Raw genomic sequence first — 56,395 nt, 5'->3', positions numbered from 1 at the left:
CACGCCCGTCTACATCGTGCACACGAGCTGCCGCGAAGCGCATGAAGCGATTGCCCGCGCACGGGCTGCTGGGAAACGCGTCTATGGCGAGCCGCTGATCCAGCATCTGCTGCTGGATGCCGGCGAGTACCAGAACAGGGATTGGGATCATTCCGCGCAGCGCGTGATGTCGCCGCCGTTCCGCGACAAGTCGCATCAGGACAGTCTTTGGGCCGGCCTGCAATCAGGCTCGCTCCAGGTAGTCGCCACCGACCATTGCGCCTTCACCACGGAGCAGAAGCGGTTCGGGCTCGGCGATTTCAGGAAGATCCCGAACGGCACCGGCGGCCTCGAAGATCGGCTCGCACTGTTGTGGACCGCGGGCGTCGCCACGGGACGGCTCACGAATGAAGAATTCGTCGCGGTGACCTCGGCGAACATCGCGCGCATCCTCAACATCTACCCGCGCAAGGGCGCCGTCGCCGTCGGCTCGGATGCGGACCTCGTGGTGTGGGACCCCAGGGCGAGCAAGACCATCAGCGCGCAGCGACAGATGAGCCGGATCGATTACAACGTGTTCGAAGGCTTTGCCTGCACCGGCGGACCGGCCGCGACGCTGTCGCGTGGCCGCGTCGTCTGGAAGGCTGGCGATCTCCGCGCCGAGGCCGGCGACGGTCACTACATCGAGCGGCCGGCGTTCTCGCCGGTGCACGTCGCCAACTCGACATGGAAACAACTGACCGCCCCGCGCGCGGTTTCGCGCGGAGCGGTCACGCCGTAGCGATCAGGCCGCCTTGCCGGCCCGCAACCGGTCGAGCACCGGCAACAGTTCGGACGGATCGGGGCGATGCGTGTAGTCCGGGTTCACCTCCGCATAGGCGATGATGCCGTCGCGGCCGATGACGTAGCGCGCGGGCATCGGCAGCACCCAGGCCGGATTGTCGTTGAACGTCGGCAGGTCGTTCTTGAAGGACTTGTAGAGCGAGACGAGATCGGCCGGCAGCGCGAAGCGGATGCCGAAGACGTCCGCGAGGCCGCTCGCAACATCGCTCAGGATCGGGAACGACAGCTTGTTTTCGCGCTCCGACTTGCGGCTGTTCGGCGCGGTCTGCGGCGAGATCGCAACAAGGCTCGCACCACGCGCGGCGATCTCCGGCAGCGCTTCCTGGAGCGCCTGGAGCTCGAGGTTACAATACGGGCACCAGACGCCGCGATAGAACGACACGACCAGCGGACCCTTCGCGAGCAGGTCGCGCGAGGCGACCTGCTTGCCGTCGGGGTCCTTCAGGATGAATTCCGGCGCGGCGTCACCGGCCTTCCTGGCGCGCTGCGCCTGGCCGCTCGCGATCAATTCGGCAGTGGCGCGGTGCATGGTGTCGAGCGCCTCCTTGCTCGGCTTGAGCGGGAAGCGGCCGGCTTCGAAGTCAGCTTTGAAGGCGTCGAGTTTGTCTTGCAGGGCCATGGGTAGCTCCATCTTTTGCTGTTGGCCCGTCCTATCTGGATCATTCGAAAATGAAGGAGTATACGGTCGATACGAAGAACATTTATCTGGATTTCAAATGAGTGACCGGCTCCAGGAATTGGCCGTCTTCGTCCGCGCGGCCGAGAGTGGCAGCTTTTCGAAGGCCGCACGCGAGCTCGGCCTGTCGCAACCCTCAGTGTCGCGCATCATTGGCGAATTGGAGACGCGGCTCGGCGTCAAGCTGCTGCTGCGGACCACGCGCAGCATCGCGGTCACGGACGCTGGCGCACTGTTCCTGACGCGTGCGCGCGAAGTGCTGGCTGATATCGAGGACGCCGAGGACGCCGCGCGCGGCGTCGATTCCTTGCGTGGAACGCTGCGCATCACGATGCCGATCGTCTACGGCACGCGAAACATCATTCCGCGCCTGCCGAAATTCCTCAGGGCCCATCCCCTCTTGCGCGTCGAGCTGTCCGTCGCAGACGAACGGCAAAACCTGGTTGTGGAGGGCACCGACGTCGCCATTCGCCTCGGCCCCCTCAACGATTCCGGCTTCGGCGCACGCAAGCTTGCGACCGTGTCGCGCTTTCTCGTCGCGGCGCCATCCTATCTTGCCGAGCGCGGGACCCCGAAGACGCCGGCCGATCTCGCCTCGCATGACTGCATCTTCGGTCCCGGCCTGTTCGGCCGTACCACCTGGTCGTTCACCCGCAACGGCGCGGAGACCTCGGTCGATGTCCGCGGCCGCATCACCACCGACTCCGGACCCGGCGTTTTCGCGAGCGTGCTGGCAGGCCTCGGCATCGCGATGACGTCGCCGGTGATGGCCGGCCCCGAGATCGAGGCAGGCGCGCTGGTGCCGGTGTTGAAGAGCTACAAGCTCGCACCTGTCGATGTGTACGCCGTGTTCCCGGCGGGTCCGCGCCCCTCGACCAAGGTACGCGCGCTGGTCGACTTCCTGGCGGAGGAGTTGAGATAGGCGCGGATGCGACGCCTTGAAGCGCCGCTGATGGCATGCGCCTTGCCTCTTTACATTGCAGATCTCCGGCAAAAGAGGCACCGATGAGCGCATCACCTTTCGACATCAACCGCCGCGATTTGGTGCTCGGCGGCCTTGGCGCGGCCGGACTGACGGCGATCACGCCCTCCTTCGCCAGGGCGCAGGGGCGTAGCGAGACGTTGCTGGTGGTGCAGGAGCTCGGGCCGAACTCGCTCGACATGCAGGGCGTCGGCTCCAACCAGACCGTGAACGGCCTGTCCTGGAATTGCTACGACCGCCTGCTGACCTACGCCTCCAGAACGCTGCCCGACGGGACCGTGTCCTATGATCGCGAGAAGCTCGCGCCCGAACTCGCCGAGAGCTGGGAGGTCGCCGCCGACGGCATGTCCTGCACCTTCAGGCTTCGCAAGGACGCGAAATTCCACGACGGCACGCCTGTTACCGCCAAGGACGTCAAATGGTCGTACGACCGCGCGGTGAAGGTCGGCGGCTTCCCGACCTTCCAGATGTCGGCGGGATCGCTGGAGAAGCCCGAGCAGTTCGTGGTGGTCGACGATCACACCTTCCGCATCGACTATGTCCGCAAGGACAAGATGCTGCTGTTCAACGTCGCCGTCGTCGTCCCCTTCATCATCAATTCCGAACTCGCCAAGAAGAACGCGACGGCGGAAGATCCCTGGGCGCTGGCCTGGCTCAGGACCAACGAGGCTGGTGGCGGCGCCTACAGGATCGAAAGCTGGAAGCCCGGCAGCGAGACCGTGCTGGCGCGCTTCGACGACTGGAAGAGCGGACCGCTGCCGAAGATCAAGCGCGTGATCGCGCGCGACGTCCCCTCGGCCGGCACGCGCCGCGCGATGCTGGAGCGAGGCGATGCGGATATTTCCAGCGGCTTTGCGCCGCGCGATTTCGAGCAGATCATTCGGGAGGGCAAGGTCAAGGTATCGGGGGTGCCGATCCCGAATGCGCTCTGGTACATCGCACTCAACACGGCGAAGCCGCCGTTCGACAATGTGAAGCTACGGCAGGCCATCGCCTGGGCGATGCCTTATGAGCAGATCCAGAGCAGCGCGTTCTTCGGCCGCGCCGTTCCTATGTATGGCGGAGCCGCCGAAGTCTCAAAGCCGGTCTGGCCGCAGCCGTTTCCCTATGTCACCGATCTCGACAAGGCCAAGGCGTTGATGAAGGAGGCAGGCTTCGAGTCCGGCCTGGAGACGACCTTGTCGCTCGACACAGGCACTGCGACCGTCGGCGAGCCGACCGCCATCCTGATCCAGGAAAGTCTCGCCAAGATCGGCATCAAGGCATCGATTGAAAAAATCCCCGGCGCGAACTGGCGCACGACGCTGAACAAGAAGGAGCTGCCGCTCGCGCTCAATCGTTTCAGCGGCTGGCTCGATTATCCCGAGTACTATTTCTATTGGAATTTCCACGGCAACAATTCGATCTTCAACATCTCCTCCTACCAGAACAAGGAGATGGACGCGCTGATCGACAAGGCGCGGTTCACCGCGGATGCGGCGGAATACGACCGGTGCGTGAAGGATTTCATCGCGCTCTGCATGCGCGACGTTCCCGTCGTTCCGCTCAACCAGCCGATCCACGACGTCGCCATGCAGAAGGCCATCACCGGCTACGAGTTCTGGTTTCACCGCGAACCCGACTACCGCCAGTTCGCTAAGGGCTAATGCCGCTCGACAACGCGGACGACGCCTGAGGCGGCTCGCGCCGGCTCGGTCGGGAAGCCCCGCGCCAACCGTGCCGCGCTCGTGCGCAGCATCGCGGCGTCGAGCTTGCCCTGCCGCGACCCATCCAGCGCGCAGGCGAAGACCCGATAGAATTGCGCGCCATCATAGGCAACCAGCAGCAGATCGACGCCGGCGTTGATCGCCTCGACCACGGCTTTGCAGACGTCGTGCTGGTAGATCGCACCCATCACGAGGTCGTCGGTCATCACCATGTCCTGGTAACCCCACTTGTCCCGGATGATGCCATCAATAACGCGTTTCGAATGCGAGGCGGCGCGATCGGGATCGACGGTCGTGAGCGTCACATGCCCAACCATGAGCGCGCTGCGCGAATGCGACAGCACCTCGCGGAACGGCAGCCAGTCGGTGGCTTCGAGCTCTTTCACCGGCGTATCGAGCTTGGCGCTGAAATGATGCGTGTCGGTGCGGACACGGCCAATGCCGGGAAAATGCTTCAGCGTAGCACCGACGCCTGACTCTTCCAGCCCGCGCACATAGGCGCTCGCGATCGTGCTGACGACGGCAGGGTCGGTCGCAATCGCGCGCTGGCCGATCAGTGTATGGAAGTCGAGGCGATTGCGCCGGACCGGCGGCTTGAGGTCGAGCACCGGCGCGAGGTTGAGGTTGACGCCGAGCCCGGCGAGCTCGCGGCCGTGGATGCGGCCGAACTCTTCGGCCCTGACCTGCTGTTCGTCGGGAGCGAGCCCGCTGAGCGTCGCCAGCGCCGGCACCTTCGTCAGCGGCGGCGCGAGATGTCCGACGATGCCGCCCTCCTGGTCTGCCGCAACGACCAGCGGCGGCAGGCCAGCGACGCGCCGCTTGTCCTGGAGCGCCGCAATCTCGGTGCGCAACGTCTCGACGGTCCGGCCGCGGATGTTGCGCCGGGTCACGTAGATGCCGCCGATCAAGCCCTGCTCGGCAAGGCGCGCAACCTCGGGAAAGGAGGAATAGCCGACCATGAAGTGAGGTCCGAGCTGACGCGCCTCGGTGGCGCTCGCGGCAAGCACGTCGTGCTTGCGCAGCTCGAACTTCAGATGCGCCGCCGACATCAGGACCGGCGGCAGGCACCAGAGCACGACGAGCAGCTTGCCTGCAATGGTACGCCACCGTCCTCTGCGGAGCAGGAGGATGACGATCGCGAGGCTTGCGACGACAAGCGCGAGGTTTCCAGCGCCGCGCAGCGGGACCAGATAGGGATCGTTCTTGTTGGCGGCCACGAATGCGACGAGCGGCGCGGCCAGCCAGAGCAGGATGAGACCAATACGACCGAGGAATTGCATGATGCGTCACACGCTATGAGTGGCGAATGCTTCGCACCTATCAAAGCGAATCACGCTGTGCGAGAGGCAAACGCGCGCCTGCACGAAAACTGCAAAAGACTCCTGAAACCGTGCAGACGATGGTCCCGCCTTCTGCACAAGCGCCGTTCAGACTTCGTGATGCCACCCATCACGAAAGGTCATTTGGACATGACGAGCCTGGCTTCGACGATAGCAGCGGAAATCCAGCCGATCAGACATTCCTCGATCCCGGCCAAGGTCGGCCTCGCGCTGGTGCTGGCCGCGCTCGCCGACTGGCTGTTCTACGGCCAGCGGATCGGGCTGTCGCTGACGCTCTTTGCGATCGCGATGGCCTGCGTGTCGGTGCTCTTCAATCATGCGGCCCTGGATCTGCGGCGCACCATGATCGGCACGGCCATTCTCGTCGCCGGTCTCGTCCCGGCCGTCGAGGAGCTCAACATGCTGTCCTTCCTGATCCTCGTCGCATCGCTGACGATCGCGCTGCTGCTCGCGACCAATCCGGAAACGACCGGGCTCACCGAGCGTGTCCGCGCGCTGCGCAACTTTGTCCTGTTCGGCCCCTTCAGGTTCTTCCTCGAGGCGCTCCAGATCTTCAACATGTCGGCGTTCACCCGCGGCCTTGCGCTCTGGCTGCTCCCGGCAGCGCTCGGCACCGTCTTCGTCGCACTGTTCGCTGCAGCCAATCCGGTGATCGAGCAGTGGGTGTCCCTGCTCAATCCAAAGCTCATCCTCGAGTATATCAGCATCCCGCGCCTGCTGTTCTGGGCCATGATGCTGGCGCTGGTTTGGCCGTTCATTCATGTGCGCTGGCGGCGCAGGACGATTGTTACCACCGCCATTGCCGACGGCCCCGTGCCGCCCCCGCTCCCGCCCTTGGTCTCGGCCGAGTTTCTGAACCCTTCCACCATTCTGCGCTCGCTGATCCTGTTCAACCTGCTGTTCGCGGCGCAGTCCATCCTCGACGGGATCTATCTCTGGGGCCATGTGGCGCTGCCCGACAATTTGACCTATGCGGCCTACGCCCATCGCGGCGCCTATCCGCTGATAGCGACCGCGTTGCTCGCCGCCGCCTTCGTGCTGGTCGCGATGCGCCCGGGCGGGGCGGCCGAGAAATCGAAGGTGATCCGGCCGCTGGTCTATCTATGGGTCGGGCAGAACGTGCTGCTCGTCGCCTCCTCCATCCTCCGCCTCGATCTCTATGTCGACATTTACATGCTGACCTATTGGCGCATCGCGGCCTTCATCTGGATGGGGCTGGTGGCGCTCGGGCTGGTCCTGATCGTGGCTCGCATCGCGCTCAACCGGTCCAACCAATGGCTCGTCGGTGCCAATCTGATCGCGCTGACGATCGTGCTCTATAGCTGCTCGCTCGTGAACTTCGATGCGTTCATTGCCGACTACAATGTCGCCCACAGCCGGGAAGCATCGGGCAAGGGCGTGCAGATCGACATCAACTATCTCCTGACGCTCGGGCCGCAGGCGCTGCCTGCCATCGACAAGGCGCTTCTGCTCCGGCCCGGCGCCCCCGAGAGCTGCCTTGTGTCGCGCCGCGACCGCCTTGTAGAACAGCAGCGCCAGGATCTGGCCTGGCGGAGCTGGGGCTTTCGGAGCTGGCGGCTCCAGCGCAGGCTGGACGCGCAGGCGAAGGATCAGCAGGCAGGCTGAGGAAGCGGAGAAGTTCTTGGCGCATCGCATTCTCATCGTCGACGACGAGGGCCACATCCGCGAGGTCATCCGCGTCGCCTTGAAGAAGGCCGGCATGGACGTGATCGAGGCGCGCGACGGCAAGGAGGCGCTCGCCCGCTTTGCCGCCGACAAGCCCGACCTGATCGTGCTCGACATCGGCATGCCCGAGTTTGACGGGCTCGATGTCTGCCGCGAGGTGCGCAAGGTGTCCGACGTGCCTATCCTGTTCCTGTCGGCGCGCGACGAGGAGATCGACCGCATCCTCGGCCTCGAGATCGGCGGCGACGATTACGTGACGAAGCCGTTCAGCCCGCGCGAGCTGGTAGTGCGGGTCAACGTCATCCTGCGCCGCCTCAGCCCGCGCAATGGCGAGGCCAAGGCCGGGCCGGGCGCGCTGTCGCAAGGCGGCCTCCTGATCGATCCCGAACAGCATATCGCGACCTTCGCCGGCACGCCGCTGAAACTGACCGCGATCGAGTTCGGCATCCTGCGCGCGTTCCTGACCCGGCCGACCTCGGTGTTCAACCGCGAGCAGCTGATGCGGGCGGCCTATCAGCTCAACATCCAGGTCTCCGACCGCACCATCGACAGCCACATCCGCAACATCCGCGCCAAGCTCGCGGCGTTGAATTGCGAGAACGTGATCGAGACCATCCACGGCGTCGGCTTCAAGCTCGGCCGCTGCGAGAATGAGGCATGAGCGCAGCGCCCGACAAATGGCGGCCGTCGCTCACCCTCGTGATTTTCACGGTGCTGGCGACCGTCGGCGTGCTGCCGCTGGTCGGCCTGTTCTTCTTCCGCCTCTACGACAACCAGCTGATCCGCCAGACCCAGGCCGAGCTGATCGCGCAGAGCCGCGTGCTCGCGACGATCTATGCGCAGGAGGTCACGGCGCGGCTCGACAGCGGCCTGACGCTCGGCGCCGAGGTGCCGCCCAACGTGCTGCCTGACCCCGGCGACCAGGTCACCCCGATCCGTCCCGCGCTCGACCTCACCGCCAACGATCTCTTGCGGCGGCGGCCGGATGCGCAAGCCGCTCCGCAGCCGGCGCAGCCAGCCTATGTCGAGATTGGCGCAAGGCTGACGCCGATCATCCGCGAGACCCAGAAGGTGACGCTGGCGGGCTTTCGCATCCTCGATCCGCAGGGCGTGGTGATCGCCGGGCGCTACGAGGTCGGGCAGTCGCTCGCCCATATCGAGGAGGTCGCGGACGCGCTGCACGGGCAGTACCGCGCCACCCTGCGCAACCGCGTCCCGGATCGGCCGCCGCCGCCGATCTATTCGTTCAGCCGCGGCCTCGGCGTGCATGTGTTCTCGGCGATGCCCGTCATCGTCAACAACCGCGTTGCCGGGGTGATCTACACCACGCGGACGCCGAGCAACATCTTTGACCATCTCTACCAGGAGCGGGCCAAGTTCGTGCTGGCGGGGTTTGCCGTGATTCTCGGCACCATCGCGATCGGCCTCGTATTCTCGCGCACCATCACGCTGCCGATGCGCGAACTGATCGACCGCGCCGCGCGGATCGGCCGCGGCGATCGCGAGGCGTTCAGGCCGCTCCGGCATTACGGCACGCGCGAGTTCGCCCAGCTCTCGCACAGTTTTCTCGGCATGGCCGAGCAGCTGGCGCGGCGCTCGGACTATATCGCGACGTTCTCGGCCCACCTCACCCACGAGCTGAAATCGCCGCTGACCTCAATCAAGGGCGCGGCCGAGCTGCTGCAGGATTCGTTTCAAGGAAAGCCGGAAGGCCTGACGCCCGCCGAGCAGAAGACGTTCATCGCCAACATCCTGTCGGACACGCAGCGGCTCGAGGCGATGGCACAGCGGCTGCGCGAGCTCGCCCGCGCCGAGAGCCTGCCGCAGAACGAACGCACCGAGCTTGCGCCCGTGATCGCCGACCTCCGGAGCCGGTTTCCGGCCAGCTCAATCGAGGCCAGCGGCCGCCTCGACCGGACGATCGGCATGTCCGGCGAAAAGGCGCTGATCGTGCTGTCGCATCTCGCCGACAACGCGATGCGGCACAGGGCGAGGACCATCAGGCTGGAGGCGGTGGACGAGCGGACGACCCTGCTTGTGACGGTCAGCAATGACGGCGAGCCGATTTCGGCGCCGAACCGCGACAGGATCTTTGATGCGTTCTTCACGACCCGCCGCGACCAGGGTGGCACCGGGATGGGGCTGGCGATCGCGCGCGCGGTGATGGCGAGCCATGGCGGCTCGATCAAGCTGAAGCCGACCGACGAGGGCGCGGCCTTCGAGCTCCAGTTTCCGATCGCCTAGATCGCGAACACCCAGGCGGCGACGATGGTGCCGATGGTGACCAGACCGGCGATGGTCCAGCCGGCGGCATATTCCAGCTCAGGATGACCAGTCGCCCGCATGATCTCTGCCGGATCGGCGGTATGCTTCTCTGCCATGACAGCCTCGCACGTTTTTTTCCGTGTCCTATGTAAGTCGCTTCAGCCGCCAATAGGTTCCATCACGGAAATGCGAGCAATGACGCAGCTTGGTCTATTCGCCGCCCCGCAAGCGGGCCCTGCCGGGCTTCGCTATACCGATGACTTCGTCGAGGCCGCCGTCGAGCAGGACTTGATCGGCCGCATCGCAGCATTGCCGCTCCAGCGCTTCCAGTTCGGCGCCTTCGAGGGCAACCGCCGGGTGGCCTCGTTCGGCTATCGCTATGACTATTCGCTGCAACGGCTGGCCGAGGCGGAGCCGATCCCGGACTGGGTCCTGCCCGTCGCGCGGCAGGTCGAGGCCTGGGCGGGCCTCGCTGGCGGCAGCGTCCGGCAGGTGCTCTGCACCGAATATGACACCGGCGTCGGCATCGGCTGGCACCGCGACAAGCCGCATTTCAAGGAGATCCTCGGCCTGTCGCTGGGCTCGCCGTGCAAATTCCGCTTCCGCCGCCGCAGCGGCGACAAATGGGAGCGCCACGCGCTCGAAGCCCTGCCGCGCTCGCTCTACCTGATGGACGGCGAGGCGCGCTCGCAATGGGAGCACAGCATCCCGCCGGTCGAGGCACGCCGCTATTCCATCACCTTCCGGACGATGCAGCGGACGTAGCGGCCGGTCCAAAACTAAAACTGCGAAAACAACCCCATGCACAGTAGAACGCGCGGCCGGCATGCGGCCGCGGTCGCGCGCCGCAACCGTCTGACACGTCGGACCAAAACAGCCGCACCGCGCAATCGCCGCGCGGTTCGCGGATTTTCCCTTCAATTGCCGGCCAGGGGCAAGATTTCGGGCGGAAGAGAAGCCGCCACTCGACTCTCCGCAAGATTGTAAGTTAATCTCGCTTCTATCGGCCGGTCTATTTTCAACCGATGTTGCAGCATTTCAGGGCGCGGCACGGCGCCGTCCCGGCAGAAGACATTTTTTCAAGGGAAGCTCGCGATGCGTTCGCTGTTTGCGCGGCTGCACCGGCGTTACGGGCCCAGGATTTCAGGGGCGGAGCGCCAGCGGCGGGTCAAGGACAAGCTCGCCCTTCAACCCACCCCACCCACGATCCGCTCACCCACCGCGCTCCGCGCGCTGGCGGTGCGACGCCCGAAAGTCGCGATCATCGGCGGCGGCTTCGCCGGCCTGATGGCGGCCTCCGAGCTCGTCGCCCATTGCGAGGTGACGCTGTTCGAGGCCCGCGACCGCTTCGGCGGCCGGGTTCTCAGCAAGAAGAAGCCGAGCGGGATCGTCGAGGCCGGCGGCGAGCTGATCGGCTACAACCATCCGCTCTGGCTGAAATATGCCAAGCGGTTCGAGCTCGGCCTCTCCGTCATCACCTCGGACACCAATTTCGACGCGCTCGAGCTCGACATGCCGGTGTTTCTCGACGGCCACAAGCTCTCCGACGGCCAGATGAAGCTGGTCTATCACGAGATGGACGATGCTTTCGGCAAGCTCAGTCGGTGGGCCGGCAGGGTCAAGCCTGACAAGCCCTGGCGCGCCAAGGGCGCAAGGAAACTCGACGCCAGGACGATTGCGGAGTGGATCGCCAGCCTCGACTGCTCGAAGCTCACCAAGCACGCCATGGACGAGCAGTTCTCCAACGACGCCGGCCAGCCGACCACCAAGCAGAGCCTTCTTGCTAATCTGGCCGTCGTCGCGGGCGGACGGATGAAGGACCAGATCGACGCCTTCTTCACCCAGACCGAGACTTTGCGCTGCTCGGAAGGCAATCAGGAGCTCGCCATTCGTCTCGCGCAGGACATCGAGGACAAGGGCGCCAGCACCCACCTGTCGACGCCGGTGCGCGCCATCCGCATCGACAGCGAAGGCGTGACCCTGGAATTCAGCCACTCCGGCAACGGAACGGCACGCGCGTCCTTCGCCGCCGATTATGCCGTGCTCGCGATACCCCCGAGCCTGTGGCCGGACTCACCCAACGCCAAGATCACGATCACGCCCCACCTGCCGCACGACTACTACGTCACGATGGGGACGGCAGTGAAATATCTCAGCCCGCTCAAGAAGCGCTTCTGGATTGGCGAGGGCCTCGCCCCAACGGCCATCTCGAACCAGTTCGGTGTCACCTGGGAAGGGACGGACAACCAGATCGCCCCGCCGGAGCATCCGGTCGAGCTCAGCCTGTTCGCCGGCGCCGACGTCGCGGCGGAAGCTCTCAAGCACTACCGGCCCGGTGACCAGACGCAGGTCGACGCGTTCTATGCGCAGCAGATCGGCAGCGTCTACAAGGGTTATGTCGCGCATCTGGCCGATCAGCCGGAGTTCATGGCCTGGCCGCGCGACGAATGGACCGCCGCCGGCTACTCCTGTCCCGCCCCCGGCGAGGTGTGCCTCGCCGGGCCGCTGCTGGCCAAGGGCTTCGAGGACCGCCTGTTCTTTGCCGGCGAGCACACCTGCTTTGCCTATTTCGGTTACATGGAAGGCGCTCTCCAGTCCGGCCAGACGGCGGCGGCTGCGATCATCAAGGCCATCGACAAGCAGCCTGAAGCGCAAGGCTCTGCCCGGACTAGCAATTCTGTCATAGGTTCGGGGCGCCTTGCGGCGGCGAAGCCGTGACCGGAGAGGAAGCGACGCGAATGACATTCACGACAAGGGCCCAATCCAGGATTTGGGCCCGCATCGTCGCCGCGCTCGCTTTTGCCGGCGCGCTCAACGCCGCCGGAGCCTCGGGGGCAACGCCTGCGAAAGTCTCGGGCTCGACGGCGCTGGCGCTCGCGGGCGTGATCGCGCCGCTGTCGCCGGACCTGACCGGCGCCGAGAGGAAGGCGGTGGCGATGCTGTTCGCCGCCAATGCCGAGATTCCCTACAAGAAGCCGATCGTGGTGACCGTGGACAGAATCGTCTGCCGCACCGGCAATGTCGACATCACGCTACGCAATTGCGAGCTGACCTTCGGCAAGAAGAGCAGGACCGTGAACGGATCGACGGCCAATGAAATTTTCGCGACAGAAGCGCTCGCCGGCATTCCGCCCGATGGTGCTGCGGGATCGAACTTCGAGAGCCTGAGCAAGCTGAGCTGCACGATCGACCCCAATGCCATCCGCCGCAAGGACGGGAGCGGAGCCGACTGCACCTTCCAGCCGGGGAATTGAACCGCGCATGGGCAAGAACATGGGCAAGAAACCGGGTGCCGTGAAATCGCCTCAAGACCAACTAACTAATAAGGCGAATTGAAAAGACGGGCCAAACGCGCGAACCCATATCGGGCACGCAGGGCCGGCACCAACATACCAACATGAAGAATTATCTCGCTTTCTTTCTCATCCTGGGCATGACGGCAGCCTCGGCACACGGCCCATTGCCGGCGCGGCTCACGGGGCCGTCCAATCTCGTCCGGGTGGGCCTCACCGACAACGACACGACCGCCGGTGGCACCGCGCGGCTGTGCGAGCAGATCTCCTTCTCGCGCGGGCTGCGCTACGGCGACAGCGAGGCCAATGTGCTCGACGTCGCCACCAGCAGCGAGACCAAGGCGGATACGCCCCGGCCCGTGCTGCTGTTCGTGGGGGGCGACACCTTTACCGGCGATCGCGGCGCGCCGGACCTGTCCCGCGAGGTCCAGGACCAGGCGATGTGCTTTGCCGCGCGCAACGGCATGATCGGCGTGCGCGTCAACTATCGCTTTGCGCCTGCGGCGACCTGGCCGATGGGTGCAACCGACGTCGCGGCGGCGCTATCCTGGGTCCACGGCAATATCGACCTGTTCAATGGCGATGCCCGCGAGATCGTCGCGGTCGGCTACGGCGCCGGCGCCTTCCATGTCGCCACCTTGCTGGCGCATCCCGAATTCCAGACCGACCGCGCCGATGTCGCGGCCGTCGTGCTGGTGTCCGGGATCTATCGCGCGGGCAAGGACGCGAGCGACAGCGAGAAGGCCTATCTCGGCACCGACCCCACCCAATATGACAAGCGGTCGGTCTTCCCCGGCATCCTCAACGTCGATGCGCCGATCGTGCTGGCCTGGGCCGCGAACGATCCGGCGAGCCTCGTGGCGCAGGGCGAGACCTTGAAGAAGACGCTGTGCGGCGCCGGCCACTGCCCGCGCAGCACGCTGCTGCGCAGCCGCGACGGCATCGCCGCCGCCTTCGGCCTCGACGGCTCCGGCGACAGCCTCGCCGAACCGACGCTGCTGCTGGTGCATCAGCTCGAGGCGCGGGAGCTGCCGTAGCGGCGCGTTGCGGGCGGCGCGACGACTTTCACCTTTTGCTGGGCCACCCCTCTCCCCCGCCCTCCCCCGCAAGGGGGGAGGGAGCGCAGCGGAGCACGTGGCCACGCTGTGCCCTCATCGCCGACGCGCCAATGAATGGAGTCACTCGCCAAACGAAAGATGCGTTCCCTCCCCCCTTGCGGGGGAGGGTTAGGGAGAGGGGTGCCACACGGCACGCTCTGTCGATTGATGGCCCGTCAACACGGCTGTCGTTTCGTTCGCGATGCGTCGCCTTGAAGCGGGCGATCAAGCCACAGCTTTGACAAACGCTTGACGTAGATCAAGCGGACTTGGTGCGGATTGAGCCGACCTCTTGGAGGGGCCAATATCAAGGTATCGAGCATGCGCGTCATCGGCAGGATGCTGTTCGTTTCGATGATCGCTATCGCGTCGCTTGGCGCGATGTCCCAGCAACACGCCGAACAACCCGCGAGCGGCGATGAAATCCGCATCGGCAACGTGATGCCGTATTCGGGACCGCTCTCGGAATTCGGCGCCATCGGCCAGGCGGAAGCCGCCTATTTCGACATGGTCAACGCGCGCGGCGGCATCAACGGCCGCAAGATCCGCTTCATCACGCGCGACGACAATTCCGATCCGGCCACCGCGCTGGAGCTGACGCGCAACCTGGTCGAAAAGGACGACGTGCACCTGATGTTCGGCTCGTTCGGCACGCCCGGCAATATCGCCACGCGCTGGTACCTGAACGAGAAGAGAATCCCGCAGCTGTTCGTCGCATCCGGCGACGAGGAGCTGAGCCAGGCCAAGGCGTTTCCCTGGACCATGGGCTGGCAGCCGTCGTTCCGGTCGGAGGGGCGCATCTATGCCAACTACATCCAGGCCTATTACCCCAAGAAGAAGATCGTGGTGCTCTGGCAGAACGACCAGTTCGGACGCATGCTCTACAGGGGCATCCAGGAAGGTCTTGGCGACCTGAACCGCCTTGTCCTCGTCGACATCGCCTTCGACATTGCCGATGAGCATCTCGAAGGGCATGTCTCGATCCTCAAGCGCGCCGGCGCGGACATCTTCGTCTTTCTCGGCGTGCCGTCGACGGCGTCCAAGGTGATCAAGCTGGCGGCGTCACTCAAATGGCGCCCGGTCATCATCGTCAACGACGCCTCCGCCTCGATCGCCAACGCGATGGCGCCCGCGGGCCTGGAGAATTCGTCCGGCGTGATCTCGGCGGCCTTCCTGAAGGATCCGAGCGACCCCGCATGGAAGAACGACCCCGCCATGAAGGACTGGTTCGCCTTCATGGACAAGTACCATCACGTCGAAAGCACCAACAACAGCGCCGCGGTCTACGGCTACGGCGCAGCCGAGGCGCTGACGCAGGTGCTGAAGCAATGCGGCGACGACCTGTCGCGCGAGAACATCATGCGTCAGGCGGCTTCGCTGAGGGATCAGCAGCCCTCCGTTGCCTTGCCCAACATCAGGATGAGCACCTCGCCGAACAGCTACCTGCCGATCAAGCAGATGCGGCTTGTCCAGTTCGACGGCCGTTCCTGGCAACCTTTTGGCGACGTGATCGAGACCGCGTTCACGGAGGGGGCGGCGCGGTGAGTCTCGCGTCGACGCTGGTTGGTGCAGCGCGGCGTTCAGGCACGCACCTTTTGCTGGGCCACCCCTCTCCCCCGCCCTCCCCCGCAAGGGGGGAGGGAGCGCAGTGTGCCGCGCGGCGAAGGCTGGGCTCACAAGCTCAATGAGTTCACAGGACCAAAGCCAATTGTCGTCCCTTAACGTAGCCACACGCGCAAATGCGTTCCCTCCCCCCTTGCGGGGGAGGGCTAGGGAGAGGGGTGCCACACGGCACACTCTCTCAATGGGAAACGACGCACGCGCACCCTCACGCCGGCTTGAGCGCGGCCAGCGCGTTTTCCAGGAGCGAGCGGACGCGTGCTGCATCGCCTGACTTCACCACGGCAGGGTCGAGATACAGCTCGAGGCCGGGCGCGCGCTCGGTGATGACACCGCTCTTCTCCGCCGCCGCGTCGTTGAGCGCGTCGACCGAATAGGGAATGATTTCGCGGCTGATGCCCTTCATCGTGATCGCGGGCAGCGCGTGGGCACGGACGATGTCGCTGACCAGCGCAAAGGTCTCGTAGCTCAGCACGATTCCGCCGGGCTCGGCGATCGACTGCAGACGCGCGGCGAGGTTCGCTTCGGCACCGATGATGGTGTAGTCCATGCGGTCGCTGCTGCCGAAATTGCCGACATTGCAATAGCCGGAATTGATGCCCATGCGCGAGCGGAACGGCTGCTCGATGCCGGAGGCGCGCCACTTCGCATTGAGCTCGGCAAGACGCTGCTGCATGCGCCAGGCCATCTGGAGGCAGGCCTCAGCGTCCGCACGGTCGCCCCTGGTCTCGGGGTCGCCGAAGAAGATCAGCATGGCATCGCCGATGAACTTGTCGATGGTGCCGCCATATTCATGGGCGATCGCCGACATCTCGGTGAAATATTCGTTGAGGAGCTGGGTCAACAATTCCGGCTGAAGCCGCTCCGCGGTCGCCGTGAAATTCTGGATATCGGAGAAGAAGATCGTGAGCTTCTTGCGCTCGGTGTGGATGGTGACGTCCTTCTGGCCGCTGAAGATGCTCTTGTAGACCTGGGGCGGGATGTAGCGCGAGATCTTCATCGACAACGAAGCCAGGAAATCGTTGGCGGATTCGAGCTCCTTGTTCATGCCCTTGATGCGGCCGGCCTGGCGGCGCTGAAGCGAGAGGAACGACAGGCCGCAGCCCGCGGCGATCAGGAAATAGGCCAGCAGGAACTTGAACGAGAAGATGTTGGCGGCGATCGGCTGCGCGATGATCACCTCCTGGATGCCTCTGATGTCACCGACCTTCCAGTCCTTCTTCGGGCTCTCGGGGTGGCTGTTGTGGCAGCTGACGCAGGCCGGGCCCATCGTGACGGGCGCGACCAGGCGGACCTTGTCAGAGAACAGCGAGGTCTCGGTCTCGACGATCTTCTGCTCGGGGTCCTTGCGAAGCGCGTCGAGCGCGTCCTTCTCGAACTTGTCGAGCTGGTGCGCGGCGCGGTTCTGGAACGGGAAATCCGAGACGAAGCGGTAGGCGATGTTCTCCTGCTGCGCGCCGATCACCCGTCCGAGCTCCAGCGACAGCGTCGCCGGGATCGGGATCGCACCGGGGACGGATTCGTAGTTGTGCACGACCCTGGTGGTGCCATTCGGATTGGCCAGGATGCGGCCGACCACGTTGGACGCATAGTAGCTGCGCACGCTCGTGATCACCGAGTTGAGGTCGGCGGCCTGCCGGCGCAGCGCGGTCTTGCTGAGGTCGGTCAGGTCCAGCCACACCGCGACCGGCAAAGCGAGCAGGAGCAAGGCGATCACGGCCCCCGTGAGGATGCCGCTCTTGCGCTGTTCTTCGGAGATCTCTTGTTTCACCCTGTGGCTCCGTCGTGTGCGATCTTGTCGCAAATCCCTGGAATTCGCGGCAAGAGCTTGCGGCGGCACAGAGCCCGCAAATGCGAGGCCGCGCAACCCCATTTCATGGTGGGTCGCAGCAAATGGCTTTTCGTTTCATGGCGATTGTTTAAGATCGGCATGAACCTGCATTCACTCCGCCGGGAGATCCTCCATATGACCGAGACCATCCGCATCAGGCGCTTCAATGCGCGCCCCGTGATCGTGCCGATGAATTTGCCGCTCAAGACCTCGACCGGCGCGGTCGCAAAGGCGCCGCTGGTGCTGATCGACTGCGAGACCGACCAGGGCGCGGTGGGGCATGCCTATCTGTTCTCGATCACGCCGTCGGCCTTGAAGCCGCTGACGGCGATGGTCACGGAAATGTCGGAGCTCGTCGCCGGCGACGAGCTGCTGCCGTTCGAGATCGAGCGCAAGCTGACCCAGCGCTTCACCCTGCTCGGCCTCGCCGGCCTGCAGCGGCTGGCGCAATCCGGCATCGACATGGCGGCATGGGATGCGCTGGCACGCAGCAAGGGCCTGCCACTCGCGCGCCTGCTCGGCGGCGCGCCGAAGCCAGTCAGGGCCTACAATTCGAAGGGGCTCGGCATCATGCCGGCGGGCGCCGCGGTGGACGAAGCCCACAAGCTGCTGGCCGAAGGTTTTCACGCCGCAAAGATCCGCGTCGGCCGGCCCGATGCGCGGGAGGATCTCGCCGTGGTGCGCGCGGTGCGCAAGGCCGTCGGCGATCAGGTCACGCTGATGTGCGACTACAACCAAGCCCTGACGGTCACCGAAGCCATCCGCCGCGGCGAGATGCTCGACGACGAGGGGCTGACCTGGATCGAGGAGCCGATCCGCCATGACGATTATGAGGGCAATGCTCGCATCGCGGATGCGCTGCGCACGCCGGTCCAGATCGGCGAGAATTTTGACAGTGCCTTCTCGATGCAGGCGGCGCTGTCCGCGGAGGCCTGCGACTACGTGATGCCGGATGTCCAGCGCATCGGCGGCGTCACCGGCTGGCTCCGCGGCGCCGCGCTCGCGCAGGCCGCCGGCATCGAGATGTCGACGCACCTGTTCTCGGAAGTGAGCGCGCACCTGCTCTGCGTGACGCCGACCGCGCACTGGCTGGAATATGTCGACTGGGCCGACGCGGTGCTGGCGACACGGCTGAAGATCAAGGACGGCTTTGCCCTGCCGGGCGAGGAGCCGGGCAACGGGATCGCGTGGGACGAGGCGGCGGTGAAGAAATATCTCGTCTGATAAGATCGCTTCTTACGACCGAACAGCGGCAATCATACTCAGCTCGACGGGAGCGCCCCGCGGCAACTCGGCGACGCCGACAGACGTGCGCGTGTGACGACCGCGATCGCCCAAACGCTCGATCAGCCGGTCGGAGGCCCCATTCATGACTTGCGACTGCTGGGTAAATCCGGGCGCTGAAGCAATGTATCCAACGAGCTGCAGGACCTGGACGATTCTGTCCTCTCCGCCTGTTGCGTGGTTGATGGCCGAAATGCAGAGATCGGCGCAGAGAGCAGCGGCCTCCTGCGCGGCCGCGATATCGACATTTGCGCCGACCTTGCCCGCATACAGCAGGTCCTCACCGCGACGCGGCAGCTGACCACTGACATACGCAATTCCACCATGGATGATCACCGGCAAATAGTTGCCGCCGGGCTTGTTCACGCTGTTCATCTCGAAAACCTGCCTTCTCGTCACGTCCGGCGAAGCGACACGTTTCGCCGAACGCCGCAAATTGTATCTCACCAGGCTCGTCGCCCTAATGGAGGACCGGACAATGGCAGGCGGCGAGTCACGGATCAAGGCTGCGAAGCATTTGCATGCCGAAGGCAGTGCGGATCCAGCCCGACAAGGCCTCGCCACCGCGCATTGCGCAGCGGCGGCGGGCACGATAACGATGCCCCCATGTCCACATGGCGGCCCCACCCTCATATCCGCGTCGTCGCGCTCGGCCTGCACTGGCGGGACGGGCGCCTGCTGGCGGCCGAGGTGCGCGACGATGCGGGGCGGATCAAGGGCGTGCGCCCGCTCGGCGGCGAGATCGAGTTCGGCGAGAGCTGGCGGACTGCGCTGGCGCGGGAATTTTGCGAAGAGCTTGGCGTGGACATCACCATCACGGGCGAGCCGCTGGTGATGGAGAACATTTTTATGCACGAGGGATCGACCGGGCATGAGGTGATGTTCATCGCGGAGGTCGCGCTTCCAGACGGCGCGTTCAGCGGCCAGGACCGCGTCGACTTCCGCGAGGATAACGGCGAAGAGATCGTCGCACGCTGGTTCGATCTTGCGGAGCTCGACGTCGAGGGTGGGCCGAGCCTTTATCCGAACGGGTTGAAGGATGTGCTGCTCCGACGGAAGCGCCAGTCCGCCTGACGGGCGCCTGACTACCAAACCTCCGCACCGGGGATCTTCTTGCGCACCGCGATGCGCTGGATCCAGATGCAGCGACGGACGGACCTGTTGGAGCGGCCGACGGCGGATATCCCCTCGCCGGCCTGAAGCAGCGGCGCGATGTTCGCGCGCAGCGCCCAGCAGCGCTGGAGCTCGGCCTGCCAGTCGATCACCGCTGCATCCGCGCATGACGCCATCAGCGCCAGCACAGCCATTGCAAGACAGGTCGCCCGCATCGTTCGCATTCCTTTCACTGTGATCCCCCCGCGTCGCGCCGGTAGCGGAAGTCGCAATGGCTCGCGCGCCTTGCATGATGGTCTGCGCCCGCGTCAGCTTGACGTCGGGGCCGGACCCTTCCGCAGTCGCGAAGTCGGAAGTGCAGACAAAGGAGAAAAGCCGAGCTCCGGCTCGCCCAGCTGTGGCGGCCCCAACAAGGCTGAGCCAACGCAGACGTGATTCAGCGGTTACCGCGGATCGCCAGATCCTGAAGAGCCGACGGCGCAGTCAGTGATATTATCCCCATCATACCAAATGCTGCGCGGGCTTCCCTAAGAACCAGCCAACGTCAAGGAGAACTCGAGTGCCGTTGTGGAAAGTCTATCACCCCGTCGGGGCCTACTCGGCTCATGACAAGAAGGAATTCGCAGAGAAGGTCACCGCAATGTATGCGAGGATTCCCATCCCGAAATTCTACGCCGTGATGATCTTCGAGGAAGTCGCCGCAGGTTCGGTCTATGTCGGCGGAGCTTCGCACGAGAAATTCGTCCGCTTCAAGATCGACCACATGGCGAGGACAATGCCCGGCCCCGTCATCAGGGAATGGTAGGTGAAAGCAGTCGACAAGTTGATCGCGCCCTACGTCAAGGACCGGGGATACGACTGGGAGGTCACCATCGACGAGCTACCGGCCGACCTTTGGTCGATTCAGGGGCAAATTCCGCCGCCATTCGAATCCCACGCCGAAAAAAGATGGGTCAAGGAGAACCGGCCGAGTTCGTATGACCTCCAGGAAAAGCTGCCGGTCGGAGCCCTGTTCAAGCCGGGCGTGTCCGCCGGCTGAGGCGACGCCCGCAGGACTGTCGATCGACGCAAGACGCCGCTCCGCAGGGCGGACCGAGCCTCTATCCGACAGGACTGAAGGACCTGCTGCTCCGGCAGAAGAGCCAGTCCACCTGACGGGCGCCTGCTACCACGCCTCCGCGCCGGGGATTTTCCTGCGCACCGCCATGCGCTGGATCCAGATGCAGCGACGGACGGATCTGTTGGAGCGGCCGACGGCGGATATTCCCTCGCCGGCCTGAAGCAGCGGCGCCACGTTCTGCCGCAGCACGCGGCAGCGCTGGAGCTCGGCCTGCCAGTCGATGATCGCCGCATCGGCGCGTGATGCCATCAGCGCCAGCGCAGCCATGGCAAGGCAGCTTGCCCGCATCATTTGCGTCCCCTTCACCGTGATCCCCCGGCGTCGCGCCGGTAGCGAAAATCGCAATGGCTGGCGCCTTGCATGATCGTCTGCGTGCGCGTGAGCCTGACGTCGGGACCAAACCCTTCCGCGGTCGCGAAATCGGCAGTGCAGACCAGGAGGAAGCCGAGCTCCGGTTCGCCCAGTGCCTTGTAGAACTCGGCATAGGCGCATCGCGTCACGTCGAACGCGAAGGTGTCCGCCGTCTGCTCGACGACGTCATAGGCGAGCGCGTCGTCGCGGGCATAGGTCTTGAACGCCGACGAGACGGCCTTGCCAAGATCGGTCTTGTTCTCGGTCACGTTCTTCGTTTTCCAGAACTCCTCGCCGAAGCCGCGATAGAGATCGCCGAGTGCCTTGCGCACCAGTGCGTTGGCGCGCGCCTCGCCGAGCTCGGCCTGCAATGCCTTGACCAGCGGCACCAGCACCTGCGCCTGGATTTTTGCTTGCTCGATGACGGAAACGCTCATGGGCAGCCTCGCTCGTCCGCTGCTGCGACTCTTTGGCCCTGTGACCTGGCACACATTTGCGACCATCTTAAGGTTGTATGATGGTCCAGCATAACCGAAGCCGGCCAGGCGCCCGACATCCATTTTGATGATCTCATTTTCGAGCACGGAGAAGGAAGCAATGCTTCGCTCAGTTCGCAGGGCTCGCCGATTTCCCGACCGCACATTTGCCCGAACCGCAAGTTGAAAATCACGATCGATTCACGCAGATCCGTTCAGTATCCGGCCCAGCCGACAACGTAGGGCCGATCGATGTTCGTAGTCGGCACGCGCGCATGAGCACGCGTGAACGATGTTGTCATGCCGAGCATCGGGCAGATCACGAGACGCGATCGGGATCACGAGGCGCAATAGCGCAGGACTCACCTGCCCGGACAGCCGGCCCGGGGAAATGCCGGCATCGACAGTTGCAGCATCGCGAGGGATCACCATGGACGAGCCCAAACCACTCACCAGTGCATTCACCAAGACCGCGAATTTCTCCATCCACGAGGTCGACGAGGTGTTCAGGGACGCCGCGCAGCCCGCCGCGGGGGCCGCCGCCCGAGCTGCGCATCCGCCGGTCACCTTGCCGCCCATCCTCGGTCCGCTGTCGGCCTTCACGGGCACCTTCACAGGACAGGGGTTCAATACGATCTTCCGGCCCGACAGCAAGATCACGCCGACGCCGATGCCGGGGCCGATCAACACCACCGACCCCGACGACAACGTGCTGGAGCTGAATCTCACCGACGAGACGATGTCGTTCTCGAACAATCTCGGCTCGATTCCCAATCGCGGCTCGCTGCAGCAGGCAGATGCATTCCTCAACGGCGTGCCGTACCTCCAGACCATCAACGACATCACCACGGGAACGCCCGTGGGCATTCACTTCGAACCCGGCATCTGGCTGGCGGTGCCCGCCACCACCAATCCGCACGAGCCGTTCACCGTCGCGCGCATGGCGTCGATCCCGCACGGCACGACGATCACTGCGCAAGGCACCGCGCTGCCTCCGGTCGCCGGTAAGCCAACCATCGCGGCCATCGACATCACACCGTTCATCGGCGGCAATCCGGGCAACAAGATCACATTCCAGAACCAGACCGCGACCAACAAGACGACTCGCAGGCTACCTCAGGATCTGACCGCACTGATGGCTTCCGGCAAGCTCACCCAGGCGATGATCACCGACCCGAACACGGTGCTGCGCGATCAGATCGCGCATCAGACCATCACGCAGACCATCGTCATCGAGACATCCACGAAGCCCGGCACGCCGCTGTCCGGCGGACCCTTGCCGGCCATCCCCTCGCCCGGCCCGCATCCGCAGGCGCCGAGCTTCGCCGGCGGCACCGCGAACATCGCGTTCCTTCAGGGCTTGCCCGTTCCGACGCCGGGCGGCAATGGCTCGAACGCCAACGCCTTCCAGATGGACGCGGTGTTCTGGATCGAGACGGTGGTTTACGACATCGACGTGCCGGCCCTGCCGCCGGGAACGCCGCCGGTGATCCTGCAACCGCGCCAGAGGAGCAACGTGCCGCTGGTTCCGAGCTTCGTCGCCGCGATCCCGTTCGTGCCCAACAAGGGATTCAAGGGTGGTCATGTCAGGGTGGCGACGACGCAGATCCAGTATTCACAGAAGGTCATGCTGGATTTCGCCGGCCTGACCTGGCCGCACGTCTCGGTCGCATCGCTCGTGCCGGCCGCACCCGTGCCGATCCCGGATCATCTGTTGCCGCTGACGTGAGGCGAATGGCGGGGTGACGACGATGCGCCACGTCCGCGGTATCGGACGTGGCGTGAACCAACGCATCCGTGATGCAACGGTGACCGCCGCTCGCGCGATCCTGAAAAGCCGGCGAGACGATCAATGGTATGATCATTGTCATCCAAAAGAGAGATGATCATGCCCCCTTCCAAGATGTCCCGCGGCTCCATCAGGCTACGACGATTTGCACGGCGCGGTCATGTTGCGGCAATTGCCGCAACGCTGTTTCTCGCGGCGACCGCCTGGTCAGCCGGGCCGGCGCTGGCCGCGGCAGATGATGCCGAGGCGCGAACCATCTTCGAAAAATTCATTGCCGCGCAGAATGCGCACAACGCGGACGATGTGAAGGCCATGCTGTGGAATTCGCCCGGCACGCTGTTGTTTGCGAGAGGCATCGAAACCAGAGGCCGTGATGCGGTCGCGGACCGCTTCAAGGGCTACTACGAGGGCACCTGGCACCTCGAACCCGACATGTCGAAATTCCACGTCGCCGTGATCTCGAACGAGGCCATCCAGGTCCTCGTTCCCATCCTCTTCACGCGCGGCCTTCCCGGCAAGCCACCCCAACAGAATACGTTTCTGATCAGCCAGACCTACGTGCGGGATGCGAACGGCTGGTCCGTCGCCTCCGTCCTGCCGGTCGCGAACACGGAACTGAAATAGCCGCGATCGAGGATCGTCACGGCGTGGCTCGCTGCAACACCGGGGCAAATCCCGGATTGCGCTTCGCTCCATGCGGGCTACACGCGCGCTTCGCAATGGCAGATTGTTTGGGCTTGCCTGGCCGAAGCTCGCGGCGGGCAGCCCGCCTGCGCCCTTTGGGCTTCGGCGTGGCATCCTTCTCTCACTATCGCGAGCGAAGGATGGTGGGCGCGACAGGGATCGAACCTGTGACCCCTACCATGTCAAGGTAGTGCTCTCCCGCTGAGCTACGCGCCCTAGATGTCTCTAGATCGGGTCGGGTCCCTATAACGGCTCAGGGGAGCCGGTGCAAGGACCGAAGGGGGCCGATTTAGGCCGCCAGCATCTTGTTCACTTCGCTGACCAATTCGCGCAGATGCACGGGCTTGGACAGCACCTTGGCGTTCTTGGGGGCGTCCGAATCCGAGTTCAGGGCGACCGCGGCGAAGCCGGTGATGAACATGATCTTGATGTCGGGGTCGAGTTCCGAGGCCCGGCGGGCGAGCTCGATACCGTCCATCTCCGGCATCACGATGTCGGTCAGCAGCATCTCGAACGGCTCTTCCCGGAGCCGCTGATAGGCGGCCATGCCGTTGTCATGGGACGAGACCTGAAAACCAGCGTTTTCCAGCGCCTTGACCAGGAAACGGCGCATGTCGTTGTCGTCTTCGGCGAGCAGGATTTTGGGCATGGCAGGAAACGTCAAATCCCCAGAGGATATCAGCAGAGGTTACTAAGCCCGACAGAGGGTAAATTTGGGGTGAAAATCTTTACCCTGGGCTGGCTGCGCTGCCGGTCCCTTGTGAACCCGAATGCGGAACGAATCAATCGAGCCGCGCCGGCGCATCCCCGCTTCCCTGCCCACACGGTTAAGACATGTTCCAGCGCCAATCACATCTTTTCGCTTGGCAGAATGGTTGCGATTCCAGACAATGACGACACATAAGAGCCGCTCCACCGGCCGAATCAATTCGATCCGAGACCCGGATCCCGCGGCGCGAAGGGACGAAGCCTGAGAAGATGACCCGGTTTGACGGCGACGTGTCGCCCGCCTTCGAGATCGTGGAGCCCGCGCAATGGCGCGCGCCTGTCATCTTCAACTCGCCCCATTCCGGCTCGACCTATCCGGACGAATTCCTCAGCGCCTCCAGGATCGACCTGACGACGCTGCGGCGGTCCGAAGATTCCTTCATGGACGAGCTGATCGGCCATTTGAGCGAGCGCGGCTTTCCGACCGTGCGGGTCAACTTTCCCCGCTCCTATGTCGACGTCAATCGCGAGCCCTATGAGCTCGATCCCCGCATGTTCACCGGACGGCTGCCGAGCTTTGCCAATACCCGCTCGATGCGGGTCGCCGGCGGGTTAGGCACCATCCCGCGCGTGGTCGGCGACGGCCAGGAGATCTACCGCGAACGCATCCTGGTCGACGATGCGCTGGCGCGGATCGAGACGCTCTACAAGCCCTATCATCGCGCGCTGCGCCGGCTGATCAACAAGGTGCACCAGATGTTCGGCACCGTGGTGCTGGTCGATTGCCACTCGATGCCCTCGGTCGGCGTCAGCAGGGACGAGCCGCGGCGGCCCGACATCGTGATCGGCGACCGCTACGGCACGAGCTGCACACCGCTGCTTCCGGACAGGGTCGAGGAGACCATGGGCGGGCTCGGCTATTCGATCGGCCGCAACAAGCCCTATGCCGGCGGCTTCATCACCGAGCATTACGGCAACCCCGCAAGCGGCCTGCACGCGGTGCAGCTCGAGCTCAACCGCGCGATCTACATGGACGAGCGGCGGCGCGAGCGCAGTCCGCGCTTTGCGCAAGTGGCAAGCGACTTCGGCGTGCTCGCCGACGTGCTGGCGACGACGATCCCGTTCGGCGATCTCGGCCCGTTCCAGGCCGCGGCGGAATAGACGCGAGCCGTCGCCGCGCGATCGCGTCGCCGATCAAACATCAGATCAAGCTGCCAGCGTATCGTGCGCCGAATCTTCGCTTCGCGTTTTCGCGCGCTCGAAGTGAAGATCGAGGCTCAAAGAAAAAAGGGCCGCTTCTGATGAAGAAGCGGCCCAAGTCTAGGGAGGAAACGCCCAAGGAGGGCAGCGGTAACGCAGAGCGCTACCGCACCGCAACAATATGCGGCCGCGACGCACAAAGTGCAAGGGCTTTTGAGCCGTTTCCCATGCAATATGCACATGGCTCAATTGCTTATAGCGAAACCCAGATTCAGTTTCTTTGATAAGGAAATTCAATGGGTTGATAACCGTTTGCATACGAACGAGGCATACTCGGAACTAAGTTTTCAACTCTATGATCGATATTTGGCCAGCATATGACTGGGATGGGGCAGCCGGTTGCGGCATCCAAAATACCAGGGAGCAAACCAACTCAGCGCTGCACGCGAGAAGCGAATTGAGCTAGGCAGGAGCGAGCTTCACCCGACTTTCGTTTTGAGGATGCGCCGTGACGGTGATCGACTTCTCAGCCTTCATCGGACGGCTCGCCACCGCCTCCGGCGAAACCATCCTGCCGTTCTTCCGCACCTCGCTGTCGATCGACGACAAGAGCAAGACCAAGGATTTCGACCCCGTGACGGAGGCCGACCGCGCCGCGGAGGCGGTGATGCGCCGGCTGATCAAGGCGAGCTTCCCCCAGCACGGCATCGTCGGCGAGGAATTCGGCAATGAGCGCGAGGACGCCGATTATGTCTGGGTGCTCGACCCCATCGACGGCACGAAATCCTTCATCGGCGGCTTTCCGATCTGGGGCACGCTGATCGCGCTGCTGCACAAGGGCGCGCCGGTGTACGGCATGATGCACCAGCCCTTCATCGGCGAGCGCTTCTCCGGCGACAACGGCTCGGCCACCTATAAAGGCCCGTCCGGCGAGCGCCGGCTCCAAGTCCGCCGCTGCGCCTCGCTGTCGGAAGCAACGAGCTATACCACCAGCCCGCTGCTGATGAACGAACGAGACCGCGCCATCTTCAGCCGCATCGAACAGGGCGCGCGGCTGTCGCGCTATGGCGGTGACTGCTACTCCTATTGCATGCTGGCGGCTGGTCACGTCGATCTCGTGGTCGAGACCGAGCTGAAGCCTTACGACATCGCAGCCCTGATCCCGATCGTGACCGGCGCCGGCGGCGTCGTCACCACCTGGGAAGGCAAGCCGGCCCAGGGCGGCGGCCGCATCATCGCGGCCGGCGACGCTAGAGTTCACGAAGAAGCACTGAAACTGCTCAACGGATAAACGCCCCAAGGAGCGTGCATGAAAAGAGCCTGCATGAACAACTGGCCTAAGCTCCTCCTCGCATTCCTGCTCCTGTTTCCCGCCCTCGCCTCCGCGCAGAATTTCCCCGCAAAACCGATCAAGCTGATCGTGCCGTTCCCGGCCGGCGGGCCCAACGACATCATTGCCCGCGTGATCGGCCAGCGCATGTCGGAGCTGTCAGGGCAGCCGGTGCTGATCGACAACCGCGGCGGCCAGGGCGGCGTGCTCGGCACCGACGCGGTCTCCAAGGCCGCGCCCGACGGCTACACCATCGCCATCTCCTCAGCCGGCGCGCTCGCGATCAGCCCGAGCATGGAGCGGGTCGCCTACGACACCGCGAGCGACCTCACGCCGGTGACGCTGGTTGCGACCGTGCCGGAAATGCTGGTGGTTGCCACCAACGTGCCCGCAAAGGACATCGGCGAGCTGATCGCGCTCGCCAAGGCGCAGCCCGGAAAGCTCAATTTCGCCTCCTCCGGCCCCGGCAGCCTGCCGCACCTCGCCGGCGAATTGTTCAAGCTGACGGCCAAGATCGACATCGTCCACGTGCCCTATCGCGGCGCAGCTCCCGCGGTGAACGATCTCCTGGGGCAGCAGGTGCAGATGACCTTCCTGGATCTTCCGGTGCTGCTGCCGCAGGTCAAGGCCGGCGCGTTGAAGCCGATCGCGGTCGGCTCGGCGGAGCGCTCCGCGACCGCGCCCGACGTGCCGACCACCGCGGAAGCGGGCTTTGCCGATCTTCGCATCGAGAACTGGTACGGCATGGTGGCGCCGAAGGGCACGCCGAAAGAGATCGTCACCGCGCTGCATGGCCTGGCGACGAAGGCCATGGCGGATCCGGCCGTAAAGGAAAAGCTCGCCGCCCAAGGCGCGATGCTGATCGGCGACGAGCCGGAGCATTTTCGCAGCTTCATCGCGGACGAGACGAAGAAGTGGGCGAAGGTGATCAAGGACGCCGGCGTCGAGACGGCGAAGTAGCGCGCGGTAGGCGAACGGCCTCACAACGCGACAGGTGCGTTCCCTCCCCCCTTGCGGGGGAGGGCCAGGGAGAGGGGTCCACACGGGGACTCCATCGATCTCTCTTCTTCGCGACAGCGATACCTTTTCCTGGGCCACCCCTCTCCCCCGCCCTCCCCGCAAGGGGGAGGGAGCGCAGTTGTGCGCACAGCCGCAGCGCAGGCTCACATCAACAGGCCTCTTACACCGCCGCCGCCCGCAAATGCTCCACCAGCATCTTGGCCGGCCTTGGCAGCGCCTTGAAGCTGCGGGCGCAGATCACGAGCTTGCGGTTGGCGAAAGCATCGCGCAGGCGGACCATGGCCAGCGGCATCAGCTTGGCGCAGCGGCGGGCGGCGGATATCGGCACCAGGGCGATGCCGACGTCAGCGGCGACCATCTGACAGATCGCGTCGAAGTCGCGCAGACGCGCACGGTAATGCGGACGCATGCCGAGCCGGGCGGCGTGCTTCGAAATGTGCATCTGGAGCGCAGTGGCGCTGGTCAGCCCGACGAACTCGCAATCCCCCGTCTCCTGAAAATCGATCTGGCGACGGCCGGCGAACGGGCCGCGCCTGGACGTCACCAGCGTCAGGTGGTCCTCGCTGAAGACGAAGCGCTCGATATGATCGGGCAGCGCGTGCTCGGCGGCAAAGCCGAGATCGGCGGCACCGGCGGTGATCGCTGCCGCGATATCGGTGCTCTCGCGCTCCTCGATGTCGATGGCGACGTCGCGATGCTCGCGCAGGAAGCCCGCCAGCGCCTTCGGCAGATGCTCCGACAGCCCCGAGGTGTTGACGAGAAAATGCACGCTCGCGCGCACGCCGCTGGCAAAGCCGGCGAGATCGCCGCGCATGGCGTCGACCTGGTGCATCACGACCCGTGCATGATCGAGCAGGCTCTCGCCCGCCGCAGTCAGCTCGACACCGCGCCGCCCGCGCTTGAGCAGCGCGACGCCGAGCGCGTCCTCGAGCCCTTTTATGCGCGCGCTGGCAGAGGCCAAGGCGAGATTCGATCGCTCCGCGCCGCGCGTGATGCTGCGCTGGTCGGCTACCGCGATGAAGAGCTGGAGGTCGACGAGGTCGAAGCGCATGGCTGGATTCTCCTCAGCCTCCGCCGGGAACGAAGGCTGTCTCCGTAACCTCCAGATTGTGCCCGCGCGCGGCTTCGGTCAATGTGCAAGATATGATTGACCCGCTCCTCATCCTCATCGCCGCCGTCTTCCTGATCGCCGGATTCGTCAAGGGCGTGGTCGGGCTCGGCCTGCCGACCGTGTCCATGGGCCTGCTCGCGGTGAACATGGCGCCGAGCCGCGCGATCGCCATCGTGATCGTGCCCGCCATCGTCACCAATATCTGGCAGACCTTCGCCGGCCCCTATCTGCGCGACATCCTGAGGCGGCTGTGGCCGCTGATGATCGGCACCGTGATCGGATGCTGGCTCAATGCCGGCGCGCTGACCGGCCCGCATGCCCGTTACGGCACGATCGTGCTCGGAATCCTGCTCGTGATCTACGCGATCATCGGGCTCAGCAAATTCAAGTTCCACGTCGCGCCGCAGAACGAGAAATGGGTCGGCGGCGTGGTCGGCGTGATCACCGGCGTGATCTCGGCCTCGACAGGCGTGCAGGTGATCCCCTCGATGCCGTTCATGCAGGCGATCGGCATGGAGAAGGACGAACTGGTGCAGGCGCTCGGCGTGTTCTTCACGACGGCGACGCTGGCGCTCGCCTTCAATCTCACCGCCGGCGGATTACTGACGCCGGCGAACGCCGTGCCGGGCGCCGTGGGCATGGCCATGGCCTTTGCCGGCATGTTCGTCGGCCAGTCGGTGCGGGCGCGGATGCCGGCGGAAGCGTTTCGCCGCTGGTTCCTGATCGCGATGATCCTGCTCGGCGTTTATCTCGCGGGCAGCGCGCTGCTGAAGGAGTTCGCCTGAGGCTTACGATTTGGGTTCGTAGCCTGGCACCCATTTTTCGTGCTGGGGCAGATCGTCCTGGATAGTCCACCACGGTGCGCGCGACGAGGTGAAGACGTGGAGACGGGGCCTGACATCGGGATCGTCATCGAGCAGGCCGGCGGGAATGCTGACGGTCGGCAGATAGCTCGCCTTGCCCGGCGTCAGGCAGCCGCAGGTCTTACAGCGATGGCGGAAGCTCCCCGGCGCGGATTCGTAAGCCACCGTCATGTCCTCGCCGGCAACAAAGCGAAACTTGTCGGCATCGACATGGGCATAGGTGGCGAAGGCCGCACCGGTCAGCTTGCGGCAATTGGCGCAATGACAATGCGTCAGCGCACGCACCTGATCGATCTCGAAACGCACGACGCCGCATAGGCAGCTTCCACGAACCATCGAAACCTCCCCGCGCGGCCTCTATCGGGCCGACTGCATGCCGGACCAGTCATCCGTTCGAATGAGTTATCGCGTCTCCAGCATGGCGACGCGGATGCCGAGATAGATGAAGAGGCCGCCGAGGGCGCGGTTGACCCAGGCGATCGCGCCCTCAGACTTGCGCAGCCGGTGGGCCGCCCTTGCCGCGAACGCCGCCAGCACGAGGCACCACAACGTTCCCGTAAAGATGAAGATCAGGCCGAGCGTCAGGAAGGCGAGCGGCTTGTGCGGGGAATCGGCTGCGACGAATTGCGGCAGGAAGGCCAGGAAGAACAGCGCGACCTTGGGATTGAGCGCGTTGGTGAAGACGCCCTGGAGGAAGACCCGCCGCAGCGGGCTCCGCTCCGGCTCGTCGATGGCTGCGGCCAGCGCCGGGCGCGACCACAGCATCTGAAGTCCTGTCACGACGAGATAGGCCGCGCCGACCAGCTTCAGGATCGAGAAGGCGGTCGATGAGGCCATCAGCAGCGCCGAAAGGCCGATTGCCGCGCCCGCGACGTGGAAAAAGCAGCCAAAACTGATGCCGAGCGCGGCCGCGGCGCCGCCCCGCCAGCCCATCTGCATGCTGCGGCCGATCACGTAGACCGAGTCCGGGCCGGGCGTGATGTTGAGCAATATGCCCGACAGGATGAAGAGCCAGATCTCGTGAATGCCCAGCATGTGAGGTGCCCCCGTCAGCCTTGAAAGGCGGGCTTATTCGGTTCGGCCGCCGCCGTCCACCGCCAGGATTGCGGAGAATTTACCTCAAATTTGCAATGCGGATCATGCTTTCGCTCGGCCTTATCTGCTCTATAAAGGCAGTGTTCTTGGAAATGCGGGATTCGAGGCGACTGCCACGCGGGGGCCGGTCATCGATCCCTTGGAGCTCCGGACTATGGAAAGACGTCTGGCCGCCATCGTCTGCGCCGATGTCGCCGGCTATTCGCGCATGATGGGCAGCGACGAGGCCGGCACCCATGCCGCCTTTAAGGCCCATCGCAGCGCGATCCATCCCATCATCCTCAACCATGGCGGCCGCGTCGTCAAAAACACCGGCGACGGCTTCCTGCTGGAGTTCCCGAGCATCGTCGGCGCTGTCGAGGCCGCGATCGCGATGCAGACGCTGATGGCGGAGCGCAACCACCACTTGCCTGCCGAGCGCGCCATGCAGTTTCGCCTCGGCATCCACATGGGCGACGTCATCGCCGACGAGGACGAGGTATTCGGTGACGACGTCAACATTGCCGTCCGCCTCGAAGCGGTGGCGAGCCCCGGCGGCTTCGCCATCTCGGCCAAGGCCTACCGGGAGGCGAGCAAGCACCTGACCGCGCTGCTGGTCGATGCCGGCAACCATCGCTTCAAGAACATCAAGGACCCGATCGGGGTCTGGACCTGGATGCCCGAGGGTGCGCCGGCGCTCGCGCCCGAGCTCCGGGAGGCGTCGGCGCTGTCGCAGCAGTACCGCACAGCGATCGTCGGCGTGCTGCCCTTCGCCAATCTCAGCGACGCCCAGGACGAATATTTCTCCGACGGTCTCACCGAGGATCTGATCCACGCGCTGTCGCTGCAATCCTTCTATCGCGTGCTGAGCCGCAACTCGACCTTCGCGTTCAAGGGCAAGAACACCAGCACCCGCCTGATCGCGCGCGAGATCGATGCCACCTATCTGATCCAGGGCTCGGTGCGGCGCGCCGGAGCCAAGATCCGCGTCACCGCCGAGCTGGTCGCGCCGGAGACCGGCGAGCAGCTCTGGACCGGCCGCTACGACCGCGACATCGGCGAACTGTTCGCGATGCAGGACGAGATCACCACCAATCTGTCCGCCGCCATCGCCACCGAGATCGTCCGTGCCGAGGCCTCGGCGCCGGCGCGGCTCTCCACCGACGTGACCGCCTGGGACCGCTTCCTCAAGGGGCTGTCGCACTACTACCGGCAGACCAAGGAGGACCTGGCCACCGCCGTCGACCTGTTCCGCGAAGCCATCAGCCTCGACCCCAAACTGTCGATCGCGCACGCCTATCTCGCCACGATCCAGATCCAGAGCATCCAGTTCGGGTGGGTCAAGGGCACACGCGAGATGTGGGCCGAGGCGATGGCCCTCGCCGAGACCAGCGTCCGGCTCGACCCGCGCTCCTCCTTCGCCTTCTCGATCCTGTCCTGGGCCCATGCCATGGAGGCGCATTACGAGGCCGCGATGGACGCCGCCAAGCGCGCGGTCGCGCTCAACCCCTACGACAACGGCGCACGCGGCGTGCTCGGCATCTGCCATTTCGTCATCGGCGAGCACCGCGAGGCGATCGAGCTGTTTTCGATGGCCGCGCAGCGCGACAACAGCGACCCGCGCTACCAATGGGCCGCGCTGAACGCCTTCAGCCATTATCTGCTGGGGCAATACGACGCGACCCTGTCCTGGGCGCGCGAGCAGCTCTACATCAACCCGAACCACATGCAGGCGCTGGCGATCCGTGCCGCGGCGCTGGCACAGTTGGGTCGGGACGATGAGGCGGGCGAGGCCGTCGGCGTGCTGATGCGCAACTACCCGACGCTGAATGTCGATCGTCACTTGCGCAATTTCCACTGGAAGCGGCCCGAGGACCTCGCCCATTACCGCGAGGGGCTTCTGAACGCGGGCGTGCCGCTCAGCAAGCTGACCCTGGTGCAAAGCGACATCAAACGCGCGGCCGAGTCCTGACAGGCGGGCCTTCTCGGTCCCGACCCAGTCCCTTCGCAACCTCGCGCCGGCTTTTATTGACACGACCGTGAATTCAGCCACACTTCTTTACACGCTGAAGTAGTATAAGCTGCTGTCGGTTTGTTAGGACTTTCCGCGCTCTATCGGCGCGTCTTCATTTCACGATTCGCTGTTTTCAGGATTTTGGGCCATGAACGACCCCGCCTCGAAGCCTCCCTTCGATCCCTCGATCCAGGTCTCGCCAGACAATCCCTGCCCCTTCCTGCGCGGCCTCGTCGGCGAAGGTTTCGTCGACGGCGGGACCGTCCCGATCGGCAAGCTATCGCAGACGATCGCGAATGCGAGCGGCGACAAGGGGCTGATGAAGACGGTGGCCCGCGTCGAGACCCGCGGCATCGCGCTGATCGCCAACGGCTTCGGTCACATCCTGAAGAGTATCTTTTCGGGCGCACAGCTCGATGCGCTGCGCGGCGGCCCCCTGGACAAGCGCGGCGCCGGTTCGCGCATCCTCGGCGTCGACGGCAAGGTCAATGAGGATCAGATCGCCCGCCTGGCCAGCTTCGGCAGGGACTATACCGATCCGAACGGCGGCGGCACCGAGCCCGGCATCAACGCGTCGGAAATACAAACCTACATGCGCGACAATCTCAAGCGCGCCGGGAGCGCTGCGCGCTGGTATTACCGGATCTTGATGCAATTCGAATGGCCCATCCTGCTGAAGATCATGGGCAAGGGCGAAGGCGAGAACCGCTACCTCGGCATCGCCGACGTGCGTACGCTGTTCAACGAGCGCAAATTCCCTGAGAGGATCACGCAGCGGGTCGTCAGCCAGCCGGTCAAACCGCCCTCACTCATATTGCGCGTTGCAGGCGGACTCGTCGCTGCGCTGCTCGTCTTTGGCGTCGTGGCGCTGCGCTTTCCCGATCAATTCCAGCCGATGCTGCCCGGCATCCTCGGTGACCTCGTGGCGCCGCCATTGCCGAAGCTTGTCGAACCCCAGGCCGCGTACTGGCTCGAGCAAAACTGGGCGCTGGAGGACCGGCACTGGTTTCATCACGCCAGCCAGGGCACCGCTACCTTCCCGGTGCCCTACAGCTGGTTCATGGCGCTCGAGCAGCCGCGGCTTCATTTCTTCGCAAAGCCCGGGATGCTGCATGACAGCGACCATCTGCAGCGCTTCGGCTTCATCCCGAGCCCGCAGACGATCAACACCGACGACGCCACGCTGCGCCGGTTCGGCTATGCCAACGTCTACGACAAGACTAAGCCCGTGCCGGCGCGGCTTTGGGATCCGCCGGTTAACTGGGGCGCCCAGGCTGAAAACGTCGACGGCCTGCCCGTCGGCTTTGCGCGCATGACCGGCGTACCGGATCCTGCGACCGGCCAGGTCGGCGAGGACCGGATCGGCCTGACCTGCGCCGCCTGCCACACCGGCCAGATTCACTACAAAGGCATCGACATCCGTTTCGACGGCGGCCCGGCGATGACCGATCTGAGGAAGCTCGAGGTCACGACGGGTCTGTCGATCGCCTACACGCTGCTCGTGCCGGGTCGCTTTACGCGCTTCGCCGACCGTGTGCTCGGCCCCTCCGCCAGCGATGCGGATCGCGATGCGCTGAAGCAGAAGCTGCGTACGATCAGCACATTCCTGATCGACTGGGAGAAGACCTACGCGAAAACCATCGACGGCAAGACGAGGTTCAACGAGAAGACGAAGCGGGAAGAGAAGCAGCAGGACACCGAGGAAGGATACGGCCGTCTCGATGCGCTCAACCGCATCGGCAATCAGGTCTTCGCCCAGGACATGACGCTCAGCGGCCTCAGCGGCTTCGAAAAGAATCTGCATGCCAAGGACGCGCCGGTCAGCTTCCCGCCGATCTGGACCGTGCCCTGGCTCAAATTCGCGCAATATGACGCGTCCATCGAACAACCGCTGATCCGCAACGCCGGCGAAGCGCTGGGCGTGACGGCGCTGCTCAATCTGTCCGACAATACCCCCAAGGACACGCTGTTCCGCTCGTCGATGGATATCAAGAATCTGAACTGGATCGAGGATCTGCTGAAGGGGTCGGCGCCCTATCCGAAAAAGCAGCTCTCCGGACTGACATCGCCGAAATGGCCGTCGGACATCTTCGGCGACAATGCCTGGAAGATCGATGGCGAGCGCGTCAAGAACGGCCGCAAGCTCTACGCGCAGATCTGCGTCGAATGCCATCTCGGGCCGGTCAACGATCCCGTGTTCGACACCGAGTTTCCGGACCAGAGCATCTGGTCCTCGTCGCGCTGGGAGACCATCGGCAAAGACAAATTCCTGAACGAGGTCCAGAAAAGCGTCAAGGGCATGGGCACCGATCCCGCTCAGGCCAGCGTGCTGCAGACGCGGACGGTTCAGGTCCCGGGCTTTCTCGAGCTCGATCCCACGCAGAAGCTCAATGCCTGGTGGAGCTGCAATCTGCCGGCTATTTCCTCGACCGACATGCCGTACTCGGTCGGGCTGATGGTGCTCGTCGACATCGTCAGCCGCAAAGCGATGGACGATGCGAAGATCGACCCGAAGGTTCAGCAGGCCTGGTGGGGTGAGCGCAAGAACTGCCCGAATCCCGGTCCGCAGCCGGCCGAGGCGAAGGAGCCGCCGCCCTGGTATCGCGCGCGCCCGCTCAACGGCGTCTGGGCCACCGCGCCTTACCTGCACAACGGATCGGTGCCCTCGCTCTACTGGATGCTGAGCCCCGCGGCCGAGCGTCCCAAATCGTTCTGCATGGGTGGTGGTCGCGACTACGATCCGAAGGAGGTCGGCTTCGCGGTCGTCGACGGCGAGAGCTGCAAGACCGGGCAGTCGCGCTTCTCGACGCGAGCGTCTGATGGCACCGAGACCTTCGGCAACAGCAATGCCGGCCACTCGTTCGATGGCACGCCGGGCCCCGGCAAGGACGGCACCATCGGCCGCGTGCTCAAGGAGCAAGAGCGCTACGACCTGATCGAGTATCTGAAGACGCTGTGAGGCAGAGAAGGTTCATCGTCATGGCCGGGCTTGTCCCGGCCATCCACGTTCTTTGATCGCAACAAGGCGTGGATGCCCGGGACAGGCCCGGGCATGACGGAGATTGTGGAACGATCAGCCGTCCTCAGGAAGCTTCCGCCCCTTCACTTGAACAGCGGCGTGCCCGGCACGAAAGCGTCGAAGGCGGCCCAGAACTGGGAGCGGTAGCGGTCCTGCTCCTGGAGGATCTCATGCTTGGCACCGGCGATCACGAGATGGGAGCCGGCGCGCAAATGATAGGCGAACTCCTCGATCGCCGCGGTCGAGACCACGGTGTCGCTGGAGGCCGCCAGCATCAGGATCGGCTGGCGGATCTGGGAAGGGTAGTTCTTGCCCTTGAAGGTGTTCATGGCGTGGAAGGCGGTATCGGCCCAGGCGACCGTCGGTGACGCGAGCCCGAGCGTCGGATCCTCCTCCAGGATCGCAGCATTGCGCGCATAGCGCACGGGATCGCTGGTCAGCGGATTGTTGATGAAGGGATTGAGCCCGGTGATGTGGTCGGTGCCGCCGGGGACATAGCGACCGCCCATCCCCATCAGGCGCATCGTCTTCAGCAGCGCCCGCGCCGGAAACGAGGTGGCGCGGCCGGGCAGGTCGATCATCGGCGCCGACAGCACCATGCGGTCGAACCAGCGCTTGCCGGCATGCGCCACCCGCAGCATCACCGTGCCGCCCATGGAATGGGCCAGCGCGAAGAAGGGCGGCGGGCAATCCGGCAGCACCACCTGCTGCACGAAGGTCTCGACGTCGATCTCGAAATCGGAGAAGTCGCGCACATAGCCCTTGCGCGGATCGCGTAGGCGGCGCGAGGAGTGGCCCTGCCCGCGCCAGTCGATCATCGCCACCGCGAAGCCGCGGTCGCGCAGGTCGCGCACGGTCTCGAAATATTTCTCGATCTGCTCGCTGCGTCCGGTGAAGACGCAGACCGTGCCCTTGCGGTTCGCCGGCGGCGCCCAGCGCGCAAAGCGCAGCTCGGCGCCATCGGGCGTCTTGATGGTGCCGCTGACGACGTCTTCGGGAACGGGATTGGACGGAATCGAGATCAGCGTCATTGGGCGAGAAATGCTGCAAATCAAGGGGCTGGAGCGCCGAAAAGGCGCAACTTGCCGCCCTCTTGAACGCCGTTCCCCTGAACCCATATCACCATGGTGCAGGCCGCTACCAGTGTTTCGGAACCGGAACATCAGGCTGCACACAGACTAAAGCCCGGCCCGATTGGCGGGCGGGTTACCAACAGTCGCTCAATGGAGGACTAGACCATGCGTAGCTACGACCTGACTCCGTTTTACCGTTCCACCGTCGGCTTCGACCGCCTCTTCAGCCTGCTCGACCAGGCCGGTTCGGACGGCAGCCCCGGTTATCCCCCCTACAACATCGAGCGTACCGGCGAGAACACCTACCGCATCACCGTTGCGGTCTCGGGCTTCGCCAAGGACGAGCTCTCCCTCGTCGCGAAGGAAAACACGCTGACGATCAAGGGCGAGAAAGTCGCCAACGAGAACTCGAAGTCCGAAGTGCTCTACCGCGGCATCGCCGCGCGTGCCTTCGAGCGCGCCTTCCAGCTTGCCGACTTCGTGCAGGTGAAGGACGCCTCGCTCGAGAACGGGCTGCTTCACGTCGACCTCGTGCGCGAGATTCCCGAAGCCAAGAAGCCGCGCCAGATCGCCATCAACGCGGGCGCGCCGAAGGCGCAGGTGATCGAGAGCTCGGTCGCCGCCTAAGCACGTCGACAGCCGCCAAGTTGCGAAAACGCCCCGGTGCCCCGGGGCGTTTTTTTTGTTTTGCATTGCATCACAGAACGGTGAGGACACGTAACGCCGCAACCACGCGCTCCGTCCTTTGGGCATCGCAGCAAAAACAATACGGAGCACGATCATGTCACTTTGGCGCAGCCTTTTCGTCGCCGCGAGCCTGCTGGCGGCCCCCGTCAGCCTGGCTCACGCGCAGACGCCGCAGACCGTGAAGGCGAAGAACGTCGTGCTGGTGCACGGCGCCTGGGCCGACGGATCGAGCTGGTCGGAGGTGATCCCGATCCTCCAGGCCGCGGGCCTGCACGTCACCGCCGTGCAAAATCCGCTGTCGTCGCTTGCGGACTCCGTCGAGGCGACCAAGCGCGCGCTGGCCGAACAGGACGGTCCGACCGTGCTGGTCGCGCATTCCTGGGGCGGCACCGTGATCAGCCAGGTCGGCAACGACCCGAAGGTCACCGGCCTCGTCTACGTCGCCGCACGCGCGCCCGATGCGAACGAAGACTTCGTCGCGCTGTCGAAGCAGTTTCCGGCAGGCCCGGCCCGCGCCGGCATCGTCGAACGCGACGGCTACACAAAGCTCTCGGAAGACGCCTTCCTGAAGTATTTTGCCAACGGCGTGAAGCCGGAGCAGGCCAGGGAGTTGTACGCCGTGCAATGGCCGACGGCCGCCTCGATCTTCGCCGGCCGCACCACGGAAGCTGCATGGCACGCGAAGCCGAGCTGGTACGCGGTGTCGAAGAACGACGGCACCATCAATCCGGATTTCGAACGCTTCCTCGCCAAGCGCATGAACGCAACCACGATCGAGCTCGATGCCGGCCACCTCTCGCTGGTGTCGCATCCGAAGGACGTGGCGAATCTGATCCTGGAAGCCGCGGGGTATCCGCGCAGCTGAGCGCGCGATCGCCGCAATGAAAAAGCGCCCGAGAATCTCGGGCGCTTTTGTTTTGCTCAGGGGCCTCTCCCCGATGTCGTCCCTGCGAACGCAGGGACCCATAACCCCAGGGAGAAGTTTGGCGAAGACTCGTCGTTCGGGACTCGCACCTCATCCCCGTCGATAGATCACGCGGTATGGGTCCCTGCGTTCGCAGGGACGACACCGAATCTGTAACCCGCACCGTCGCGTCAAATCAGCAACGCGCTAGTCCAGCCCCTGCGCCGCCGGCATCTCCTGCGTAGGCATGATAGTCGGAGCCGGCTTGGCCTGACCGACGGTTGGCGCGGCGGTTTGAGGTGCGGCTTCAGTGGGCTTTGCCTGCACCGCAGCGGTCTGTTGGGCGGGCTGCGCCTGCGGCGCTTCTGCCTGCTGCGCAGCTGGCGCGGCCGGCTTGGCGGCGGCGACAGGCGCCTCGCCGCGGCGCGGGGCAGCCTTCGGCAGCGGCACGTTGCGGCTGGCGACATGCGGGATCGAGGCCGGCGGACGCGGCGGACCGCTGCGGACCATGGTCGGCGGCGGCAACGCGCTTTGCGGACGGTAAGGTGCAACCGTCGGCACTTCATCGCTGGGCGCCATGCCGAAGGCGTCGGCGGCCGGCATGAAGCGCAGAATTCGCCCGTCACGGGCATCGATCACCAGCCGGCCGTCGTCGCCGCGGCGGTCGATCACCGCGATGGTGTAGACGCCGCCGCGCAGGCGCGGGATGCCGAGCGGCGAGAAGCCGTTGTCGCGCAGCACCGCGTAGACCTCGGTCGGCGGCAGCAGCGCCGGCGCCGGGCCGCGCTCCTCGTAGCCATAGCCGTAACCGTAACGCGGCGGCGGTGGCGGCGCGGCCTCCGGCGGCCCATAGGGTCCGTCGAAATCCGAGACCGCGAAATAGGCGCCCCGCGCAGCGCCGTTTGCCGGAACTTGTGCCTCGGCGGCCGTTGCCACCAGCGCCAGCGTGGCAGCGGCCACACATCCTGTGAAAAACTTCATGGTCGACACGCTCCTGTCAGGCCCCCGAATGCCTCGCGCTCTTTCGCTTCTTGCGGCGTGGCGCGCCTTTCGAAGGGCTGATCCGAAGCTTCATTCGGGATTTCGGCGTCGGCAGGGCCGGATCAGGGCGCGTTTGCTTCAAAACCGGGGCCGCGTGCCATGCGGAAAGCGCTGATTGACACTCTGGGAATCGGGACTTCCGCGCGCTTGTGTGATAGACAAAAATTTGGCAAGGTGATGGTTAGGACAGGAAGACTGTCTCAATTTTGCTTGCAGTTCCGGCATACGGATTGCAACGAAAGTCGGTGCTTTCGAGCGCCAGGAAGGCAACAGGCAAAGCCGTTCTCGGGGACGAAGAACGCCTTGGCCTGAATTTAAGAAAATGCGGCTCGCAGCGGACGAGCGGTGACCCAGAGGCGGGTGCCGCGGAACGCCCAAGGTGCGCCGAAGATAGCGGTGAGGCAGCTTGCCGCATGGAGAGGATTGGAACAATGAACGGGTCGCAATTCGAGCGCGCAAACATCGTGGCAGAAGAACTGTCGGCGACGGTCGCCTCGAAAACGACTGATCCGATTCAGGAACACAATTCGCGCCCGCCGGCTGTAGGTCTGTACGATCCGAGCCTGGAGAAGGATTCCTGCGGCGTCGGCTTCATCGCCAACATCAAGGGCAAGAAGTCCCACGAGATCGTCGCGGACGCGCTCAGCATCCTCTGCAACCTCGAGCATCGCGGCGCCGTCGGCGCCGACCCGCGCGCCGGTGACGGCGCCGGCATCCTGGTACAGATCCCGCACGCCTTCTTCAGCCGCAAGGCCAAGGAGCTCGGCTTTGCATTGCCGGCTCCGGGCGAATACGCCATCGGCGCGCTGTTCATGCCGCGCGACACCGCCTGGCGCAACGTCATCAAGAGCATCATCGCCGACCAGATCAAGGAAGAGGGCCTGACCCTGCTCGGCTGGCGCGACGTGCCGACCGACAATTCCTCGCTCGGCGTCACCGTGAAGCCGACCGAGCCCGCCTGCATGCAGGTGTTCATCGGCCGCAACGGCACCGCCAAGACCGAGGACGATTTCGAGCGCCGGCTCTACATCCTGCGCAAGTCGATCTCGCAGGCGATCTACCAGCGCCGCGATCGCGGCCTTGCGGGCTATTACCCCTGCTCGATGTCGTGCCGCACCGTGATCTACAAGGGCATGTTCCTCGCCGACCAGCTCGGCAAGTACTATCCCGATCTGCACGAGGCGGACTTCGAGAGCGCGCTGGCGCTGGTGCATCAGCGCTTCTCGACCAACACCTTCCCGGCGTGGTCGCTGGCGCATCCCTATCGCATGATCGCGCATAACGGCGAGATCAACACGCTGCGCGGCAACACCAACTGGATGGCGGCGCGCCAGGCCTCCGTGAGCTCCGAGCTCTACGGCAAGGACATCAACCGGCTCTGGCCGATCTCCTACGAGGGACAGTCGGACACCGCCTGCTTCGACAACGCGCTCGAATTCCTGGTGCAGGGCGGCTACTCGCTGCCGCACGCCGTCATGATGATGATTCCGGAGGCGTGGGCGGGCAATCCTCTGATGGATGAGAAGCGCCGCGCCTTCTACGAATATCATGCCGCGCTGATGGAGCCGTGGGACGGCCCCGCCGCGATCGCCTTCACCGACGGACGCCAGATCGGCGCCACGCTCGACCGCAACGGATTGCGGCCGGCGCGCTATCTCGTGACCAGGGACGACCGCATCGTGATGGCGTCCGAGATGGGCGTGCTGACGATCCCCGAGGATCAGATCATCACCAAGTGGCGTCTGCAGCCCGGCAAGATGCTGCTGGTCGACCTCGAGCAGGGCCGCCTGATCCCGGACGACGAGATCAAGGCCGAGCTCGCCCGGAGCCATCCCTACAAGGAGTGGCTGGAGCGGACCCAGATCGTGCTGGAAGAGCTGCCGAAGGTGCCGACCACCGGCGTGCGCTCCAACCTGTCGCTGCTCGATCGCCAGCAGGCGTTCGGCTACAGCCAGGAAGACATCTCCATCCTGATGACGCCGATGGCCTCCACCGGCGAGGAAGCCGCGGGCTCGATGGGCAACGACACGCCGATCTCGGCGCTGTCGGACAAGGCCAAGCCGCTCTTCACCTACTTCAAGCAGAACTTTGCGCAGGTCACCAACCCGCCGATCGACCCGATCCGCGAGGAGCTGGTGATGAGCCTCGTCTCCATCATCGGACCCCGGCCGAACCTGTTCGACCTGCAGGGCCTTGCCACCACCAAGCGTCTCGAAGCGCGCCAGCCGATCCTGACCGATGCGGACCTTGAAAAGATCCGCTCGATCTCCGATGTGGCCGAGTCGCACTTCAAGTCGCGCACGCTCGACACCACCTTCCACGCCGGTCTCGGCGCGGCCGGCATGGACCAGGTGCTCGACGAGCTTTGCGCGCGTGCGGAAGCTGCCGTCCGCGAGGGCGTCAACATCATCATCCTGTCCGACCGCATGGTCGGCAGCGACCGGGTGCCGATCCCGGCACTGCTGGCCTGCGCCGCCGTGCATCATCATCTGATCCGCGTCGGACTGCGCACCTCGGTCGGCCTCGTCGTCGAATCCGGCGAGCCGCGCGAAGTGCATCACTTCGCCTGCCTGGCCGGCTACGGCGCCGAAGCGATCAATCCCTATCTGGCGTTCGAAACCATCATCGCGATGAAGGACCGCCTGCCCGGCTCGCTCGACGACTACGAGATCGTCAAGCGCTACATCAAGTCGATCGGCAAGGGCCTGCTCAAGGTGATGTCCAAGATGGGCATCTCGACCTACCAATCCTATTGCGGCGCGCAGATCTTCGACGCCGTCGGCCTCAAGGCCGACTTCGTCTCCAAGTTCTTCGCCGGCACCCACACCCGTGTCGAGGGCGTCGGCCTTGCCGAGATCGCGGAAGAAGCGGTGCGCCGTCATGCCGACGCGTTCGGCGAGGCGCAGGTCTACAAGACCGCGCTCGACGTCGGCGGCGAGTATGCCTATCGCAGCCGTGGCGAGGATCATGCCTGGACCGCCGAGTCGGTCGGGCTGCTCCAGCACGCCGCCCGCGGCAATTCGCTGGAACGCTACCGCGCCTTCGCCAAGATCCTGAACGAGCAGTCGGAGCGGCTGTTGACGCTGCGCGGCCTGTTCCGGATCAAGAACGCGGACGAGGAGAAGCGCAAGCCGATCCCGATCGACCAGGTCGAGCCGGCCAAGGACATCGTCAAGCGCTTCGCCACCGGTGCGATGAGCTTCGGCTCGATCTCGCGCGAGGCGCACACCACGCTCGCGATCGCTATGAACCGGATCGGCGGCAAGTCGAACACCGGCGAAGGCGGCGAGGAAGCCGACCGCTTCAAGCCAATGCCGAACGGCGATTCCATGCGTTCGGCGATCAAGCAGGTCGCCTCGGGCCGCTTCGGCGTCACCACGGAGTATCTCGTCAACTCCGACATGATGCAGATCAAGATGGCGCAGGGTGCCAAGCCCGGCGAAGGCGGCCAGCTGCCCGGCCACAAGGTCGACGCGACCATCGCCAAGGTCCGTCACTCGACGCCGGGCGTCGGCCTGATCTCGCCGCCGCCGCACCACGACATCTACTCGATCGAGGATCTGGCGCAGCTCATCTACGACCTCAAGAACGTCAACCCGACGGGCGACGTCTCGGTCAAGCTCGTCTCCGAGATCGGCGTCGGCACCGTCGCCGCCGGCGTCGCCAAGGCGCGCGCCGACCATGTCACCATCGCGGGCTTCGAGGGCGGGACCGGCGCTTCGCCGCTGACCTCGATCAAGCATGCCGGCTCACCGTGGGAGATCGGCCTTGCCGAAACCCACCAGACCCTGGTGCGCGAGCGGCTGCGCAGCCGCATCGTGGTCCAGGTCGACGGCGGGTTCCGCACCGGCCGTGACGTCGTGATCGGCGCGCTTTTAGGGGCCGACGAGTTCGGCTTTGCCACCGCGCCGCTGATCGCGGCCGGCTGCATCATGATGCGCAAGTGCCATCTCAACACCTGCCCGGTCGGCGTCGCGACCCAGGACCCCGTCCTGCGCAAGCGCTTCACCGGCCAGCCCGAGCACGTGATCAACTACTTCTTCTTCGTCGCCGAGGAAGTCCGCGAGATCATGGCATCGCTCGGCTTCCGCACCTTCAACGAGATGATCGGCCAGGTTCAGCTGCTCGACCAGACCAGGCTGGTCGCACACTGGAAGGCCAAGGGCCTCGATTTCTCGAAGCTGTTCGTCAAGCAGAAGGAAGAGAAGGGCCAGAAGATCTATCACTCCGAGCGCCAGAACCATCATCTGGAGGCGGTGCTCGACCGCACGCTGATCGAGAAGGCGACGCCTGCGCTCGACCGCGGCGCGCCGGTGAAGATCGAGGCCAGGATCAACAGCACCAACCGCTCCGCGGGTGCGATGCTGTCGGGCGCGGTCGCCAAGATCTACGGTCATGCCGGCCTGCCGCACGACACGATCCATGTCGGCCTCAAGGGCACCGCCGGCCAGGCGTTCGGCGCGTGGCTGGCGCAAGGCGTCACCTTCGAGCTCGAAGGCGAAGCCAACGACTATGTCGGCAAGGGCCTCTCGGGCGGCAAGATCATCGTCAAGCCCCCCGCCAACAGCGGCATCGTGCCGGAAGAGAGCATCATCGTCGGCAACACGGTGATGTATGGCGCCATCCAGGGCGAGTGCTACTTCCGCGGCGTCGCCGGCGAGCGTTTCGCCGTGCGCAACTCGGGTGCGGTGGCGGTCGTCGAAGGCGCCGGCGATCATTGCTGTGAATACATGACCGGCGGCATCGTGGTCGTGCTCGGCAAGACCGGGCGCAACTTCGCGGCCGGCATGTCCGGCGGCATCGCCTATGTGCTCGACGAGACCGGCGACTTCGACAAGCTTTGCAACATGTCGATGGTCGAGCTCGAGCCGGTGCTGTCGGAAGAGCTGATCAACGCCGGCACCTATAACCACTCGGGTGACCTCGAGGCGCACGGCCGGGTCGACGTGTTCAAGAACCTGCTCGACTCCGACGTCGAGCGCCTGCACGTCCTGATCTCGCGCCATGCCAAAGCGACCGGCTCCAAGCGCGCCGCCGACATCCTTGCCAACTGGAAGGACTGGCTGCCCAAATTCCGCAAGGTGATGCCGGTCGAATACCGGCGCGCGCTGCGCGAAATGGCCGCCAACGCGGACGCCGAGCCGAAAATCGCGATCGGCGCGTAGAGCGATAAGCCCTCATGGTGAGGAGCGCGATAGCTGCGTCTCGAACCATGAGGTCACCAGCGGGGCCTTTCATCCTTCGCGACGCGGCGCCAGTGCGCCGCTCCTCAGGATGAGGGTCTGGCTAGAGAGAAGACGAATTTAAGCGGCAGGGACTTCGGATTTAATGGGCAAGATCACGGGTTTTCTCGAAATCGAACGGCATGACCGCAAGTACACCCCGGTCGCCGAGCGCGTGAAGCATTACAACGAGTTCGTCGTTCCCTTGACCGAGAAGGAAACGCGCGATCAGGCCGCGCGCTGCATGAATTGCGGCATCCCCTATTGCCACGGCACCGGCTCGGTGGCGCCCGGCACGCCCGGCTGCCCGGTCAACAACCAGATCCCTGACTTCAACGACCTCGTCTATCAGGGCAATTGGGAAGAGGCCTCGCGCAACCTGCACTCGACCAACAATTTCCCGGAGTTCACGGGGCGCATCTGCCCGGCGCCGTGCGAAGCGTCCTGCACGCTCAACATCGACGACAACCCCGTCACCATCAAGACCATCGAATGCGCGATCGTCGACCGCGCCTGGGACAATGGCTGGCTGAAGCCGGAAGTGGCGACCGTCAAGACCGGCAAGAAGGTCGCGGTGATCGGCTCGGGTCCGGCCGGGATGGCCTGCGCGCAGCAGCTCGCGCGCGCCGGCCACGACGTGCATCTGTTCGAGAAGTTCGCCAAGGCCGGCGGCCTGCTGCGCTACGGCATCCCCGACTTCAAGATGGAGAAGGGCGTCATCGACCGCCGCGTCAAGCAGATGGAAGGCGAAGGCGTCACCTTCCACTACAACAGCCATGTCGGCGCTGACGGCAATGTCGACCCGCGCGAGATGCTCAACGATTACGATGCCGTCGCGCTGACCGGCGGCGCAGAAGCCCCGCGCGACCTGCCGATCCCCGGCCGCGACCTCCAAGGCATCCACTACGCCATGGACTTCCTGCCGCAGCAGAACCGCCGCGTCTCCGAGGAGCCGCTCGGCGGCGTCCAGGAGATCCTGGCCGGCGGCAAGCACGTCGTCGTCATCGGCGGCGGCGATACCGGCTCGGACTGCATCGGCACCTCGCTGCGCCAGGGCGCGCTCTCGGTCACCCAGCTCGAGATCATGACCGCTCCGCCCGAGCGCGAGAACAAGGGGCTGACCTGGCCGAACTGGCCCTTGAAGATGCGCACGTCGTCGAGCCAGGCCGAAGGCGCGGTCCGCGAATACGCCGTGCTGACACAGAAGTTTTCCGGCGAGAACGGCAAGGTCAAGAAGCTGCACTGCGTGCGCGTCGACGACAAGTTCAAGCCGATCGCCGGCACCGAGTTCGAGCTCGATGCAGAGCTCGTCCTGCTCGCGATGGGCTTCGTGCATCCCGTGCACGAGGGCCTGCTCAAGCTGCTCTCGGTCGACCTCGACCCGCGCGGCAACGTCAAGGCCAACACGCTCGACTATCAGACCTCGCGCCCGAACGTGTTCACCGCCGGCGACATGCGCCGCGGCCAGTCGCTGGTGGTCTGGGCGATCCGCGAGGGCCGGCTGTGTGCGCGGTCGATCGACACGTTCCTGATGGGGAAGACGGATCTGCCGCGGTAACCGCGGCTGGTTCTGCTGCCAGATTAGCAAACGGTGTCATCGCCCGGCTTGACCGGGCGATCCAGCATTCCAAAGACAGTTGTAATCGAAACGATAGGCCGCGGCGTACTGGATGCCCCGGTCAAGCCGGGGCATGACAGCGGAGTAGGTGGCGAGAGCGGAGCCGAACTAGGCCGCATACGCTCAAACGCGACGCACCGCCGCCCTCAATTCTGCAACCTCACCCCCACCAACATCACCGTCCCCTGCGAGCTCGACCCCGGCTGGTTCGAGTTCAGGATGTCGTGGCGCAGCGTGCCCTTGATCCAGATGTTGCGGTTGAGCTTGTAGATCAGATTGCCTTCGAGTGAGTAGGTTTTGTCGTTGCGATTCTGGTTTTGGTAGTCGTAGGTGCCGTAGGTGAACTTGCCGACCGCGGTGAGCCAGCGGCGGAAGTCGTGATCGACCTCGATCCCGTAGGTGCGCACCAGCACGCCGGAGGAGCCGGGGACCGTGGACTCCGCGATCTGCGTGTCGGTGGCGAATTTCACCGTGGTCAGGCCGCTCGCATTCCAGATCAGCGAGCCCGCGGTGAGGAAGCCCGCGAGCTGGCTGAGGCGCGGGTCGACATAGTTGCGCGCGGTATAGCCGACCGAGATCTCACCGATCAGGATGCGCGAGAACTCGAAGGTCGAGCCGACCTTGGCGTAGCCACCCGATGAATCGCGGAAATAGCCGTTGCGGTCGGCGGGCTGGTCGTGCACGCGACTGTCGCCTTCGATCTCGACGAACGGCTTCAGCCCCGGCTTGAGGTCGTAGGAGAAACGACCGATGCCGCCATACTGGTTGAAGTCGCGGTCGTCGTTGCTGAAGGTCGAGCCGTCGGTCAGCTTGGAATCGGTGTAGGCGGTGCGATCGACGGTGGCGCCGGCGGCGACCTGGAAGCGATTAAAAGTCTGGTTGAAGCCGAGCGTGGTGCCGTAAGCGGCGTAGATCGGATATTTCTGCAGGCCGGCCTGCACGTTCGGGCTGCCGGGATTGTCGGTGGCGAGCCGCAGGCGGAGCTGCGAGGTCAGCTTGAAATCGCGGTCGACGTCGAGGCGGCCGTCGACATGGCCGGTGAAATCGGGGCGGTCGATCTCGACCGGCGACGGCGAGGCGAAGCCGTCGATCGTCGCCGGCATGTTGTTGGTGTAGCCGGAGAACGAGCCGCGCAGATCCGCGACCAGCGCGTGGCGCTCCCAGTCGGACATCACGAGAAGATCGGGCGCGACGACATAGGCCGGCGAGCCGACCGGCTTGTTCAGGCGCGCCGGATTGGTGTCGTAGCCGGCCGAGAGCTCGAGCCCGCCCTTGATCAGGAAGCTGCCGGCATAGTCGCCGACCGCTCCGAACGCATCGTCGTCGGCCTTGAGGCGGCGGCGCAGCGGCTGGCCGGGCACGGTGCCCGCCATCGCCCGCGGCACCGGCGCCTTGTTTGCGGTTTCCGACGGTGGCGGCGCGATGCGCGGCGGCCCGAGCGTCCTGTCCGGCGTTGCCGGCGGCACCGGCGAGCCGGGTCCGACCGGGCGCTTCGGCTTCGGCTGCCCGGGATAGAGCTTTGGCTGCTGCCGCTTGCGGTTGAGCGAGTCGTAGCCGGAGCCGCTGGCGCCGTTGGCGGCCGGCAGGCCGTAGGTCGGCACCTGGCCGACGCGCGAGGTCGCCGGCGCCTGCTGGCGCTTGCGCGGATCGGCATTGGGATCGGGCAGCGCCGGGAGCGCGTCCAACGGCGCCTGCGGCACGCCCGCCGTGCGGCGCGTCGGCAGCGTGTCGGGCGCAGCAAAGCCGCCGCGGTTGGGATTGAACAGGTCGGGCGTGAGGCTCTGGGCGGCCGCCGGCGCGCTTCCGAGGGCGGTCAGCGCAAGGCACGGCAAAGCCGCGCGCAGGAAATGCCCGCGTTTGCTCCGGCCCGTGCCTGGAGGCGCCCCCACGATGTAATAACTCCAACGAAATCAAGCACTTTCACGACGACCTCCGCCGGCGGGCGGGAACCATCGTTAATGGAGTTAAAACAATTATGGTTAATGACCGGTTGAGGGCCTTGGCGCTCTCGTCGCCTCGCCGGTCTGGCCATGCTAAGCAGGCACCAACGGGCGCGCGCCCCTCCTCCCTGGACCTGAACATGTCGAGCTCGAAACCGCTGATGACCCCATCATCCGGCCCTACTCCCGACAGCGTCGAATCCGCGCTCCGCACGCTGGAGACGGAGAGCGGCGGCATCAATGCGCTCGCCGCCGCCCTGCGCGGTCCGCTGGGCACGACCTTCGCCAAGGCGGTCGACCTGATCCGCAACGCCAAGGGCCGCGTCATCGTCACCGGCCTCGGCAAGTCCGGCCACATGGCGCGCAAGATCGCGGCGACGCTGGCCTCGACCGGCACGCCGGCCTTCTTCGTCCACACCGCGGAAGCCGCCCATGGCGACCTCGGCATGATCACCACCGACGACGTCATCATGGCGCTGTCCTGGTCCGGCGAGCAGCCGGAGATGAAGACCCTCGTGAACTATTCGGCGCGCTTCGCGATCCCGATGATCGCGGTGACGTCGAACGCGGCGTCCTCGCTGGGCCAGGCCGCCGACATCGTGATCGAGCTGCCGAAGGCGCGCGAGGCCTGCCCGCACAATCTGGCGCCGACCACCTCGACGATGATGCAGGTCGCGATCGGCGATGCCATCGCGATCGCGCTGCTCGAAGGCCGCGGCTTCACCGCGCTGGAGTTCGCGCATTTCCACCCCGGCGGCAAGCTCGGCGCGATGCTGAAATTCGTCCGCGACTACATGCGCACGGGCGCGGAGATCCCGCTCAAGCCGCTCGGCACCAAGATGTCGGACGCGGTGATGGAGATGTCGGCCAAGGGCCTGGGCTGCGTCTGCATCGTCGACGATGCCGGCGGCATCGCGGGCATCATCACCGACGGCGATCTGCGCCGCCACATGCGGCCGGATCTGCTGACGGCGTCCGTCGACGACATCATGACCAGGCAGCCGAAGACCGTACCGCCCTCGATGCTCGCCACCGAGATGATCGAGGTGCTGAACACAAGCAAGATCACGACGCTGGTGGTGACCGAAGCCGACAAGGTGGTGGGCATCGTGCACCTGCACGATCTGCTGCGGGCGGGCGTGGCGTAAGCACGCTGTCTTGACCCTCACCCTGAGGAGCGCGCCAACGGCGAGCGTCTCGAAGGGCGAGGCCACCGGCCGGGCCTTCATTTTTCGAGACGCGCGTTCCGCGCTCCTCAGGATGAGGAGCCAAGAGCGGCACTGCTACGCTCGCAATGACGGCGGTTAGACCACCGGAAACCGCGCAGCCTTCTCCTCCAGCGGCAGCTTCAGCCCGTTCGCCAGGTACGACACCGTGCGGTAGAAGCCGCACAGCAGCATGATCTCCAGGATCTGGGCCTCGTCGTAATGCGCCGACAGCGCGGCGAATTTGGCGTCATCCAACGTCGCGCGGTGATGCAGCGCATCGACCGCCGCGATCAGCGCCTGCTCCGCCGGCGACCAGCACGGTGACGTCGCATCGCCCCGCGCGGTCGCATGCACCTCCTCCTCGCTGAGCCGCGCCGGCCCGGCGAAGATCGCGACATGCACGCCCCATTCATACTCGCATCCGGTCAGCGCGCAGGTGCGGTCGATCACGATCTCGCGCTGGCGCAATGACAGCGGACCGGGATCGAGCAGGCCGCCGGCGCGGAACTTGTCCCAGGCGCGCGTATGGCCCGCCATCACCCGGAACAGCGCCAGCGGCGGGGCGCCGCGCATGATGCGGTCGAATTGCGCCTGGATCTCCGGAGGATAAGGCGGGACAAGCGGCGCGATACGCGGCGTGGCCTGGGACATCAGCTGTCTCCGTTGCTACAATTATCGTAGCAACACGCTACATTATTTGTAGCACCGCGCAAGAGGGGCCGGGATGGCGAAACAGGCAGCATCAGGCAACGTCCGAGGCTCCCGCACCGGCCGGCCGATCATGGCGCTGCTCGACCTCCTCGGCCGGCGCTGGAGCCTGCGGATTCTGTGGGAATTGCGCGATCAAGCCCTCACCTCCCGCGCATTGCGCACCGCCTGCGACGAGGCCTCGCCGACGGTGCTGCAGGCGCGGCTGACGGAGCTGCGCGATGCGGGGTTCGTGGAGCTGGGCGACGGTGGAGGTTACGGGCTGACGGCACTGGGGCGCGAGCTGTGCGAGACGTTCATGCCGCTGCACCGGTTTGCGGAGAGGTGGAAGAGGTAGAATCTGGACACAGCCGCGCACTCCAATCTTCCTTCTCCCCCTGTGGGAGAAGGTGGCGCGAAGCGCCGGATGAGGGGTTGCTTCCGCGAATTCAGAAGCAAGAGATTCACTCGCGGAGAGATACCCCTCACCCGTCTCGCCGCTCTGCGGCGAGCCACCCTCCCCCACAAGGGGGGAGGGAAACAAACTACGCCGCGGCCACCGTCAAATTCGCACCGTCCACCTGCACCACCTTCACCCGCGTCCCGGCCGGCGTATCCGGCCCGGCCACGCGCCACACCGTGTCGCCGAGGCGCACGGTGCCGTTGCCGTCGATGATCGGCTTCTCCAGCGTGAACTCGCGGCCGAGCAATGCCTCGCTGCGCTTGTTCAGGAAGGGGCTGGTGCTTGCGTCCAGCTTCGGCCGCGCGAGCCGGCGCCACACCGGCACGGCGGCGGCAGCGAAGATCGCGAACATCACCAGCTGGATCTGCCACGACACGGCGACAGCAAAGGAGATCAGGCCGACCAGCAACGCGGCGAGCCCGAGCCAGAACAGGAATACGCCCGGCGCCAGCACCTCCAGCGCCATCAGGATGAAGCCGAAGATCAGCCAATTCCAGGTGCCGAGCGATACGAACATGTCGGTCATGACACGACCTCTTTATACTGGCGTATGCCCTGATCGGAAAACCGGTCCCCACTTTTCCGGGGCATGCGCCTTAAGTTGCCGCATGCACTTTTCGAAAGTGCATGCGCTTTGATTATCCCTGCCGCGGCGGCACCGCCGGCGGCGTGGGGCCGGTCGTCGGCACCGAACCGCCGCGGCGGGCGGCAGCGGCCGCGGACGCCGCACTTTCGCCGAACGTTGCCTTGGCGATTTCGCCGATGCCGGCGAGCGAGCCCAGCATGCTCATCGCTTCGACCGGAAGCATGATGACCTTCTGGTTCGGCGAGTCGGCCAGTTGCCCGAACGCCTTGATATACTTGTCGGCGATGAAATAGTTCAGCGCGGCGACATCACCCTTGGAAATCGCTTCGCTGACCATCTGGGTCGCCTTGGCCTCGGCCTCCGCGGAACGTTCGCGGGCCTCGGCGTCGCGGAACGCAGCTTCCTTGCGGCCCTCGGCCTGGAGGATCTGGCCCTGCTTGGCGCCCTCGGCGCGCAGGATCTCGGACTGGCGCTGGCCTTCGGCGGCCAGAATGTCGGCGCGCTTGACGCGCTCGGCCTTCATCTGCCGGCCCATGGCTTCGACGAGGTCGGCGGGCGGCACGATGTCCTTGATCTCGATGCGGTTGACCTTGAGGCCCCAGGGCGAGACCGCGGCGTCGACGACGCGAAGCAGGCGCTCGTTGATCTCGTCGCGATGCGACAGCACCTGGTCGAGATCCATCGCTCCCATCACCGAGCGGATGTTGGTCATGGTCAGCACCGTGATGGCCTGGGTCAGGTTGGAGACCTCGTAGCTCGCCTTGGCGGCATCGAACACCTGGTAGAAGGCGACGCCGTCCACCGTCACGGTGGCGTTGTCTTTGGTGATGACCTCCTGCTCGGGAATGTCGATCACCTGCTCCATCATGTTGATCTTGCGTCCGACGCGATCGAAATAGGGCACGATCAGGTTGAGCCCGGGGCTCAGCGTCTGGGTGTATTTGCCGAACCGTTCGATGGTCCAGTCATAGCCCTGCGGCACCGTCTTCACGCCGGCAACCAGCGTGACGATGACGAGCAACACCAGAACAATCGCGAAAACATCGAAACCGCTCATATTTCCTCCAAGGCGGGAAAGCCCCTTCCCGCGCTGTCATTGGTCGGGAACGCGACCTTACCGGTTCAGCGGTCACCATTCACGTCGGCGCGGAGCGACATTTGCACAAGAAGTACGGAGGCGGAACGATCGCCGATAAGTATTGTGAGAAAACCCTTGAAACGGCACGGAGGCAACCTAGCAACGGCCGGTGTCCTAGTTCGACCATGTAAAATTCACCGGCTTCAGCGCGGCGAGCTCGGGCCGCTCCTTGCGCAGCTTCGCCAGTTGGACGGCCGTCGGCCTTGTCTCGAAGCTGCGTTGCTGCCCCGGAAAGACGGTCGCAACGTAATACAGTCCGGGGGCGGGAAGATCGATCTTGGGCGTATGCACCGGCACGAATCCCATCGACGCGCCATTCGGGAGATAGGTGCCCGGGCGCCCCGTCGTCGTATAGTTTTGCAGCTCAAGCCCCGTCGTTCCGACCGCGACCGGAATCGCAACAAAGCCGTCCGGAGCAAGGCTGATCCCACGCGCATTGATCGCAGGAAAACCGTTGTGAACGAACTGGAGATAGTTGATCGTCTCGCTGCCGCCGTTTGCGACCAGGACAACCGCCGTATCGCTCTTGACGGCACCGCCGGCCCGCACCGCTTCCGGATACATGGTCGACGCTACGTCCCCGGTCGTGTTGCAGCCAGCGAGTCCGCAGGCCACGACAGCTACAAGCAACAATCCCCGCATGTAATCGCGCCCGCCCCGTTCAAGCCGCGTCGCTCGCGGCAACATCCCCACCGTCATTCTGCCCCAGGAATTCCGGAATCACCAGTTGAAGGTAGCTTCGGCGCCCCTATTCAACCACGGTGTTGGCGAGCGCAAGCAGCGAGGGCGACATGGTCAGCCCCAGTGCCCTCGCCGTCTTCAGGTTGATCGCCAGCTCGAACTTGGTGGGGTTCTGGACCGGCAGGTCGGCTGCCTGCGCGCCCTTCAGGATGCGATCGATGTAGTTGGCGGCGCGGCGAAGCTGCTCGGCGCTGTCGGTGCTGTAGGACATCAGCCCGCCCTCATCGACGAAGGTGCGGCTCCAGAACACCGCCGGCACGCGGGCTTCACCGATTGCAGCCAGGAGCTGGGCGCGATTGGCCATGGTGAAGAAGTCAGGCAGCACCAGCAGGCCGCCGTCCTTCCGCGAAGCCAGCGCGGTGATCGAGCCAGCGTCGTGAACCGGCGCTGCCTCGACCGACACGTGAAGCGTCCGTGCGGCATCCTCGATCGTGCGCAGCATCAGGGGCGCGAACGGCGCGGTGGCAGGATTGTAGACGACGAAGACGCGGGACACTTTGGGCGTGACCTGCGTCAGCATCTCCAGCCATTTGCCGGCGAGCGGGCCGTCGTAATCGGTGAAGCCGGTGATGTTGCCGCCGGGATGGGCGAGGTTTTTGACAAAGCCCTGGCTGACGGGATCGGTGACGACGGCGAACACGATCGGAATCGTCGTGGTGCGCTGGCGCAGCTCCTCGACCGAGGGCGTGCCGACCGCGAGCAGGATGTCCGGCTTGAGCGCCACGAGTTCGTCGGCGAGGCGCGCGATGCGCGCCCGGTCGCCGGCGCCGCTGCGCCAATCGATCCTGAGGTTGTCGTGCTCCTTCCAGCCATGGGCGGCGAGCGTCTCGACCAGGATCGTGCTACGGGCCTGCCCGATCGCGTCATCCGCGGCCGTGACCGAGAGCACGCCAAGCCGCCGCGGCGCGTTCGGCTGCTGCGCCAGCACCGAGGCCGGCAGCGCGGCAATCGTCCCAAGAAGCGCCAAAGTCTGGCGGCGGTTCATGGGACACGCCATCAGATCCAGCCCTGAAGCTCGCGCAGCACCAGGGTGCGGATCACGTCCATGCCGGGATCGCTGTCGTTCAGACAGGGGATCGCGGAAAACTGCTCGCCGCCATTATGCTTGAAAATCTCGGCATTCTCCTGCGCGATCTCCTCCAGCGTCTCCAGGCAGTCGGCGGCGAAGCCCGGCGTCACCACCGCGATGCGGCGCACGCCTTCCTTGGCCAGCCGCTCCATGGTCTTGTCGGTGTAGGGCTGGAGCCACTCGTCGTTGCCGAAGCGCGACTGGAAGGTCAGCAGCAGTTTCGTCTCGTCCATGCCGAGCCGGCGGCGCAGCGCCTCCGTCGTGGCGACGCAGTGGGACTGATAGGGATCGCCCTTGTCAACATAGGATTTCGGCATGCCGTGGAAGGACGCCACGATCAGCTCCGGCGTGAACGGCAGCGTCGCCAGATGCGTCTCGATCGAGATCGCGAGCGCCTCGATATAGGCCTCGTCCTCGTAGTAAGGCGGCGTCACCCGCAGGGTCGGCTGGTTACGCAAGCGGGCGAGCACGCGGAACACTTCGTCGCAGACCGTCGCCGAGGTCGAGGCGGAATATTGCGGATAGAGCGGCACGGCGAGGATGCGGTCGCACCCCTTCGCGATCAGCGCGTCGATGCCGGACTTGATCGAGGGATTGCCGTAGCGCATCGCCCAGTCCACGACAACGTGGTCGCTGTCAGACAGTGCGGCCGCAAGCTTGTCACTCTGCGAGCGCGTGATGGTCTTCAGCGGCGACTCGTTCCGCTCATTGTTCCAGATCTTCTGATAGTCCAGCGCCTTGGTGCGGGGACGGCTGCGCAGGATGATGCCGTTGAGCACGAACTGCCAGACCAGCCCCTGGTCCTCGATGACGCGGGCGTCCGAGAGGAATTCCTTGAGATAGACCCGCACGCCGGGCGCATCGGCCGTATCGGGCGTGCCGAGATTGACCAGGAGCACGCCGACGCGCCGCAGGCCGGACCGGACGGCGGGCTTTTGCGCTGCGATGGGGGCAATTGTCGTCATGATCAGTTGCGTCGCGCGTTGCTCCGAACTTGTCAAGATGAGGTCGATTTCGCTAGGGTCGCGCCCAAGCGGGGAGGGGCTGATGACACTCGCGGAATGCTGCGTACTTGGAGCGCTGCTGCTTTATCTGGCGACGATCGTCGCGGTCAAATGGACGCGGTTTCGCACGTTCGACAATTCCCGGCCGCGCGACCCCGCCTTCTTCGAGGATGCGCTGGCGCAGCGCGCGCTCGGTGCCCACCAGAACGGCATCGAGACCTTTCCGTTCTTCGCCTTCGCGGTGCTGCTTGCCGAATTCCGGGATTCGCCGCAGCGGCTGATCGACGAGCTCGCCGTGCTGTTCCTGATCGTGCGGATCGCCTACGTGCTGACCTATCTCGGCAACCGCCCGACGCTGCGCTCGATCCTCTGGAGCATCGGTTTTGCGATCAATCTCGGGATCTTCTTCATGCCGGCGCTGAAGCGGTTTTTGCCGGTGTGATCTTTCTTCCTTCTCCCCTTGTGGGCCCGTTGCGTTATCGGCTCTTGAGGCTGAAGACGTCAGGAGCGAATGCCTTGGTCCCGGCAATTGCCTGCCAA

Annotated in this window: 49 protein-coding genes, 1 tRNA gene and 1 pseudogene (1 of these 51 cut by a window edge); 29 read left to right on the top strand and 22 right to left on the bottom strand. The window is 65.0% G+C overall.

All coding sequences use genetic code 11. The features are described 5' to 3' along the window. Nucleotides 1-760, top strand: partial view of a dihydropyrimidinase gene (gene hydA / locus ABIB95_RS43515; RefSeq protein ID WP_354248754.1) — the 3' portion only. It extends 695 nt beyond the left edge of the window; only the last 760 of its 1,455 coding nucleotides appear in the window; its start codon lies off the left edge, out of view; its stop codon occupies nt 758-760. 3 nt (nt 761-763) lie between these two features. On the opposite strand, the gene ABIB95_RS43510 is transcribed toward hydA, so the two are convergent. Beyond that, nucleotides 764-1,441: a peroxiredoxin-like family protein gene (locus ABIB95_RS43510; protein ID WP_354248753.1), complete on the bottom strand. Its 678-nt coding sequence runs from the start codon at nt 1,439-1,441 to the stop codon at nt 764-766. Between the two features lie 97 nt (nt 1,442-1,538). Between ABIB95_RS43510 and ABIB95_RS43505 the strand changes: the two genes are divergently transcribed. Both ABIB95_RS43505 and ABIB95_RS43500 read left to right on the top strand, forming a co-directional pair. After that, complete coding sequence (locus tag ABIB95_RS43505) at nt 1,539-2,420, top strand: LysR family transcriptional regulator (RefSeq protein ID WP_354248752.1); 882 nt, start codon at nt 1,539-1,541, stop codon at nt 2,418-2,420. A gap of 83 nt (nt 2,421-2,503) precedes the next feature. Next, nucleotides 2,504-4,126: an ABC transporter substrate-binding protein gene (locus ABIB95_RS43500; RefSeq protein WP_354248751.1), complete on the top strand. Its 1,623-nt coding sequence runs from the start codon at nt 2,504-2,506 to the stop codon at nt 4,124-4,126. Here ABIB95_RS43500 and ABIB95_RS43495 read toward each other — a convergent pair. Continuing rightward, nucleotides 4,123-5,466: a glycoside hydrolase family 3 N-terminal domain-containing protein gene (locus tag ABIB95_RS43495; RefSeq protein ID WP_354248750.1), complete on the bottom strand. Its 1,344-nt coding sequence runs from the start codon at nt 5,464-5,466 to the stop codon at nt 4,123-4,125. The genes ABIB95_RS43500 and ABIB95_RS43495 overlap by 4 nt on opposite strands. Nucleotides 5,467-5,655: 189 nt before the next feature. Here ABIB95_RS43495 and ABIB95_RS43490 point away from each other — a divergent pair, with 189 nt between their 5' ends. The 3 genes from ABIB95_RS43490 to ABIB95_RS43480 are packed head-to-tail and all read left to right on the top strand — an operon-like array spanning nt 5,656 to nt 9,456. Further along, nucleotides 5,656-7,152 (top strand): DUF4153 domain-containing protein, encoded by a 1,497-nt coding sequence (locus ABIB95_RS43490; RefSeq protein ID WP_354248749.1) that lies wholly within the window; start codon nt 5,656-5,658, stop codon nt 7,150-7,152. A 16-nt stretch (nt 7,153-7,168) separates the two neighbouring features. Further along, nucleotides 7,169-7,873, top strand: a complete 705-nt coding sequence (locus tag ABIB95_RS43485) for a response regulator (RefSeq protein WP_354248748.1) — start codon at nt 7,169-7,171, stop codon at nt 7,871-7,873. After that, nucleotides 7,870-9,456 (top strand): ATP-binding protein, encoded by a 1,587-nt coding sequence (locus ABIB95_RS43480; protein WP_354248747.1) that lies wholly within the window; start codon nt 7,870-7,872, stop codon nt 9,454-9,456. Before ABIB95_RS43485 ends, ABIB95_RS43480 begins: the two co-directional genes overlap by 4 nt. Here ABIB95_RS43480 and ABIB95_RS43475 read toward each other — a convergent pair. Beyond that, nucleotides 9,453-9,593 (bottom strand): hypothetical protein, encoded by a 141-nt coding sequence (locus tag ABIB95_RS43475; RefSeq protein ID WP_007597071.1) that lies wholly within the window; start codon nt 9,591-9,593, stop codon nt 9,453-9,455. The genes ABIB95_RS43480 and ABIB95_RS43475 overlap by 4 nt on opposite strands. A gap of 79 nt (nt 9,594-9,672) precedes the next feature. Between ABIB95_RS43475 and ABIB95_RS43470 the strand changes: the two genes are divergently transcribed. The 5 genes from ABIB95_RS43470 (at nt 9,673) to ABIB95_RS43450 (ending at nt 15,412) form a co-directional block, all read left to right on the top strand. Then, entirely contained in the window at nt 9,673-10,242 is a 570-nt protein-coding gene (locus ABIB95_RS43470) for an alpha-ketoglutarate-dependent dioxygenase AlkB (RefSeq protein WP_354248746.1), read from the top strand. 330 nt (nt 10,243-10,572) lie between these two features. Further along, nucleotides 10,573-12,195: a flavin monoamine oxidase family protein gene (locus ABIB95_RS43465; RefSeq protein ID WP_354248745.1), complete on the top strand. Its 1,623-nt coding sequence runs from the start codon at nt 10,573-10,575 to the stop codon at nt 12,193-12,195. 20 nt (nt 12,196-12,215) lie between these two features. After that, on the top strand, nt 12,216-12,731 hold the full coding sequence (locus ABIB95_RS43460) for a hypothetical protein (protein ID WP_354248744.1): 516 nt from the start codon (nt 12,216-12,218) through the stop codon (nt 12,729-12,731). Between the two features lie 143 nt (nt 12,732-12,874). After that, nucleotides 12,875-13,807 carry an alpha/beta hydrolase gene (locus tag ABIB95_RS43455; protein WP_085403430.1) on the top strand — a complete coding sequence of 311 codons (933 nt, stop codon included), beginning with the start codon at nt 12,875-12,877 and terminating at the stop codon, nt 13,805-13,807. Between the two features lie 381 nt (nt 13,808-14,188). After that, nucleotides 14,189-15,412, top strand: coding sequence for an ABC transporter substrate-binding protein (locus ABIB95_RS43450; protein WP_135214796.1), 1,224 nt, complete (start codon nt 14,189-14,191; stop codon nt 15,410-15,412). Nucleotides 15,413-15,695: 283 nt separating this feature from the next. On the opposite strand, the gene ABIB95_RS43445 is transcribed toward ABIB95_RS43450, so the two are convergent. Next, nucleotides 15,696-17,258 (bottom strand): adenylate/guanylate cyclase domain-containing protein, encoded by a 1,563-nt coding sequence (locus ABIB95_RS43445; RefSeq protein WP_354248743.1) that lies wholly within the window; start codon nt 17,256-17,258, stop codon nt 15,696-15,698. A gap of 195 nt (nt 17,259-17,453) precedes the next feature. Between ABIB95_RS43445 and ABIB95_RS43440 the strand changes: the two genes are divergently transcribed. After that, nucleotides 17,454-18,542 carry an enolase C-terminal domain-like protein gene (locus tag ABIB95_RS43440; protein ID WP_354248742.1) on the top strand — a complete coding sequence of 363 codons (1,089 nt, stop codon included), beginning with the start codon at nt 17,454-17,456 and terminating at the stop codon, nt 18,540-18,542. A 12-nt stretch (nt 18,543-18,554) separates the two neighbouring features. Here ABIB95_RS43440 and ABIB95_RS43435 read toward each other — a convergent pair whose 3' ends face one another. Further along, nucleotides 18,555-18,977, bottom strand: a complete 423-nt coding sequence (locus ABIB95_RS43435; RefSeq protein ID WP_063985690.1) for a RidA family protein — start codon at nt 18,975-18,977, stop codon at nt 18,555-18,557. Nucleotides 18,978-19,208: 231 nt separating this feature from the next. Between ABIB95_RS43435 and ABIB95_RS43430 the strand changes: the two genes are divergently transcribed. Continuing rightward, nucleotides 19,209-19,676, top strand: coding sequence for an NUDIX hydrolase (locus ABIB95_RS43430; protein ID WP_354248741.1), 468 nt, complete (start codon nt 19,209-19,211; stop codon nt 19,674-19,676). 11 nt (nt 19,677-19,687) lie between these two features. Here ABIB95_RS43430 and ABIB95_RS43425 read toward each other — a convergent pair whose 3' ends face one another. Continuing rightward, complete coding sequence (locus ABIB95_RS43425) at nt 19,688-19,930, bottom strand: hypothetical protein (protein ID WP_354248740.1); 243 nt, start codon at nt 19,928-19,930, stop codon at nt 19,688-19,690. Between the two features lie 344 nt (nt 19,931-20,274). Here ABIB95_RS43425 and ABIB95_RS43420 point away from each other — a divergent pair. After that, nucleotides 20,275-20,754: pseudogene (locus tag ABIB95_RS43420) on the top strand (tautomerase family protein). Nucleotides 20,755-20,880: 126 nt separating this feature from the next. Here the strand turns inward: ABIB95_RS43420 and ABIB95_RS43415 are convergent. Next, entirely contained in the window at nt 20,881-21,126 is a 246-nt protein-coding gene (locus tag ABIB95_RS43415) for a hypothetical protein (RefSeq protein ID WP_354248739.1), read from the bottom strand. 11 nt (nt 21,127-21,137) lie between these two features. Continuing rightward, the gene (locus tag ABIB95_RS43410) at nt 21,138-21,623 is read right to left on the bottom strand and encodes an L-2-amino-thiazoline-4-carboxylic acid hydrolase (RefSeq protein WP_354248738.1); all 486 of its coding nucleotides are present in this window, start codon (nt 21,621-21,623) and stop codon (nt 21,138-21,140) included. A gap of 469 nt (nt 21,624-22,092) precedes the next feature. Between ABIB95_RS43410 and ABIB95_RS43405 the strand changes: the two genes are divergently transcribed. Beyond that, the gene (locus tag ABIB95_RS43405) at nt 22,093-23,391 is read left to right on the top strand and encodes a heme-binding protein (protein ID WP_354248737.1); all 1,299 of its coding nucleotides are present in this window, start codon (nt 22,093-22,095) and stop codon (nt 23,389-23,391) included. Nucleotides 23,392-23,550: 159 nt separating this feature from the next. Further along, the gene (locus ABIB95_RS43400) at nt 23,551-24,075 is read left to right on the top strand and encodes a Cif family virulence factor (RefSeq protein WP_354248736.1); all 525 of its coding nucleotides are present in this window, start codon (nt 23,551-23,553) and stop codon (nt 24,073-24,075) included. Nucleotides 24,076-24,276: 201 nt separating this feature from the next. Here the strand turns inward: ABIB95_RS43400 and ABIB95_RS43395 are convergent. Together ABIB95_RS43395 and cpdR are read right to left on the bottom strand one after the other, a co-directional pair. Further along, a tRNA-Val gene (locus ABIB95_RS43395) sits at nt 24,277-24,351 on the bottom strand. Between the two features lie 73 nt (nt 24,352-24,424). Then, a complete protein-coding gene (gene cpdR, locus ABIB95_RS43390; RefSeq protein WP_007597092.1) occupies nt 24,425-24,784 on the bottom strand; it encodes a cell cycle two-component system response regulator CpdR in 360 nt (119 codons plus the stop codon). Between the two features lie 329 nt (nt 24,785-25,113). On the opposite strand from cpdR, the gene ABIB95_RS43385 reads away from it, so the two are divergent. The 3 genes from ABIB95_RS43385 to ABIB95_RS43375 all read left to right on the top strand — a co-directional run bounded on the left by ABIB95_RS43385 (nt 25,114) and on the right by ABIB95_RS43375 (nt 28,333). Further along, nucleotides 25,114-26,004 (top strand): N-formylglutamate amidohydrolase, encoded by an 891-nt coding sequence (locus ABIB95_RS43385; protein WP_014491809.1) that lies wholly within the window; start codon nt 25,114-25,116, stop codon nt 26,002-26,004. Nucleotides 26,005-26,551: 547 nt separating this feature from the next. Next, complete coding sequence (hisN, locus tag ABIB95_RS43380) at nt 26,552-27,334, top strand: histidinol-phosphatase (protein WP_014491808.1); 783 nt, start codon at nt 26,552-26,554, stop codon at nt 27,332-27,334. Nucleotides 27,335-27,367: 33 nt separating this feature from the next. Then, entirely contained in the window at nt 27,368-28,333 is a 966-nt protein-coding gene (locus ABIB95_RS43375) for a Bug family tripartite tricarboxylate transporter substrate binding protein (RefSeq protein WP_354248735.1), read from the top strand. Between the two features lie 220 nt (nt 28,334-28,553). On the opposite strand, the gene ABIB95_RS43370 is transcribed toward ABIB95_RS43375, so the two are convergent. Beyond that, nucleotides 28,554-29,444 (bottom strand): LysR substrate-binding domain-containing protein, encoded by an 891-nt coding sequence (locus ABIB95_RS43370; protein WP_166349072.1) that lies wholly within the window; start codon nt 29,442-29,444, stop codon nt 28,554-28,556. Nucleotides 29,445-29,536: 92 nt separating this feature from the next. On the opposite strand from ABIB95_RS43370, the gene ABIB95_RS43365 reads away from it, so the two are divergent. Beyond that, on the top strand, nt 29,537-30,289 hold the full coding sequence (locus tag ABIB95_RS43365) for a sulfite exporter TauE/SafE family protein (protein WP_028148087.1): 753 nt from the start codon (nt 29,537-29,539) through the stop codon (nt 30,287-30,289). 3 nt (nt 30,290-30,292) lie between these two features. On the opposite strand, the gene ABIB95_RS43360 is transcribed toward ABIB95_RS43365, so the two are convergent. After that, the gene (locus tag ABIB95_RS43360; protein ID WP_354248734.1) at nt 30,293-30,703 is read right to left on the bottom strand and encodes a GFA family protein; all 411 of its coding nucleotides are present in this window, start codon (nt 30,701-30,703) and stop codon (nt 30,293-30,295) included. A 66-nt stretch (nt 30,704-30,769) separates the two neighbouring features. Beyond that, on the bottom strand, nt 30,770-31,402 hold the full coding sequence (locus ABIB95_RS43355; protein WP_071909427.1) for a LysE family translocator: 633 nt from the start codon (nt 31,400-31,402) through the stop codon (nt 30,770-30,772). A gap of 214 nt (nt 31,403-31,616) precedes the next feature. Here ABIB95_RS43355 and ABIB95_RS43350 point away from each other — a divergent pair, with 214 nt between their 5' ends. Together ABIB95_RS43350 and ABIB95_RS43345 are read left to right on the top strand one after the other, a co-directional pair. Then, nucleotides 31,617-33,413: an adenylate/guanylate cyclase domain-containing protein gene (locus tag ABIB95_RS43350; RefSeq protein ID WP_354248733.1), complete on the top strand. Its 1,797-nt coding sequence runs from the start codon at nt 31,617-31,619 to the stop codon at nt 33,411-33,413. 190 nt (nt 33,414-33,603) lie between these two features. Continuing rightward, the gene (locus ABIB95_RS43345) at nt 33,604-36,414 is read left to right on the top strand and encodes a di-heme-cytochrome C peroxidase (RefSeq protein WP_354248732.1); all 2,811 of its coding nucleotides are present in this window, start codon (nt 33,604-33,606) and stop codon (nt 36,412-36,414) included. 143 nt (nt 36,415-36,557) lie between these two features. On the opposite strand, the gene ABIB95_RS43340 is transcribed toward ABIB95_RS43345, so the two are convergent. Then, nucleotides 36,558-37,505, bottom strand: a complete 948-nt coding sequence (locus ABIB95_RS43340; protein WP_354248731.1) for an alpha/beta fold hydrolase — start codon at nt 37,503-37,505, stop codon at nt 36,558-36,560. A 207-nt stretch (nt 37,506-37,712) separates the two neighbouring features. Between ABIB95_RS43340 and ABIB95_RS43335 the strand changes: the two genes are divergently transcribed. Further along, entirely contained in the window at nt 37,713-38,174 is a 462-nt protein-coding gene (locus tag ABIB95_RS43335; RefSeq protein WP_166349068.1) for an Hsp20 family protein, read from the top strand. Nucleotides 38,175-38,328: 154 nt separating this feature from the next. Beyond that, nucleotides 38,329-39,099, top strand: coding sequence for an alpha/beta fold hydrolase (locus ABIB95_RS43330; RefSeq protein ID WP_354248730.1), 771 nt, complete (start codon nt 38,329-38,331; stop codon nt 39,097-39,099). Nucleotides 39,100-39,345: 246 nt separating this feature from the next. Here ABIB95_RS43330 and ABIB95_RS43325 read toward each other — a convergent pair whose 3' ends face one another. Further along, nucleotides 39,346-40,119: a hypothetical protein gene (locus tag ABIB95_RS43325; RefSeq protein ID WP_354248729.1), complete on the bottom strand. Its 774-nt coding sequence runs from the start codon at nt 40,117-40,119 to the stop codon at nt 39,346-39,348. Between the two features lie 491 nt (nt 40,120-40,610). Here ABIB95_RS43325 and gltB point away from each other — a divergent pair, with 491 nt between their 5' ends. Then, complete coding sequence (gene gltB / locus ABIB95_RS43320; RefSeq protein ID WP_354248728.1) at nt 40,611-45,344, top strand: glutamate synthase large subunit; 4,734 nt, start codon at nt 40,611-40,613, stop codon at nt 45,342-45,344. A 163-nt stretch (nt 45,345-45,507) separates the two neighbouring features. Next, nucleotides 45,508-46,959: a glutamate synthase subunit beta gene (locus tag ABIB95_RS43315; RefSeq protein ID WP_354120768.1), complete on the top strand. Its 1,452-nt coding sequence runs from the start codon at nt 45,508-45,510 to the stop codon at nt 46,957-46,959. 206 nt (nt 46,960-47,165) lie between these two features. Here ABIB95_RS43315 and ABIB95_RS43310 read toward each other — a convergent pair whose 3' ends face one another. Next, entirely contained in the window at nt 47,166-48,908 is a 1,743-nt protein-coding gene (locus tag ABIB95_RS43310; protein WP_354248727.1) for an outer membrane beta-barrel protein, read from the bottom strand. Nucleotides 48,909-49,099: 191 nt separating this feature from the next. On the opposite strand from ABIB95_RS43310, the gene ABIB95_RS43305 reads away from it, so the two are divergent. Further along, nucleotides 49,100-50,107 (top strand): KpsF/GutQ family sugar-phosphate isomerase, encoded by a 1,008-nt coding sequence (locus ABIB95_RS43305; protein WP_354120766.1) that lies wholly within the window; start codon nt 49,100-49,102, stop codon nt 50,105-50,107. Nucleotides 50,108-50,263: 156 nt separating this feature from the next. On the opposite strand, the gene ABIB95_RS43300 is transcribed toward ABIB95_RS43305, so the two are convergent. Continuing rightward, nucleotides 50,264-50,818, bottom strand: coding sequence for a carboxymuconolactone decarboxylase family protein (locus tag ABIB95_RS43300; protein WP_354248726.1), 555 nt, complete (start codon nt 50,816-50,818; stop codon nt 50,264-50,266). A 73-nt stretch (nt 50,819-50,891) separates the two neighbouring features. Here ABIB95_RS43300 and ABIB95_RS43295 point away from each other — a divergent pair, with 73 nt between their 5' ends. Continuing rightward, nucleotides 50,892-51,212 carry a winged helix-turn-helix transcriptional regulator gene (locus ABIB95_RS43295; RefSeq protein WP_354248725.1) on the top strand — a complete coding sequence of 107 codons (321 nt, stop codon included), beginning with the start codon at nt 50,892-50,894 and terminating at the stop codon, nt 51,210-51,212. A 187-nt stretch (nt 51,213-51,399) separates the two neighbouring features. Here the strand turns inward: ABIB95_RS43295 and ABIB95_RS43290 are convergent, their stop codons facing one another. The 5 genes from ABIB95_RS43290 to hemH all read right to left on the bottom strand — a co-directional run bounded on the left by ABIB95_RS43290 (nt 51,400) and on the right by hemH (nt 55,816). Beyond that, nucleotides 51,400-51,843, bottom strand: coding sequence for an NfeD family protein (locus ABIB95_RS43290; protein ID WP_028148102.1), 444 nt, complete (start codon nt 51,841-51,843; stop codon nt 51,400-51,402). A 112-nt stretch (nt 51,844-51,955) separates the two neighbouring features. Next, nucleotides 51,956-52,960: an SPFH domain-containing protein gene (locus ABIB95_RS43285; RefSeq protein WP_071909416.1), complete on the bottom strand. Its 1,005-nt coding sequence runs from the start codon at nt 52,958-52,960 to the stop codon at nt 51,956-51,958. A gap of 195 nt (nt 52,961-53,155) precedes the next feature. Continuing rightward, on the bottom strand, nt 53,156-53,683 hold the full coding sequence (locus tag ABIB95_RS43280) for a hypothetical protein (RefSeq protein ID WP_354248724.1): 528 nt from the start codon (nt 53,681-53,683) through the stop codon (nt 53,156-53,158). Nucleotides 53,684-53,789: 106 nt separating this feature from the next. After that, nucleotides 53,790-54,767, bottom strand: coding sequence for an ABC transporter substrate-binding protein (locus tag ABIB95_RS43275; RefSeq protein ID WP_354248723.1), 978 nt, complete (start codon nt 54,765-54,767; stop codon nt 53,790-53,792). 11 nt (nt 54,768-54,778) lie between these two features. Further along, on the bottom strand, nt 54,779-55,816 hold the full coding sequence (hemH, locus tag ABIB95_RS43270; protein WP_354248722.1) for a ferrochelatase: 1,038 nt from the start codon (nt 55,814-55,816) through the stop codon (nt 54,779-54,781). Nucleotides 55,817-55,898: 82 nt separating this feature from the next. Here hemH and ABIB95_RS43265 point away from each other — a divergent pair, with 82 nt between their 5' ends. Continuing rightward, on the top strand, nt 55,899-56,297 hold the full coding sequence (locus tag ABIB95_RS43265) for an MAPEG family protein (protein ID WP_354248721.1): 399 nt from the start codon (nt 55,899-55,901) through the stop codon (nt 56,295-56,297). Nucleotides 56,298-56,395 lie beyond the last annotated feature (98 nt).

The organism is Bradyrhizobium sp. LA2.1, assembly GCF_040547725.1.
Lineage (GTDB): Bacteria > Pseudomonadota > Alphaproteobacteria > Rhizobiales > Xanthobacteraceae > Bradyrhizobium > Bradyrhizobium barranii.
This window is presented reverse-complemented; position numbering and strand designations above follow the sequence as displayed.

What these genes read in the sequence shown, in the direction of transcription:
- ABIB95_RS43405 (WP_354248737.1), top strand. Translation starts at nt 22,093, where the DNA reads ATGGACGAGCCCAAACCACTCACCAGTGCATTCACCAAGACCGCGAAT.
- ABIB95_RS43490 (WP_354248749.1), top strand. Translation starts at nt 5,656, where the DNA reads ATGACGAGCCTGGCTTCGACGATAGCAGCGGAAATCCAGCCGATCAGA.
- ABIB95_RS43335 (WP_166349068.1), top strand. Translation starts at nt 37,713, where the DNA reads ATGCGTAGCTACGACCTGACTCCGTTTTACCGTTCCACCGTCGGCTTC.
- ABIB95_RS43350 (WP_354248733.1), top strand. Translation starts at nt 31,617, where the DNA reads ATGGAAAGACGTCTGGCCGCCATCGTCTGCGCCGATGTCGCCGGCTAT.
- ABIB95_RS43340 (WP_354248731.1), bottom strand. Translation starts at nt 37,505, where the DNA reads ATGACGCTGATCTCGATTCCGTCCAATCCCGTTCCCGAAGACGTCGTC.
- ABIB95_RS43265 (WP_354248721.1), top strand. Translation starts at nt 55,899, where the DNA reads ATGACACTCGCGGAATGCTGCGTACTTGGAGCGCTGCTGCTTTATCTG.
- ABIB95_RS43495 (WP_354248750.1), bottom strand. Translation starts at nt 5,466, where the DNA reads ATGCAATTCCTCGGTCGTATTGGTCTCATCCTGCTCTGGCTGGCCGCG.
- ABIB95_RS43475 (WP_007597071.1), bottom strand. Translation starts at nt 9,593, where the DNA reads ATGGCAGAGAAGCATACCGCCGATCCGGCAGAGATCATGCGGGCGACT.
- ABIB95_RS43460 (WP_354248744.1), top strand. Translation starts at nt 12,216, where the DNA reads ATGACATTCACGACAAGGGCCCAATCCAGGATTTGGGCCCGCATCGTC.
- ABIB95_RS43430 (WP_354248741.1), top strand. Translation starts at nt 19,209, where the DNA reads ATGTCCACATGGCGGCCCCACCCTCATATCCGCGTCGTCGCGCTCGGC.
- cpdR (WP_007597092.1), bottom strand. Translation starts at nt 24,784, where the DNA reads ATGCCCAAAATCCTGCTCGCCGAAGACGACAACGACATGCGCCGTTTC.
- ABIB95_RS43385 (WP_014491809.1), top strand. Translation starts at nt 25,114, where the DNA reads ATGACCCGGTTTGACGGCGACGTGTCGCCCGCCTTCGAGATCGTGGAG.
- ABIB95_RS43345 (WP_354248732.1), top strand. Translation starts at nt 33,604, where the DNA reads ATGAACGACCCCGCCTCGAAGCCTCCCTTCGATCCCTCGATCCAGGTC.
- ABIB95_RS43465 (WP_354248745.1), top strand. Translation starts at nt 10,573, where the DNA reads ATGCGTTCGCTGTTTGCGCGGCTGCACCGGCGTTACGGGCCCAGGATT.
- ABIB95_RS43355 (WP_071909427.1), bottom strand. Translation starts at nt 31,402, where the DNA reads ATGCTGGGCATTCACGAGATCTGGCTCTTCATCCTGTCGGGCATATTG.
- ABIB95_RS43330 (WP_354248730.1), top strand. Translation starts at nt 38,329, where the DNA reads ATGTCACTTTGGCGCAGCCTTTTCGTCGCCGCGAGCCTGCTGGCGGCC.
- ABIB95_RS43440 (WP_354248742.1), top strand. Translation starts at nt 17,454, where the DNA reads ATGACCGAGACCATCCGCATCAGGCGCTTCAATGCGCGCCCCGTGATC.
- ABIB95_RS43290 (WP_028148102.1), bottom strand. Translation starts at nt 51,843, where the DNA reads ATGACCGACATGTTCGTATCGCTCGGCACCTGGAATTGGCTGATCTTC.
- gltB (WP_354248728.1), top strand. Translation starts at nt 40,611, where the DNA reads ATGAACGGGTCGCAATTCGAGCGCGCAAACATCGTGGCAGAAGAACTG.
- ABIB95_RS43435 (WP_063985690.1), bottom strand. Translation starts at nt 18,977, where the DNA reads ATGAACAGCGTGAACAAGCCCGGCGGCAACTATTTGCCGGTGATCATC.
- ABIB95_RS43365 (WP_028148087.1), top strand. Translation starts at nt 29,537, where the DNA reads ATGATTGACCCGCTCCTCATCCTCATCGCCGCCGTCTTCCTGATCGCC.
- ABIB95_RS43295 (WP_354248725.1), top strand. Translation starts at nt 50,892, where the DNA reads ATGGCGAAACAGGCAGCATCAGGCAACGTCCGAGGCTCCCGCACCGGC.
- ABIB95_RS43470 (WP_354248746.1), top strand. Translation starts at nt 9,673, where the DNA reads ATGACGCAGCTTGGTCTATTCGCCGCCCCGCAAGCGGGCCCTGCCGGG.
- ABIB95_RS43315 (WP_354120768.1), top strand. Translation starts at nt 45,508, where the DNA reads ATGGGCAAGATCACGGGTTTTCTCGAAATCGAACGGCATGACCGCAAG.
- ABIB95_RS43325 (WP_354248729.1), bottom strand. Translation starts at nt 40,119, where the DNA reads ATGAAGTTTTTCACAGGATGTGTGGCCGCTGCCACGCTGGCGCTGGTG.
- ABIB95_RS43415 (WP_354248739.1), bottom strand. Translation starts at nt 21,126, where the DNA reads ATGATGCGGGCAAGCTGCCTTGCCATGGCTGCGCTGGCGCTGATGGCA.
- ABIB95_RS43280 (WP_354248724.1), bottom strand. Translation starts at nt 53,683, where the DNA reads ATGCGGGGATTGTTGCTTGTAGCTGTCGTGGCCTGCGGACTCGCTGGC.
- ABIB95_RS43455 (WP_085403430.1), top strand. Translation starts at nt 12,875, where the DNA reads ATGAAGAATTATCTCGCTTTCTTTCTCATCCTGGGCATGACGGCAGCC.
- ABIB95_RS43410 (WP_354248738.1), bottom strand. Translation starts at nt 21,623, where the DNA reads ATGAGCGTTTCCGTCATCGAGCAAGCAAAAATCCAGGCGCAGGTGCTG.
- ABIB95_RS43360 (WP_354248734.1), bottom strand. Translation starts at nt 30,703, where the DNA reads ATGGTTCGTGGAAGCTGCCTATGCGGCGTCGTGCGTTTCGAGATCGAT.
- ABIB95_RS43285 (WP_071909416.1), bottom strand. Translation starts at nt 52,960, where the DNA reads ATGAGCGGTTTCGATGTTTTCGCGATTGTTCTGGTGTTGCTCGTCATC.
- ABIB95_RS43300 (WP_354248726.1), bottom strand. Translation starts at nt 50,818, where the DNA reads ATGTCCCAGGCCACGCCGCGTATCGCGCCGCTTGTCCCGCCTTATCCT.
- ABIB95_RS43370 (WP_166349072.1), bottom strand. Translation starts at nt 29,444, where the DNA reads ATGCGCTTCGACCTCGTCGACCTCCAGCTCTTCATCGCGGTAGCCGAC.
- hemH (WP_354248722.1), bottom strand. Translation starts at nt 55,816, where the DNA reads ATGACGACAATTGCCCCCATCGCAGCGCAAAAGCCCGCCGTCCGGTCC.
- ABIB95_RS43450 (WP_135214796.1), top strand. Translation starts at nt 14,189, where the DNA reads ATGCGCGTCATCGGCAGGATGCTGTTCGTTTCGATGATCGCTATCGCG.
- ABIB95_RS43505 (WP_354248752.1), top strand. Translation starts at nt 1,539, where the DNA reads ATGAGTGACCGGCTCCAGGAATTGGCCGTCTTCGTCCGCGCGGCCGAG.
- ABIB95_RS43500 (WP_354248751.1), top strand. Translation starts at nt 2,504, where the DNA reads ATGAGCGCATCACCTTTCGACATCAACCGCCGCGATTTGGTGCTCGGC.
- ABIB95_RS43275 (WP_354248723.1), bottom strand. Translation starts at nt 54,767, where the DNA reads ATGAACCGCCGCCAGACTTTGGCGCTTCTTGGGACGATTGCCGCGCTG.
- ABIB95_RS43400 (WP_354248736.1), top strand. Translation starts at nt 23,551, where the DNA reads ATGCCCCCTTCCAAGATGTCCCGCGGCTCCATCAGGCTACGACGATTT.
- ABIB95_RS43510 (WP_354248753.1), bottom strand. Translation starts at nt 1,441, where the DNA reads ATGGCCCTGCAAGACAAACTCGACGCCTTCAAAGCTGACTTCGAAGCC.
- ABIB95_RS43305 (WP_354120766.1), top strand. Translation starts at nt 49,100, where the DNA reads ATGTCGAGCTCGAAACCGCTGATGACCCCATCATCCGGCCCTACTCCC.
- ABIB95_RS43425 (WP_354248740.1), bottom strand. Translation starts at nt 19,930, where the DNA reads ATGCGGGCGACCTGTCTTGCAATGGCTGTGCTGGCGCTGATGGCGTCA.
- ABIB95_RS43375 (WP_354248735.1), top strand. Translation starts at nt 27,368, where the DNA reads ATGAACAACTGGCCTAAGCTCCTCCTCGCATTCCTGCTCCTGTTTCCC.
- ABIB95_RS43480 (WP_354248747.1), top strand. Translation starts at nt 7,870, where the DNA reads ATGAGCGCAGCGCCCGACAAATGGCGGCCGTCGCTCACCCTCGTGATT.